Raw genomic sequence first — 57,671 nt, forward strand, 5'->3', positions numbered from 1 at the left:
TTTCCGCAATGGGTAAACCCGTAGTATTCCAGAATCGAAAAACAAAAAAACAGGAACCGGAAATAACAGATCATGCTTAATATTCACAATTTATCAATTTCCTTTGGAGGAGAGTTTCTTTTTGAAGAAGTGTCTTTTCGCCTGAACCCCGGAGACAGGGTAGGGCTTATAGGAAAGAATGGCGCGGGAAAGTCTACAATGTTAAAGTTGCTGTCGGCGGAAATGAAGCCGGATACGGGGGTTATAGCTTTCGATAAAGATGTATGTGTCGGTTTTCTGAAACAGGATATCGATTTTGTACAAGGGCGAACCGTGTTGGAAGAAGCCTATCAGGCCTTTGAAGAGATCAAGGCCCTGGAAATGCAACTGGACGATATAAACCGTAAACTGGCGGAAAGGACGGATTATGAGAGTGAGGCCTATCATCAACTCATGGTGGACCTTAGCGATATTACGCACCGCTACGAGATCCTGGGCGGATACAATTACCAGGGGGAAACAGAAAAAGTGTTGCAGGGACTTGGCTTTAAGAGAGAAGATTTCGACAAGCTTACCGACACTTTTTCCGGCGGATGGCGAATGCGTATAGAGCTGGCCAAGTTGTTGCTTCAGAACAACGATGTGCTTCTGCTCGATGAGCCTACGAACCACCTCGATATAGAGTCTATAATCTGGCTTGAACAGTTTTTACAACGCTATCCGGGCGCTGTGGTTATTGTATCACACGATAAAATGTTCCTGGACAACGTTACCAACAGAACCATAGAGATCTCTCTCGGTAAAATATACGATTATAGTAAACCCTATTCCGAATACCTGGTACTTCGGGATGAAATTAGAGGGCAGCAACTCAATGCCAAGAAAAACCAGGATAAGCAAATACAGCAGGCAGAACGGCTGATCGAAAAGTTCCGGGCCAAGGCTACAAAGGCATCAATGGCGCAATCTCTTATGAAAAAGCTCGATAAGATTGAGCGTGTAGAGGTGGATGAGGAAGATAACAGTGTTATGCATGTTAAATTTCCCGTTTCCATGCAGCCCGGAAAGGTAGTCATAGAAGCGGAGAAGGTTGGTAAAAATTATGGAGAAAAAGAAGTGCTCAAGAGTATTGATCTTCTTGTGGAGCGCGGGAGTAAAATAGCTTTTGTGGGGCAGAATGGCCAGGGGAAAACTACTTTGGCAAAGATAATCGTGAAGGAATTAACACATAAGGGTAATGTGAAACTGGGGCATAACGTGCAGCTCGGATATTTTGCCCAGAACCAGGCGGAGTACCTGGACGGGGAAAAAACAGTGCTCAGGCTTATGGAAGATTCCGCAAACGATACCAACCGCAGTAAGGTGAGGGATATGCTGGGGGGCTTTTTGTTCCGGGGAGATGATGTGGATAAAAAGATAAAAGTGCTTTCCGGGGGAGAACGAAACCGTCTGGCGCTTTGTAAAATGTTGCTGGACCCCTTTAATGTATTGGTCATGGACGAACCTACAAACCACCTTGATATAAAGTCCAAAAACGTACTTAAACAGGCTTTGCAGAATTTTGAGGGGACCCTTTTACTGGTGTCGCACGACAGGGATTTTCTCCAGGGACTTACAGATAAGGTATTTGAGTTTAAGGAAGGAAAGATAAAAGAATACCTGGGAGATATCAACTTTTTCCTGGAGCAGCGGAATGTTGCCGATTTTCGGGCTGTAGAAAAGGCTACTGTTGAAAGACAGGAAAAAAAAGAAGGTAAACAAAAAGATACCGGGCTCTCCTATGAAGAACAGAAGAGGTTGAAATCTTTGAAGAACCGGCTGGGGAAAGTAGAATCGCGAATCACCCGGCTGGAGAAGGAGATAAAAGAAACTAATGCAAAGCTTACGGCGGATTACGATGCCATGGTTAGTGACAAAGCGTTTTTTAAACAATACGAAGACAAGAAACGTGAGTTGAAAGAGCTTACGGCGGAATGGGAAGAGCTGATGGTTACTCTGAACGAATAGCATCAATACCGAAATATTGCTTTTATACGGGATAAGGTTTTAGACAATTTCCAGGGAGAAACTTTAACTTTTGCGGGGTGCAGGTTGTTTAAAATACCTGTATTCAAAATTCCGAATTTATAATATAAACGGTATCTTTGCACCCGATTATTTAGATGGGAGATAGTAGAATAAACCTTGTTGGAAGTATTCATACCGTATCTCAAGTCTCGCATCTTAAATCTCATATCTGAAAACCGATGAAGACGGCTTTACGAACTACTACAAAGACAGGAGCGTTTGCACAGGCTTTGGAAGATTTTAAGCAGATTACCAAAGTAGGCCTGGCCGTTAGTGTGGTATTCTCTTCTGTTGCCGGTTATTTTCTCGGCGCCGAAACCATAGATTACAGGGTGTTATTATTGCTCATGATTGGCGGGTATTTTATGGTAGGTGCGTCCAATGCCTATAACCAGATCATAGAGCGCGATCTGGATGCCTTGATGAAGCGCACCATGAACAGACCGATTCCGGCAGGAAGGATGTCCGTTAATACGGCGTTTATAATAGCTACGGTCTGTGCCGTGCTGGGGATAGTTATATTGTATATGGTAAACCCTAAGACAGCTATGTTCGGGGCCATATCCATTTTTTTATATACCAGTGTGTATACCCCTTTAAAGACTAAAACACCTTTATCCGTGTTTGTGGGGGCGTTTCCAGGGGCTATTCCGTTTATGCTGGGATGGGTAGCAGCTACAGATACCTTTGGTATAGAACCGGGAACCCTGTTTATGATACAGTTTTTTTGGCAGTTTCCCCATTTCTGGGCTATAGGCTGGCTTTTATATGATGATTACAAGAAAGCCGGGTACTATATGTTGCCTACAGGTAAAAAAGATAGTGCTACGGCATTGCAGGTAATTATGTATACTATATGGATGATTATAGTTTCGGTTTTTCCGGTGACAGGGTTGACAGGCAGGCTACACTTGTCTGTTGCAGGAGCGGTAATTGTTGGTCTGTTGGGTATGGGGATGCTGTATTTTGCTATCCGCCTATATCATGAGAAAGACAATGTGGCCGCAAGAAAACTTATGCTGGCAAGTGTTGCATATATCACTTTTGTACAGATAGTGTATGTAGCAGATAAATTTATTGGCGGATAATAGGATAAAATTGAAGGAAAACGGGAATATCCCGATGAGATAATTGCGAAGCGATACGTATGGATTTGACACAGGGAACTTTTGAGGAAAAGAATATCAGGGCTAAGAAAATGATGCTCTGGTTCGGTATGGTGAGCATAGTGATGACCTTCGCGGGCCTTACCAGTGCCTACGTGGTGAGCAAGTCCAGGCCGGACTGGTTGCAGGATTTTGAGTTGCCATCTGCATTTTATGTCAGTACGATATTTATTGTAGCCAGCAGTATTACGTTTTACCTGGCAAAAAAGGCGATTATAGGATCGCGCCGGGGCGCGGGGACAGTTTTGTTGCTTATGACCCTGGTTTTGGGAATAGCATTTATAGTATCCCAGTTTTCGGGTTTTTCACAGATAATAGAAGAAGGGTATTACTTTACAGGGAGCGAGAGTAGTATAACCACCTCGTTTCTTTATGCCATCACCATAGCACATATAGCTCACGTTGTGGCTGGTATCATAGTGCTTTTGGTTGTAATTTATAATCATTTTAAAGAAAAGTACGGGCCGGGTCAAACCCTTGGTTTAGAATTGGGTGTGACCTTTTGGCATTTCCTGGATTTTCTGTGGGTGTACCTCATTTTATTTTTCTATTTCTTTAGATAAGAAAAAAACGTAAATTTGGGCAGTTTTTAAAAAGATATATGTATTAGTGTATGGAAGCTACTGTTACAACAGCTACAGAAGGCAAGGTCTGGGGAGGAGGCAATGAGCCGCTTAACGCCAGTTATGGCAAGATGATGATGTGGTTCTTTATCGTATCCGATGCCTTGACATTCTCCGGATTTCTGGCCGCATATGGTTTTTCGAGGTTTAAGTTTATAGAATCCTGGCCTATTGCGGATGAGGTGTTTACGCACTTTCCATTCCTTCACGGTGTAGACGCTCCAATGTACTATGTGGCGTTGATGACCTTTATCCTTATTTTTTCTTCCGTAACCATGGTGCTTGCGGTGGATGCCGGACATCAACTGAAAAAGACTAAGGTGACCTGGTATATGTTGCTTACCATTGTGGGAGGTATTATCTTCCTGGGGTCACAGGCCTGGGAGTGGAAAAACTTTATCGCCGGCGAATATGGTGCTTTGGAAACCAGGGGAGGAAGGATATTGCAGTTTGTGGATGCCAATACCGGTGAGCGCGTAGCGCTTCACGATTTTGCTGTCCCTACGGGAGAGGCCAAACAAGGAATGAATGGCAGCGGGCTTTCAGTCGGAGTGGAAGATAGCGAAGCTGTATATACCGTAAAAGATATTATAGACGGGTTTAATGCCCATAATGATATTGTTATAAGAACAGAGGTGCTGAATGAAGAAGGGCATAAAACCGTACTGAGCAGAACAGAATCGGTGGACAAGATAAAGAATGCTGTCCTGGTTGTAGAAGGAGCTAACCTGGAAAGAAATGAATACGGAAACAGGTTGTTTGCGGATTTTTTCTTTTTCATTACCGGATTCCACGGATTCCACGTGTTCTCAGGAGTGCTTATTAACGTTATCATATTCTTTAACGTTATACTCGGTACTTATGAGAAGAGAAAGAGTTATGAGATGGTAGAGAAAGTAGGGTTGTACTGGCACTTTGTAGACCTTGTCTGGGTGTTTGTATTCACATTCTTCTATCTGGTATAAAAATAAAAGATAACAAGCGGAAGTCCTGGAAAGGGTTTCAGAAAATATATAATTTGAAAATGGCACACGCACACGCATCTAACGTAAAGAGAATATGGACGGTATTTGTTATATTGTCCGTGATAACTATAGTGGAAGTAGCTCTTGGTATTGTAAGGCCGGAGTGGTCTATGGCTCATATTATCGGGATGAAGATTCTCAACTGGATATTTATTATCCTTACTATAGTTAAGGCATATTACATCGCCTGGGCCTTCATGCACCTCGAGGGAGAAAAGGGAGCTTTCAGGTGGTCTATTGTTCTGCCGCTTCTGATTCTTATTCCTTACCTCGCATTTATATTGCTGACTGAAGGAAGCTACGTTCACGATGTGCTTAGTGATGGTTTTGTAAGTTGGGATTTCTAAACCATATTTAACAATATTAAGAAGGCGGTTTTGAACCGTCTTTTTTATTTTTGTAACACCTTTATAGAGTAGTCCTCGAAAGAGAAGATATTACACTTGACAGGTTCTTTAATTGATGTCGCGGATGAAAAAGTATATAGTTCTCGGAGTGTTGTTTATCCTTCCTATTATAGCATATCTGTTTTTTGCTTCGGGGGTAAATAATTTCGTGAAATTACCGGTGCTGACTAAGAATGTCGAAGAGGTGTCTGCTTTTTATTCTTTAGAGGGTGATGAGGTAAGGCTGAAAGACAAAATAACAGTGCTTGGTTTTCTGGGAAAACATCCGGAAAAGATGAAGGGGAATGCCTTTAACATCAACCAGAAGATATACAAGAGATTCTATCAGTTTTCCGACTTTCAGTTTGTTATGATTCTTCCCGAAGGTAAGGAGAAGGAAGCGGAAGAATTAAAAAAAGAACTGTCCCCTCTTACCGATATGGTGAACTGGAATTTCCTCTTTGGAAAAGACAGTGATATAAAGGGGCTTTTTCATAGTCTGCAGAGCAATGTTTCCCTGGATGAGAACATGAGTACTCCGCTCGTATTTATCGTAGATCGCGAACGCAATCTGAGAGGCAGGAAAAAAGATGATGATTCCGGTCATGTTCTTTATGGCTTTGATGCCACATCGGTAGCGGAACTCAACGATAAGATGATAGACGACATAAAAATATTGCTCGCGGAATACCGTCTGGAGTTGAAAAAAAACAATACCACTAATAAACGGGATTCTTATCTTAAGAAATTAAAATGACGATTAACAAAGTCCATTGGGCTGTTGTGGCAAAGGCCTGTTATGTTTAATAGAAAAAAGTGAAGTTCGATGAAAGGTAATTATACATATGTCTGGGTTTCTCTTGTTATTCTTGTCTTCGGTATTATTTTTATCCCCAAAATAATAGACCGGGTGAAAGATGGCGATGTGGTGGACAGTGACCGTCATAAAATAGGTGAAGGGCATAAAGGTGCCGGGATAGAAGAACTGGTAGTCGTAGGGGAGGTCCCTCCTTTTGCCTTCACGGATCAGAATAATAAGAAAATAACTAATGATGATTATAAAGGAAAAGTTTATCTTGTAGAATTTTTCTTTACTACCTGCCCTACGATCTGCCCGGTAATGAACGAGAATATGGTAAAGATACAGGAGGCGTTCAGGGATAGTCCGAAATTCGGAATAGCGTCTATAACTATTAACCCCGAGAATGATACGCCAGAAGTATTGAAAGCATATGCGGAAAAGTACGGTGCGGAGCATCCGAACTGGCATTTCCTCACCGGTGATCAGGACGAAATATATCAGCTTGCCAATAATGGCTTTAACCTGTATGCGGGAGTAAATCCCGAAGTGAATGGAGGTTTTGAACATTCCGGAATGTTTGCCCTGGTGGATGAAGGGGGAAATATACGTTCAAGGATAGACAAGTTCGGAAATCCGATGGTCTATTATAACGGACTGGAACAGGAAGGTATAGACATGTTGAAAGAGGATATTGCCGTCCTGCTTGGGATTTAAAATGAGAATCTATGACGACAACAACCGTAGAAGAAAAAAAGTATAACAGGCTTATTCTTGTTCTGTCTATCGCCATACCCGTTGTGGTGGCCATTCTTTTTGGGGTAAAGATTCCTAATGTGGAACCGTTAACCTTTTTACCACCCATTTACGCAACGATAAACGGGCTCACGGCTATTTTGCTGGTAACGGCCGTATGGGCCGTTAAAAACGGTAAGATAACGCTTCACGAACGTCTGATGAAAATATGTATAGGTTTGTCGGCTGCCTTTCTTGTTATGTACGTGGCCTACCATATGACTTCGAATTCTACCGTGTACGGAGGAGAGGGAATGATAAAATATGTGTATTATTTTATCCTCATCACACATATACTACTCTCTATAATCATAATACCAATGGTATTGGTATCCTTTGTAAGAGCATTGGCAAAAAGATTCGACAAACACAGAAAGATAGCACGGGTAACATACCCCATATGGCTTTATGTAGCCGTGACCGGAGTTGTGGTTTACCTGATGATTTCCCCGTATTATGCATGAGTTAAGTGCTGTTTGGATAAAGAATATTAAAAAATTGTAGTTATTAATACCAAATATTACATATTCGTTTTCGTTCTTCTGTGGACCGTATTGCCCGCCGGGGCGCAATGTGCCATGTGCAGGGCCGTATTGGAAAGCGGGGAGGGGCAGGAAGCCGCGAGGGGGATAAATAATGGTATTATATACCTTATGGCTGTTCCATATATCCTTATGGGGATACTTGGATATTTTGTATATCGCAAGTTCCGAAGTAAATAATCCTTACAAAACCTGTTTAATTCCACAAGTGTAGAAAAAAAGAATGCCTGAAAAGTGTTGTTACTCTTCAGGCATATCTATTTTTTATGCTATCCTGCTAAATTAGCAGTGTTCGTTATATGCCCCGATCAGGTTGTCTGCTATCATTTCCGCAGGACGGCCTTCAATGTGGTGACGTTCCAGCATATGTACCAGTTCGCCGTCTTTGAAAAGCGCCATACTGGGAGAAGAAGGAGGGAAAGGGACCATGTGCCCTCTGGCCCTGTCAGTAGCTTCCCGGTCCACACCGGCAAAGACAGTAACGATATGATCCGGCTTTTTGGCATTGTTCAAGGATATCTTGGCGCCGGGCCTTGCATTTGCAGCGGCACATCCGCACACCGAGTTTACCACTACTAATGTGGTCCCCGGTTTGGCAATGGCTGCATCTACTTCTTCAGGGGTATGTAATTCTTGAAACCCGACATTGGTCAGGTCTTCTTTCATCGGTTTTACTAATTCTTCGGGATACATATTTCTGCTTTTTTTGACTTGTCCACAAAATTACAAATAATTTTGTGGACAAGCGACGCTTTAACAGTTTGTTTAGCTTTCCAGGTCAGCATCTTATCCAGAGACACACCAAAAATCCTGTATGATTGTGCTTTATTCTGGATTATCGATTATTTGCTGTACGGATATATTATTTTTATAAATAAATCGTAAGTTTGGGCAACCTCAAAAAATAGCTATATGTCACAGTTTTGGCTGTATTTTAAACTGGGGCTCACACATGTCCTGGATACCAATGCGTACGACCATATTCTTTTTCTTGTCGCGTTAACAGTACCTTATACCTTTAACCACTGGAAAAAGATATTGTGGTTGGTTACCGTATTTACCATAGGGCATACTTTGTCCCTTGTCATGTCCACATACGGGCTCATACGGGTAAGTGCGACCTTGGTGGAGTTTCTTATCCCCGTGACCATTTTTGTTACGGCATTGTTTAACATTTTTACGGCAAAACGATCTGGAATAGAAAAATTCGGACCTGCATTTTTTGTGACCCTGTTTTTCGGTATTGTTCATGGGCTGGGCTTTTCATCGTATTTTAAAGGGATTATTGCAGGAGAGGAAAATAAACTGCTGCCCCTGCTCGAATTTGCACTGGGGATTGAAGCTGCACAGGTTATCGTAGTGCTTGTAGTACTTATTTTAGGATTTATTTTATCTACTGTTTTCAGGTTTAACCGGAGAGATTGGATACTGGTTATCTCAGCTATGGTGATAGGTGTCGTATTGCCGATGCTGATAGAAAATTATCCGTATTGATATGTCAAAGAAAAAACAGGAAAAATACGATAGGGCTTATCTGCGGATGGCTATGGAGTGGAGCAAGCTGTCTTACTGCAAGCGCCGGCAGGTGGGGGCTATTATCGTAAAGGACCGGATGATCATATCCGACGGGTATAACGGAACCCCGACAGGTTTCGAAAATATCTGTGAGGATGATGAAGGATATACTAAATGGTATGTGCTCCATGCCGAGGCCAACGCCATTCTTAAAGTAGCTTCTTCTACGCAGTCATGCAACGGTGCTACTTTATACATAACCTTGTCTCCTTGTAAAGAATGTAGTAAATTAGTACATCAGGCCGGAATCACCAGGGTGGTTTATCACCAGGCATATAAAGATGATTCAGGATTACAATTTCTCGCCAAAGCAGGCGTTGAATTAGAACACATGCCCGATCTGGAGGAATAAGAGGAATAATATGAAGGATGAAAAGAAAATATGGCTTCCGTTACTTATAGCTGTCGCTTTAGCTGCCGGGGTGCTTATCGGTGGAAAGATCAATTTTAAAGATGCTCCCCAGAAACTCTTTTCATCCAATTCCAAAAAGGAAAAGCTCAATCGTCTTATCGATTACATTGACTACGAGTATGTCGATGAGGTTAACACCGACAGCATTGTTGATATTACCGTAAATGAAATATTGGAAAAACTGGACCCCCATTCCGTGTATATCCCTAAGGAAGACCATCAGCGGGTAGCAGAGAATATGCAAGGTGATTTTGTGGGGATAGGGGTGAGTTTTTATATGTATAAAGACACTCTTTCGGTAATACGGCCCATAGAGGGGGGGCCGAGTATTCTGGCCGGTATAAAGCCGGGAGACCGTATCCTGTATGCGGATAAAGACACGCTTTTCGGAAAGGATATCCGCAGCCGGGACCTGGTAAATAAGCTTAAAGGGGCTTCCGGTACACCCGTGCAGGTAAAAGTTTACCGGAAAGATGAGGACTCGTTGCTCACTTTCAACATAAAAAGAGCCAAAGTCCCTATCCGGAGCGTAGATGCCTTTTATATGCTTACTGATACGCTGGGGTATATAAAAATAAACCGTTTTGCGGAAACCACGTATAAAGAATTTAAGGAAGCACTAAATGTGCTGACGCGACGCGGCGTTAAAGAACTGGTTCTGGATCTTCGGGATAACCCCGGCGGATATATGGGCGTGGCCGAAGAAATAGCCGATGAGTTCCTGGAGGAAGACAAACTGATATTGTTTACCAAGAATAAAAAAGGTGAAGTGCGAAAAACCTTTGCCACTTCCAGGGGAGATTTTGAAAATGGTAAAGTATATGTTCTCATCAATGAGAAATCCGCTTCCGCGAGTGAGATCATTGCCGGGGCGCTCCAGGATAACGATAAAGGGGTAATTGTGGGCAGACGGTCATTCGGGAAAGGGCTGGTGCAGCGCGAAATGGCCCTGGGAGACGGCTCATCCGTAAGACTTACGGTTTCCCGGTATTACACTCCGACCGGGAGATCTATTCAACGTTCATATGATAACGGCATAGACGATTATTACAGCAAGTTCTATGAGCGGTACCACAATGGTGAACTGGCGTCGGCAGACAGTATCCATGTTGATGATTCCCTGAAATTTACAACACCCAAAGGCAAAATAGTTTACGGCGGCGGCGGAATCATTCCGGATGTGTTTATACCGCTCGATACCAATCTCGAAGAAGAAGCACTGAACTATATACTTCAAAACGGATTTCTATCCTACTTTGTATTTGAATACCTGGATAAGGACAGGAGTCTGTTCAGTAAATATGATGAAGAAAGCTTTTTGAAAAATGTTGTTATAGACGATAAGCTTATCGAAGAATTTGTGAGGTACGGACAGCGAAACAGAGGATTGATAGGAGTGGATTTTTCCCGGATCGATTTCTCCAAATACAAAGATAATCTCAAAAAACATATCAAAGCGACTATTGCAGAGCAGCTTTATGGAAGTGTGGCGCAGATCCGTATTATCAATACAGGAGATAATACCATATCTAAAGTGCTGGAAATAAGCCGAACAAGGAAAGAAACGGCTGATTATGCCCGCCCCATAGATTAAAGCTATTATATTTTGTCGTGTACTTTGCTGTGTTTGCCGTTATTCCATACGGTGAGAATATCCGTGGCCACCTGTGCACCGCTACCTGCGGCTATAGCAAACTGACTGCGCCACCCGGCCAGGGTTCCGGCTACATATATGCCTTCTTTTACCAGGTGATCCGTGTTTTGCAGTTGTTTTCTGTTTTTTTCGGGAGGAGATAGCCTGTGTGGGATAAGGTATTCGTTTAATCCTTCGATGTTAAAAAGATCGGTATATCCGATAGCAATTACTATGATCCTGGCCTTGTATTCCCTTTTGTTGGTTTTAACGGTGAAGTTCCCGGCTTCTCCTGTTACAGCCACTACCTTTTCGTTTTCTATTTGTATAACATCGGGATATTTATCCGTTAGGTGTTGTTTTCCGTCTTTCAGGATGTCCGGCCCGGCAGTTCCCGGTGCAATGCCCAGAACATTATTCAGTAAGGCGCTTTGCAGGTGGGAAGCCTTTTGGTGCATGATAATCCCGGTTTTTTTATCCCTGGCGTAGGCGGTATTTCGGGAAGATCCCAATACCAGGGCACATTGCATACCCGCAACTCCGCCGCCTATGACCATTACATCAACCACTATCTCTTATTGTTGATTTTGTCCTGTATCTTTTTGGAGAGTGTAAAAATGACAAGCAGTAGTATGGCACAGAGGGCCGAAACAACACCTATCATGGCTACAACACTATCCCCTTCCATTGGTGCATTGAAGTCTATTAGAGTAACGTTATAAGCTATAAGTCCAATGGCTGCAAGGATCAGTATAAGGATGAAATATTTCATGAATGCTTATTTGTTTTTATCGGAGAGACAAAGATACAAAGAATTCGGCACCCGGAGATAAGATGTGAGGGGACGAATATGTATGTAAGTCCGGAACAGTTACAGATCAAAACAAATTGGTCGCGTTACTGGCAAAAAGTTTTACCGCAATGGCAAGCAGTACCACTCCGAATATTTTGCGGATCACCCCCAGTCCGGATTTGCCCAGCATCCGTTCTATTTTCTTCGAAGATTTCAGGACGATGTAAACAAACAGGATGTTGATAATGATGGCCACTATGATATTCTCCACGTGATACTCCGCTCTAAGGGATAAAATGGAGGTCATGGTCCCCGCTCCTGCAATGAGGGGGAAAGCCAGGGGGACTACAGAAGCCGTTTCCGGGGCATCGTCATTGTAGAGCGTAATGCCCAGGATCATTTCTATGGCCAGGAAGAAAATGATAAAAGAACCCGCTACCGCAAAAGAATAAACATCAATCCCGATAAGACTGAGTATTTTTTCGCCCACAAAAAGAAAGGCGATCATAATAATTCCGGCGATAACAGAGGCCTTTTCCGATTGAATATGGCCCACTTTTTCCCGCAGTCCGATAATGATCGGAACGCTCCCGATAATGTCGATTACGGCAAACAAAACCATTGTCGCCGTAGCAATTTCTTTAATGCTAAAGGTCATAATAGCAACAAGTTAAAAAAACGATGGCAAAAGTAAGCATATCCGACGGATAAACGGAACTCTCCGGTTAAAAAAATAACCGATGGTCCTTCATCGCAGATAGGTAGGCATGTGGGGAGTTTAATTATGGATACGGAAAAACAGGTCAGTGTTTCTCTATGATCTCAAATAATAATTCCGGCTCATTGGTAGTAATAAAATCGACATCCTGTTGCAGCAGCCATTCCATGTCTTCCCGTTTGTTTACCGTCCATACATTTACCGTAAGCCCTTCTTCTTTTGCCTGTTTTATCCATTCCGGGTGTTCTTTCATGGTCTTTATGTAGTAGTCCAGGCCAAAGAAACCGTCTTTTTTCAGTTCGGCAGGAGAGAGGTCGCCGTTGAGGTAAGCGACATTGGCCTGAGAATCCAGGGCCATTACTTTTTTGCAGATATCATAATCAAAACTGATGTAGTCTATCCACTCCTGTGCTTTCAGCTTTTGCACGAGCTCAACGGATTTTGTAGCCAGTTCCAGGCCGCGGGCCTTGTCTTTGGATGGTTTTATTTCAAATATGAGTTTGGTGTGGTGTTGTTTCATACCCTCTTTAATGTATGCTTCGGCTGTCGGAATTTTTTCGCCGTTCGGGTGTTGTTTTTGCAGTAGCTCTGCGTATGTAGAGTCTTCTATGTGTATGCCCATAAAATCTCCGTCGTGGTTTACCACAAGCACCCCGTCTTTGGTCATCCATACATCAAATTCAGAACCTTCGCATCCTAGTTTTATGGCCTGGTTGAGGGAGGCAAGCGAGTTTTCCGGATATCCGGCTTTTTTAAATGCGCCACGGTGGGCAATTACTTTGTTTTTATTAAAGCCTTGTCCTTCCTGGGCAACAGCTTTCTCTGAAATGCCGGTTGCTATCATGCACGTAATAAAAAAGAAAAGTGTTTGTTTCATGGTTCGGGTCTTTTGTAAAAAAAAGCTGTGCTAAAATAGGAAAATAATCTTGGTTGTTTCTGTAATATGATCGCTAACTTAATGTTAGCTCAACGTAAAGAGTTAAAGAATAAAATACTTCATATATCCAACTACATACTTTATGCTTTTGTCCATATCTTTGCAGCATGTTTCAATTAGGAAAAACCATAGTGTCCGAAGAAGTACTGGAGGAGGATTTTGTTTGTAACCTGTCTGCCTGTAAAGGAGCCTGTTGTGTTGACGGAGATGCCGGTGCTCCTCTTGACCAGGCAGAGACCGCTATACTCGATGCCATATATCCGGAAGTAAAACCCTTTTTACGTAAAGAAGGTGTTGTTGCCATTGAAAGGCAAGGAACTTTCGTTAAGGGTGAAGACGGTGACTGGGAAACTCCCCTGGTCAATGGCAGCGAATGTGCCTATGTTATCTTTGATAAAAGAGGAACGGCGCTCTGTGCTATAGAAGAAGCCTACAATCACAAGAAAATATCCTGGAAAAAACCTGTTTCCTGTCACCTTTACCCGGTGCGGGTTAAGGAATACTCCCAATTTGCAGCCGTAAACTATCACAAATGGTATATTTGTGACGATGCCTGCGCCCTCGGAAAGGAATTGCAGGTGCCCGTGTACAAATTTGTAAAAGATGCCCTGATCCGTAAGTTCGGAGAAGATTGGTACAGGGAACTGGAAGAAGTGGCCGAAGGATTGAAAAAATAAAAACGAGGTTCCGGATTCCCGGTTCCCGTGATATGCTTCAGTATTATTTTATCGTAAAAAACAGAATTTCCATTTTGTCCTTACAGCGTTGTTTTTTATGTTTTGAACCTGGATAGTGCCTTTAAAATAAGGATTTTTTTGAAAAATCTTTGTTTTTTAACAGGAAAATGTTTTTAATTTAATTGATTGTTTTTCAGTTTTTTATGTTGTGACGGAAGGAAAATGCTGCGAAAACATTTCAACAGGGACTGTTAAAAACTTTTATAGGAAAGCATCGCTTTAGCCTTTCATTTCTAACGACATTTTGCAATCTTTGTTAGTCCCAACCTACCCCATTCAATAAAATATTAACTTCCTAAAAACGAGAAGAAATGTCCATTACTACAGAGCCCATTTTACAAGAGAACAAAGACAGGTTTGTCATTTTTCCGATCAAGCACCACGACATCTGGGAATGGTACAAAAAACAGGAAGCTTGCTTCTGGACCGCTGAAGAAATTGATCTGCACCAGGACCTGAATGACTGGAATAACAAACTCAATGAAGATGAGCGGTATTTTGTGAAACATATCCTGGCATTCTTTGCGGCTTCTGACGGAATTGTCAATGAAAATCTTGCGGAAAACTTCGTGAATGAAGTGCAGTATTCCGAGGCAAAATTCTTCTACGGTTTCCAGATCATGATGGAAAACATCCATTCGGAAACCTATTCTTTGCTGATAGATACTTACGTTAAGGAAGAAAATGAAAAAAATCAGTTGTTTAAGGCTATCGAGGTGTTCCCTGCGATCAAGAAAAAAGCGGACTGGGCACTGCGCTGGATAGAATCCGATTCTTTTGCGGAAAGGCTGATCGCTTTTGCCGCGGTAGAAGGTATCTTCTTCTCGGGGGCTTTCTGTTCTATTTTCTGGCTAAAAAAACGAGGATTGATGCCCGGTCTTACCTTTTCCAATGAATTGATATCAAGAGACGAAGGGATGCATTGTGATTTTGCCGTACATCTGCATAACAACCACCTTGTTGATAAAGTTTCGAAAGAACGTATCAAGGAAATCATCGTTGATGCGTTGAATATAGAAAGAGAGTTTGTCACGGAATCCCTCCCGGTCAGCCTGATAGGGATGAATGCCAAACTGATGACACAATACCTGGAATTTGTAACGGACAGGCTGTTGGTAGAACTGGAATGCGAAAAAGTATTTAATGCTACCAATCCGTTCGATTTTATGGATATGATATCTCTGCAGGGGAAAACCAATTTCTTTGAGAAACGGGTATCCGAATATCAAAAAGCAGGTGTGCTTAACAAAGATAAAGATGACGAGTCCCAGAAGATCAGCTTCGATGCCGATTTTTAACGGACGGTAACACAAATAAATTATGAAAAATATTTAATAAAAAACAGTAGCGGTATGGATGTAATTAAAAGAGACGGTAGAAAAGAGCTCGTGATGTTTGACAAGATCACTGCACGGGTACGAAAATTGTGTTACGGGTTGAATACTTTGGTGGATCCCGTAAAAGTGGCAATGCGTGTGATTGAAGGATTGTACGATGGGGTAACCACTTCAGAACTGGACAACCTGGCGGCTGAAATTGCCGCGACCATGACCACCACACACCCCGATTATGCCAAACTGGCCGCGAGGATATCCGTTTCCAACCTGCATAAGAATACCAAGAAGTCTTTTTCGGAAACCATGGCCGATCTCTACAATTATGTAAACCCCCGTACCGGGAAGAAAGCACCGCTGTTGTCTGATGAAGTTTACAAAGTAGTTCAGGAAAATGCCGAAGCATTAGATTCAACCATAATATATAACAGGGATTTCGGATATGACTATTTCGGGTTTAAGACCCTCGAACGTTCGTACCTGCTGAAACTCAATGGTAAGATAGCCGAGCGGCCGCAACACATGCTTATGCGTGTAGCCGTAGGAATCCATCTTGATGACATGGAAAGTGTTGTGGAAACATATGAACTCATGTCTAAAAAATACTTTACACACGCTACACCTACCCTGTTTAATTCCGGAACACCGAAACCGCAAATGTCTTCCTGTTTCCTGCTCGCCATGAAGGATGACAGTATAGACGGTATTTACGATACTTTAAAGCACACTGCAAAAATTTCCCAGTCTGCCGGAGGAATAGGCCTTTCCATACACAACGTCCGTGCTACCGGGAGTTATATTGCCGGTACCAACGGTACTTCCAATGGTATAGTGCCCATGCTTCGCGTATTTAACGACACCGCCCGCTATGTAGACCAGGGCGGAGGAAAGCGAAAAGGGAGCTTTGCCATATACGTAGAGCCGTGGCATGCCGATATTATGGATTTCCTCGACCTGAAGAAAAACCACGGAAAAGAAGAAATGCGTGCAAGAGACCTGTTCTATGCCATGTGGATACCCGACCTGTTTATGAAAAGGGTAGAACAAAACGGAAGCTGGACTCTGATGTGCCCTAACGAATGTCCCGGGCTGTTTGACAGCTATGCAGAAGAATTCGAGAAAAAGTACGAAGAATATGAAGCTGCCGGCAAAGGAAGAAAAACCGTAAAAGCAAGGGACCTTTGGGAAAAAATACTCGAATCGCAGATAGAAACCGGAACGCCGTATATGCTATACAAGGATGCTGCTAACCGCAAATCCAACCAGAAGAACCTGGGAACCATACGCTCTTCCAATCTCTGTACCGAGATCATGGAATACACCTCTCCCGATGAAGTGGCCGTATGTAACCTGGCATCCATAGCACTGCCCATGTATATCAAAGGCAATGAATTCGATCATAAAGAACTCTTTAAAGTTACCAAAAGGGTTACAAGAAACCTCAACAGGGTTATCGACAGAAACTATTACCCGGTAAAAGAGGCAGAAAACTCCAATTTTCGTCACCGTCCCATAGGACTTGGTGTACAAGGACTGGCAGACACTTTCATTCGCCTGAGAATGCCTTTTACTTCCGATGAGGCTAAAACACTGAACCAGGAAATTTTTGAGACTATCTATTTTGCCGCGGTAACAGCGTCTATGGAAATGGCCAAAGAAGAAGGTGCATACGAAACCTTTAAAGGATCTCCGATCTCGCAAGGCGAATTTCAGTTTAACCTTTGGGGAATAAAGGATGAAGAATTGAGCGGAAGATGGAACTGGACAAAGCTGCGTAAAGATGTGATGAAACACGGCGTGCGGAATTCCCTGCTTGTGGCGCCGATGCCTACCGCATCCACTTCGCAGATACTTGGTAACAACGAGTGCTTCGAACCATACACGTCCAACATATATACGAGAAGGGTATTGTCAGGAGAATTCATAGTAGTGAACAAACACCTTTTGGAAGACCTGGTAAACCTTGGTCTGTGGACGGAAGAACTGAAACAGGAACTGATGCGCGCCAACGGATCCATACAACATATAGATGGTATTCCCCAGGACATAAAAGAACTCTACAAAACCGTGTGGGAACTCAGTATGAAAGATATTATAGATATGTCCCGTCAACGAGGATATTTTATCGACCAGTCCCAGTCACTGAACCTGTTTATGGAAAATGCCAACTTTGCCAAACTTACTTCTATGCATTTCTATGCATGGAAGAGCGGGCTCAAGACAGGAATGTACTATCTGAGGACCAAATCGGCTGTAGATGCCATCAAATTTACTCTGGACAACAGCAAAAAAGCCGCTCCCGAACCAAAGCAGGAAGAAGTGCCGGCAGGAGTAGCAGCCATATTACAAAGTGCACCTGGAAATCAGCCGGTAGCGGTAGAGCCCCTGACCCCGGAAGAGTTGAAGGAAATGCTGGCCAAGTCCCGCGAAAGTGAAGACGATGATTGCCTGATGTGCGGGTCTTAAAAGAGAAAGTTTATAAAAAGATAATGAAACAACCCCGGAGAAGCTTTACCGAAGGCTTTTTCGGGGTTTTGAAATGCAGATGGAGAAGCAAATAGATCGATTGTTCCGGAGAAATAACAGGAATATGCACAAATTGCTTTAAATTATGGCCTATGCAAAAAAAATACTACTATCTTCCCGAAAAAGTATACGCCGGTAAAGGCAAACGCTTGGCCAACTTTGTCATAGATCGGATCGTGATCTATATATTGACATTTTTGCTAGGCATGCTCGCTTATATATTGTCCGAAGCATTGGGAATGGGAGGTTTTCTCCGTTTTGTAGAAAATATGACCGCTGTAGAAGAACTTTTATTCGGAGTGGTTGTCAGCCTGATCTATTACATGGCTTTGGAGAGTACGACGGGCAGGACTATAGGGAAGTTTGTAACCAATACAAGGGTGATTAACGAAAGCGAAAAGAAAGCTGGCCCCGATGAGGTTTTTATCCGGAGTCTCTGCCGTTTTATTCCCTTTGACGCCTTTTCCTTTTTAGGCAGTGAAGGCAGGGGATGGCACGATTCCATACCCAAGACCTATGTGGTGGACATTAAAAAATACGACGAAGAAAAGCAGATACGGGAAGGCCTGGATCAATTAGGAGCAAATACACAAGAAATATGATGCAGTGGGAAGAACTTTTATCCCTTAGACGACAAGGAGATAAAAATAAAAGATTACGCAAAGAACAGGAAGAGACCCGCCTCGGGTTTGAGGTCGATTATGACCGTATCATATTTTCTTCTTCCTTCAGGAGTTTACAGGACAAAACACAGGTGATCCCGTTGTCCAAAACCGACTTCGTACATACCCGTCTCACCCACAGTATGGAAGTATCGGTCGTGGGGCGTAGCCTCGGAAGGATCGTAGGCATAAAAATACTGGAAAAACATCCTTATCTACAGGAAGTGCACGGTTACAGGTTTAATGATTTCGGTGCTATCGTAGCAGCAGCAGCCCTTGCTCATGACATCGGCAACCCACCTTTCGGACATAGTGGAGAGAAAGCCATAGGAGCATTTTTTAAGACCGGGGAAGGGGTGAAGTACAAAGCAATGCTCACTGCCAAACAATACCAGGACCTGACCGATTTTGAAGGAAATGCCAATGGTTTTAAGATACTTACGGAAAGCCGGGAGGGTGTTCAAGGCGGACTGAGACTTAGCTATGCCACCCTGGGGGCATTTACCAAGTACCCCAAGGAGTCCCTGCCCAAGAAACCAACAAAGCATATTTCCGATAAAAAATTCGGTTTTTTCCAGTCCGAGAAGGAATTTTTTGAAGAGGTAGCTTCCGAACTCAAACTGCGGCGTACACGCAATGGGGAAGACGTGTCCTATGCCCGTCATCCGCTTGCTTTTCTCGTGGAGGCAGCAGACGATATTTGTTATACGATCATCGATTTTGAAGATGGCATTAACCTGGGGCTGATAGACGAAGAATACGCCCTGGAATATCTGATAAAATTGGTGAAAGACCGGATCAATACCGGTAAATACGGAGAACTGAAAACCAAGGAAGATCGAATAAGCTACCTCCGGGCCCTGGCCATAAATACACTTATCGAAGAAGCCGTACGGGTGTTTATAGAAAACGAAGAAGCAATATTAAAGGGAGAGTTTTCCACATCATTGCTGGACAAATGCAAGTACACTGCGCAGGTCAATGATATAATAAAACTGAGTATCGAAAAGATATATAAATCCGAAGAAGTAACCGAAAAGGAAATAGCAGGTTATGCTATTGTGGAGAAACTTCTCGGCGTTTTTTGTAAAGCCGCCTTGCACAGGTTTCTGGGGGAAGAAACCCATTATGATAATCTCATATTGCAGCTTATACCGGAAAAATATCTTCAGGGATTTACTTCCGAATACCAGTGTCTCCTCGGCGTGAGTTGTTTTGTGGCCAGTCTCACCGATGGAAGAGTGGTAGGTATTTACAATAAGATCAACGGGGGGCAGATCGGTTAAAGATCAGTTATATTTGTCCAGAAAAGATTTTACAATGTCAAAATAAGCTTCCCCGGCTTCCATGTTGAGGTTATGGGAGGCATTTGGTATAATGTGTAGTTCTTTCTTATTTTCCGGCACCTTTTTAAGGGCAGCGTAGATCTTGTTGGCCTGTTTAAAACCTATGGAATAATCGTATTCGCCCTGAACAACGAGGATAGGCTTGGTTATTACCCCGATTTCATCAATGATGTTCAGGTTGTTGTAGTCGGATGTATTCCGGAATACCCGGTTCACATATTCGAATTTTTGCATGGCCGTATCAAATTCAGCTTTGGTGTAATGGGCCCTCTCGTAATACCCGGAAGTTTTTCCGAGTTCTACCGCTTCTTTCCTGGCTTCCTCATTGGCCCAGTAGACATTGAAGCCCAGTGCTTCCGGAAATGTGTGCTTCAGGAGATTTACATCCTCAAAAAGCTGGTCAAAATTACTTTGTTCTATTTCCTGTAGTCTGGAGAGAATTTTCCTGTAACGATCTTGTTCTTCCGGATCATCCGATTTCTTCAGCAGTTCTTCGGCAAGCTCCCTTTCATGTTCGACAAGAGCAAGAATGGGATATACCCCATCTGCCTTTCCACTAACGCAGGTAAAGGTATTTATTTTCCCCTGGTGTTTTATCATATACAATAATCCGAGAGTACCGCCCCAGGAAGAACCGATGAGGTTGACAGGCCGGTTTTTGTATTTGTTCTTTAAACTATCTACGACGACATCCAGGTCCTTCACAAACTGCTCTATGTTCAGCATGGTAGAGTCCTTTTCTACATCCGATTTACCACTTCCCCTTTGATCCAGGTACGCAATCAGGTAATCGTCTTCCAGATACATACGATTGAACTCATGGTCAAATCCAGAAAAAGCACCAGGACCACCATGCAAATTGATCAAGAGTGGTCCGTCAGTATTTCCTACCATGCGAACATATAAATTTGATTTTTTAACGGCGATCTTAAATTCCGTATCCGTTTTGGTCTTTGTATCCGAACAGGCCAATAAGGCGGACATAAATAAAAAAAGAACGGGCAGGGGCAGTTTTGTTTTAAGTATCATAAAAGTACCTTTTTTAATGATCTTTTAGTTGTAAAAGATGGATAATCAGTCGCTAAGGTACTTAATTTAGATTGAAAAGAAGTAATTCCGGATCTAAGCCGGTGTTATGCGGCTAAACCGATTGTTAGTTTACAATACAGCTTTTCCTGCTAATCACTGATCACCTTTCTGCCGGGAGCATAAACATCTACGGATATTGTTGTTCCGGGCATAGATGCAAAAGTAAAACAGGCTGAACAGGGAAATAAATACACGGTCCATAATCGTATGGATTTGGTTATTTCTAAGATGGGGTTCTTGAATTATGAAAAAGTTACTTTTTGAGTTCAAAAGGACTTGCCGGTAACCCGTTTTCCGAGTACAGGTTGGCCGTGGCCGGATTATTTGCCCAGGCGTACCGTACCACTACCGGATTAGAAACCGCAGCGTTCCACACCCTTACGGTATTTTTACCTGTTATTTCGGCTTTTGCCCAAATAAAGTTTTTCCCGTCCGCCGAAATCGCGAAATACTCCGGGGCTTTGTTATTACGGGTCACCAGACCTTTTCCGGTATGATCAAACGTAACAATTACGTGGTCCTTTTTGAAATTTGCTTTCGCGGGAATAGGTCCCGAAGCTGTTATTGTCTTTTCGCCATAAGCCATCTTCCTGGCCAGCAATGCCAGGCGCTTGCCAACATCTTTTTTGTTCAGAGGATGAATGTCATTCCATTCACCGAGATCGGTAATAACAGCCATTCCCGTATTCGGGACGGATAAAGTATTTAATTGTGCCTGTCTTAATGCCGCCCAGTTACTTTCCACCGGGGTATCGGTTTCTTCCATAAAATTTGCCAGTTGAACATAGAGGAAAGGAAAATCGCCCTGCTTCCATGCTTCTCGCCAGTTTCCTATCATGGCAGGGAAAGTTTGGTTATACCCTTCCGGGTTTCCGGTGTTGGATTCCCCCTGGTACCAAATGACCCCTTTTATGGAATAATTGAATAAGGGAGCTATCATTTTGTTGTATAATCCCCCCGGTTTCCAGCGTATAAAAGTTTGTCCCGGTGCGCGGGGCATCGTTGCGCCTGTCCGGTATTTCCAGGTGCCTTTCAGATCTACGGTGTCGCCGGGAACAGCAAGATAATACGGTTTGTCCGGGACAAAACCACCGTTCCCCGCATTACATACCACCCGGACGGTTATAGTATTTTTACCTGCTTTCAGTACACCGGTTTCGATATCGTATTTTCGCGGGGGATATTGGTAACCGGTAGTCCCCACCTGTTCCCCGTTGATATAAACATAATCCTGGTCTATAATACGCCCGAGTGATAATCTTGCAGGTTTACCCGTCATATTTTTCGGAATATCCACCGTTTTACGGAACCAGACAGTGCCTATGTGCTTCCCTACGGAACCTTCTTTCCAATATCCGGGAATCTCCGTGGTGTTCCAATCCTGATCTTCCGTTTCCGGACTGCTCCAGGAGTTGTTTTCTGCGAGTCCCGGATCTTTGGCATTCAGGGTCCGGTACCAGTCGGCGGCACGGGTACTGTCTTCCGTCTCTATTTTTTTAATAAGAGCGTCATCCTTAAATTTTTGAAGTTCTTCATAGGCGTAAGGAAATTCTCTCAGGGTTTCTTCACTCATCCAGGCCTCAACGGGCGAACCTCCGAGGGCAGCATTGATAAGCCCTATGGGAACCTGGTATTGCTCATATAATTCCAATGCGAAAAAATACGCTACGGCAGAAAAGTCGAGAATAGTTTCCGGGGTGGCACTTTGCCATTCGCCGTCTTCCAGGTCTTTATTCTCCTTTTTAAAATCATATTGATCCGGCACCAGGAACTGCCGGATATCCGGATTTTCGGCCAGCCGGACGATTTCCGCATATTTTTCGCGGACCCTCGCCATAGGGAGTTCCATATTGGATTGTCCCGAACAGATCCATACATCCCCGAATACAATGTTTTGTATCGCTACCCGGTTGCTTGCTTCAAATACCATATCATAGGGACCACCGGCTTTTTGTGAAGGGAGGGTAATATCCCAATTGCCGTTATTATCTGCCTTTGCGGTATAGGTAATATCCCCGAACGTAAGTTTTACGGATTCACCGGGAGAAGCCCACCCCCAGACTTTTATTTCCCGGTCCCGTTGCAGGACCATACCGTCACTGATAAGACGGGGAAGCCGGATTTGTGCGGATATGATTGCCGGGAACTGTATGAGTAAAAAAAGAATACCGAATATGCTGGACTTATTCATGGGTTGGTTGGTTTTTAAAAACTATGCAATTTTTGAATTTTATGTATACATCTATTTTCTTATAGTCTATATGACTACTAAAATACATTTTTTTGAAGAATAATATCAGATTTGAACCGGAAGATTTCTGTTTTTCACAAAAAAGAAGGGGAATTTTTATAATCTGATTAAACCCAGGAAGAGGCTTTAACCGGAGGGATGCCCCGTAAAATGCTTAATACACAGGTTTGTGACCGGGAAGACCCGGGCAGGGAGATTTGCAGACATTAAAGAAAAGATTATAACGGAAACAGGAACTTTCGGGATTTGAGATACGAATAAATGTTTTTTACATGAGATCAAATCCAGGAATGATCCCTGGGTCATTCCGTTGAAATTTCATAAAAAAGGCCCGGTCCGTCACATACCTGCAAATTGTTGACCAAAACATTTTCTTTCGCATCCATCCCCAGGTATTCCTTATTGTCGTTGGAGCAGGTTCCTATGACGGGGTTGCTATCATCCGTGTAAGTAAGCGACACCCCTGTTTGATCACCATCCTGTACAATAACAAATGTTCCCTCACCGGTCAGGGTATCATTATCCATCACCCTGGTCTTAACAAAAGTGTCATCGTCATTCAATACATAAGTTTCCTGCCATTCCATATCTTCTCCACTAATAACCGAGTCCTGTCTGCTGGGCGTCATTTCGAATAATTTCCATTCCTGAGGATAAGAATTGTTCAGGAGCGGATTATCTACGGAAGAATCATTATCATCATCCGAGCAGGAAAAAAACAAAAAGGCTAAAAACACGAAATATTGGATACGAAAGTTCATGGCTTCTAATATTTTTAGTTATTAAAATAATGCAGGTGAGTTGGAAAGATGGCCATGTTCTAACAAATATCGGGCTTTTTCACCTTTTAAGTAAGAAAAAGCGGCGAAAATTAGAAGTACATCGGGAATTATATTTTATTTGTACCCTTATTTCCATATAGCGGAGCCGGGGGGTATGATGGTATTACATACCCTTATATCTTATGGAAAGTAATTTGTACATCCGGTAGAAGCCATTGCAAATTCAGTATTAAAAACAGGATTTTACTATAAACCACCAAAACCATAACGATGAAAAAAACCTATCTATGTATTGTCGCTGGATTGACCATGCTGCAATCATGTACAACCGCAACAAAAGAAAAAGGGCCCTCCATACAAGGAACCTGGAAACTCGTTTCCGGGACCACCATACAAGATAAAGATACCGTGCATACCGATTACACTAAAGACCAGGAGATGATCAAAATCATCAACGATACCCACTTTGCCTTTTTACGGCACGATCTGAACGACGGGAAGGACAGCAGTGCAGTCTTCGTCGCCGGGGGAGGGAAGTACACCCTCAAAGGAAATAAGTACACCGAACACCTGGAATACTTTAATGTCAGGGAATGGGAGGGAAACAGCTTCGAACTTGAATACGAAATCAAGGGAGATACCCTGACCACTAAGGGAATTGAAAAAGTCGAAGCCTTAGGAGTAAACCATATAAATATTGAAAAATACATAAGAGTGCCATAACATAAAACCTACCCGATTTTCATCATATACAAAACAGTTTTATGTGCAAACCAGTGGAAAGACCGTACCTTGTTTTCTGGTGGATGATTCCCGTAATCATGGGCTTGGGGTTTCTCCATCCTCAGGAAACATTAGATATAAATATCCATGATACCTATTACGTCATAGCATATTTACATATGGCTATACTAATTTCGTTTGTGTTTGCCATTATAGGTTTGGGATATTGGGGCAGTGTGGAAATTGGAAAGAAGACTATTTAGCTGGTTGAGTTTCATTCACATAGCATTTACCATCGGAGGTGCTGTTTTTCTTTATATTTTGCAATTCGTGGATTCGGGTTTACCCAAAGAAGATGTCTTTGCATATATGAGATATATGCATTGGATATATACCGTTTCCCGGCTTCTGATTTTCGTTATATTGCTGTCACAATTAGGCTATTTGGTGAATATAATATGGGCATTGTTACGGAAAACCTCTGGTACCCGTTTACAAAGTATCTAAAAAACTTCCCTAAAAAATATCTCCATACCTTTTCGCTCAAACGGAAATAATTATATTTACTTCTCCCGAACAGAGTATTTTCAAAATATACCAAAGCCAATGAAATACATATATTACCCTTTGTTCCTTATATTTTCTCTTATGGGTAGTATTGCTTCAGCCCAGAAAGCAGAAGAAATCCATGAATATCTTCAAAATAAAATGAAGGAACACCAGATTCCGGGGTTACAGCTTGCCGTAGTCAAAAACAATGAAATCGTATTTTCGGAAGCATTAGGATTGGCCAATCTCCCTTTTTCTGTGGCTGCTATGAAAAGCACCGTTTTTTCTATTAATTCCGTAGGCAAGGTCTTTACATCAACCGCTATAATGCAATTAATGGAACAGGGCAAACTTCAATTGTCAGATCCTGTATCCCGACACCTTAAGGATCTTCCTGGTGATTGGCAAGACATAACCGTAAAACAATTATTGAGCCATACCTCCGGCCTCCCCGATGTCGAAGCGCCGAACGGTCTTGTAGGTGGTAAGGACATGGATACTGCATGGGCGATGTTACAAAAACTTCCCCTGAAAAGCAATCCCGGAGAAAAATTCAACTATATAAGTACCAATTATCTCTTGCTGGGTAAGGTTATAGAAAAGTGCAGCGGTGTACCTTTCGGGCAATTCATTCAGGAAAATCAATGGGACGTCGCCGGGATGTTCGCCACCGTTTACAGCAATTCTTCCGATGTTATAGAAAACAAGAGCCCTACATATTCCTATTACTACCAGGACAAAGTCTCGGGCGAGTATAAGAAAGGAGATCGTTTACAAGAATTACACGAGGAATTCCCCCTCGCCTTAAGAACAGATTCCGGCGTATTCTCCAATGCCGGGGAAATGGCGCAATGGATTATAGCCCTGCAAACAGGAAAACTGTTGAAAAACAAGGAGACAATAAAAACCATGTGGCAGCCGGTGCCCCTGAACAATGGTAAGTATGGTGGTTTTGGAGGTATTTTTACGGCCTACGGACTGGGATGGCCCGTGGTACAAAGAGAAAAACACCCGGCAGTTGTTCCCATAGGCGGAGGGCGGGCTTCATTCTTTATCTACCCCGACGACGACCTGGCGATCGTTTTACTTACCAATCTCATGAGAAACGGTTCCTATAAAATCATAGAAGGCGTAGCCGGGTTTTATTTAGAGGATTAAAGTACTTCGTATACAAAGTATTTGTAATGCAATTAAGACTTCTGTAACATTTTTTTGAATAATTCGTCATGAGGGTAAATGACTATGATGATAAAGCCATCTATTTTTTGTGCCTTCCTTATATTATCTGTTTTTCTTTGTCCCGGGACTTCTTTTGCACAACAGATGACAATAGAGCCTTTACTCTTTATTACTACAGAAAATGATATAATACCAGCAGAAAGAGGAATATATAAGGAAACCGAAAATGATGAAGTTTCCCCAGATTTCTTACCATCTTATTTTATACGATTTGCAGTATCGACCCAGTTCCTGGAAAATTGATTCTTTACATGCATCCGGATATTGATCGTTTTATCAGAGAAAGCCTTAAGAGTAAAAGGTTCATACACTTCTTGAAAGATCGGGAAATAGCAGATTTTATTGTGGTTAATATACATGTACAGGATATAAACACTCTTGTCAATGATTTATACATGACAGAAGAAGGAATTTTTGGTAATAAAGCTGATAACCTTTGGAGAGTAAGACCATCAAAAATAAAAGAGATCGAATGTTGGCCCATTATTTATGATCCTTTTTCACCAGTATATTGCCACGTGGGAAACAGCGTTAATCATATTTTGAAGCTTTATGAAATAACGTATTAAAAATAATCTCTTTTATCTCTGGTTCGTAGTCAGTACCGATCTCAAAAATAAATTCTGTATTTTTAATGTTACAAACACGCAAAACCCAATGAAAATAATTTGTTTTTCAATCCTTATATGCTTTTCAGGCTTGAATATTTTTGCACAACAACAGCCCTCGGATGTCTATATAAAAGTTAAAAATCTGATGGCGGAAGAATTGCAATACACACTGGAGCCGAAAACCAATAAAGTTCAGGATAAAGAACAAGATGCCGCATCAGTCCGGTCCGACAGCACTAAAATACTTATCTGCAAGGTATACAATACATTGAACGATGAACCACTCCTTATACTGGATGGAATCCCTGTAAAACCCGCCATGCTCAATCAATATAAAATAGAGGATATAAAAGACATAAAAATATTAAAAGGTGCGAAAGCAACCGCTCTTTACGGGGCAAGAGCAAGTAAGGGTGTAATATTATTATATTCCAAAAAAAATTAAATTCCTAAATTTGGATAAACAAAATCCATCAGAATGATCTCCAAAGAAACTCTTACTTTCCTCAAAGACCTTAAAGATAACAACCAGCGCGACTGGTTTAATGAAAACAAAACACGATTCAAAACCGCAGAAGCAGAGGTGAAAAGTGCCGGAAACACCCTTTTCGAAATAATGAAAACGCACGATGCGGTAGACAATGTAAAACTATTCAGAATATACAGGGATGTACGCTTTTCGGGTAACAAAGAACCCTATAAAACCCATTTCGGGATTACGTTTCACAGGCAAAAGCCCGAATACCGGGGTGGGTATTACCTGCATATAGAACCCGGAAACTCCTTTATTGCCACAGGCTTCTGGAACCCGGAAAAACAGGACCTCAACCGCATTCGTAAAGAATTTGAAACAGACGACTCCGAAATGCGGGAAATTATGAACGACAAAACCCTGCAATCCGTTTGGGGCGGGCTCAAGGGAGACGAAGTAAAATCAGCTCCCAAAGGTTTTAATAAAGAACATCAGGCCATAGACCTCATTAAGAAAAAGCAGTATATCTTCACTAAAAACTTTACAGATAAAGAAGTATTGAGCAAAAACTTCCTCGAAGAAGTAGATAAGTCCTTCCGCACCATACGTCCCTATTTCGATTATATGAGCGATGTGCTTACCACCGATTTAAACGGAGTTTCGTTGCTTTAGACCATAAAAATAGAGCAAAATTTAAGCGGAGGATAATAAAAACGAGACAACATTAATTCTCCGCTTTACTAAAATTTTAAACTACCTCACACACTGCAAATGTTCCATCCTTTTCCCCGACAGGGTCTTTTCTCCCACAACAGCAAAGCCCATTTTCAGGTATAGTTTTTTAGCTTTCGGATTGTCTTTATCTACCAATAACCCTAATACCTGACCTTGCTTTAACACATATTCCGCAATCAGAAATTCCAGTATCCCGGACCCGATCCCCTTACCCTGCATAGCCGGGTTTACACCAATGCAATCTATATAAAACTCGCCCGGCTGCGTTTCCTTTTCCATAGTCAAATCCCGACCAAACCTCAGTTTTACCTCATCGGCAACAGGCTTTTGCAGCACGTCCAGCAATGCCCCGTCATAAACGATGGCAGCCCCCGTTATTTCACCCGCATCTTCCGCTATCCAGCAATTTTCATAAGAGTACTGGTTACCCTTTCTGCCTGCCAGGTTTTCCAGGAAACCGGTAGCCTTTTCCGCATTCCTTTCCCCGATAATATTATACGTAATGTCTTCCATAGCCAACATAATATAAGCAGCTATAACTTCAGAATCCTCTTTCTTTCCTTTCCGGATGACCATTGCCTTTTGCGGTTAGATGTTTGTGCAAAGGTAACCATGTTTCCTCGTCAGGATAAGCGGATTCCATCGTTTTCTGCCCCCATCAGATAATAGGGTATAAGTAAGGAGAACCAAAACTATTTATTTGAAAATAAATAAAATGGTGGTAAATTGTCATCCTCAGCTTTTGCGAAAGGGCTTTAACTGATGGTTTATAGTGCTCTTTGATTATATAATAATCAGGGATTTGAATCTTGTTTTAATTCGCGTTAAGTTATTTTCAAATTCAAATAACAAGATGAACGAAAACTGCTTTCCTGCAATACGAACAGAACGCCTTTTTTTAAGACGATTAGAACAATCCGATTGGGCAATGATCTCCTACCTGCGTACAGACAAAACGATAAACAAATTTGTGAAAAGGCCAAAAGCCGAATCCAAAGAAAAAGCACTCGAATTCATAGAAAAAATTAACTTTGGAACAGACCATAAGACTTTTTACTATTGGTGCATATCCATAAAAGGAGACCCGACAATGATGGGGAGCATCTGCCTGTGGAATTTTTCAAAAGACAGAAAAATAGCAGAAGTCGGATACGATTTAAGTTCCGAATTCCAGGGAAAAGGTTTTATGAGTGAAGCCTTGAAAAGTATCATTGAATTTGCCTTTAACAACCTGGGTGTTGAGGTGATTGAAGCCTATACACACAGAAAAAATAACAGTTCTAAAACACTATTGGAAAGAAATAACTTCAAGTGTATTCCCGGTAAAATGGACAAAAACAATGAAGACAATGTGATATTTGAAATAAGAAATAGTAGATAATGACTACTAAAACACAATATAAAATGACCCGCGAAAAACTGGACAATTACTATCTGAACAAAAACGAACCCAACAAAAGCTGTTTACTTACCCTGCGCAGTATTATTCTGAAGCAGGACGAAAACATAACCGAAACCCAAAAATGGGGGATGCCTTGCTTCTGCTATAAGAATAAGATGTTTTGCTACCTGTGGACAGACAAAAAAACAAACGAACCATACATTTTAATGGTAGAAGGGAGATACCTTAACCACGCAGAACTGGAAGAAGGCAACCGTTCCCGGATGAAGATCTTCAGAATAAATCCCGATAAAGACCTACCAATGAAAACCATACAGTTATTGCTGAACGATGCCTTGGATTTATACAGAAACGGAACTATTAAGATCAAATAAATAGCTGAGAAATCTTAAAATGGAAAGCAACACACCCATCCGCAGGATCGTACCCAACATATATTCCGATAACCTCGAAAAGAGCAAACAGTTTTACACCCAATTCCTGGAAATGGAACTCGTTATGGACATGGGCTGGATACTCACCTTTGCTTCAAAGGAAAATCCTACGGCACAGATATCCGTTTTTGAGAATACCAAAAAAGAAACGCTGAACAACACCGCCATATTCCTGTCCGTAGAAGTATCTGATGTAGATCAACTCTATAAAAGAGCGAAAAACCAGGAATGGGAAATCGTATATCCTATTACCAATGAACCCTGGGGCGTAAGGCGCTTTTTCGTAAAAGATCCCAACGGGGCAACTATAAATATATTAAAGCACTTATAAAACTTGCCAAAAAATGAACAAGAACAGGACCCCCTGGTGTTCGTTTGCAACGAGTACCCATTGTTTCTGCGTTTGTAACGCATTAGACTGAGAGTCCTCTGCCTTGTAAGTCCTTTATAACCAAATGCTTTTCGTCCGTTTAGATAGCAGTAGGAAAAAACGATAATAGAAGAACAAACCGATGCAGAAAATGGTCAATAGTGAACTTGCCGGGATTAAAAAAATGATTTACGACAAATGCGCACTTCAGATTTCCGGATTTAAAAACGAACCGGAAAGTAAAGACTACGAAGCCTGTCAATTTCAACTTAACGAGCGGAATATTATTTGCAGAAATGCAAAAACAACACCTAAAAAAGCCGGGCAGTTTGTAACATTCTGGAAACGGAACGGAAAGGGCCCTATTGAACCATTTCATGAGACAGATCCCATAGATTTCTATGTTGTAAACGTTCAAACCAAAAAACAGATGGGGCAATTTGTATTCCCCAAATCCGCGCTCATCAAAAAGGAAATAATTTCAACCGACAAAAAAGAAGGAAAAAGAGCCTTTAGAGTTTATCCTTCCTGGGACGTTACCCACAACAAGCAAGCAGAACAAGCTCAAAAATGGCAACTTAACTATTTTTATGAGATCAACAATTCAACAGACCTGAAACGAGTGATAGAATTGTACAAAAATAAATAAGACAGCAAAGCCCCGACAATCACAAGTTTCCCGGCTTATGTACTCTTCATCTGCTTATACAAAAACTATTTATTTAAAAGTTATTGAAAGGATGGTAAATTAATGACATTAAGTATTTTTGTGTCTTCATCCGAAAAAACTAAGAATGAGACCAGAAGAAATAAAAGATTATATTATCGAAAACTTTGAAGGGATCAATATTATGAAGTCAGGCGAAGACACCTTTTTTATGCCTGATAAGAGTGCTAAAATGCCATTTGCAACAATCATTACATCCGATAACGAATATGACAATGTATCCGATTTAGACCGGGACGGATTTTATCGCTTCAACGTGGGTATTGACAAAAAACAATATGAAACCCTGTTTAAAGATATCCCGAAGAAAAAAGGAGTTGGCGCCTATTTGGATTCAGACATAGATTTTACTAAAGAAGATAAGATATTACCACATCCGGTATATAGCTCTATGTATTGGGTTTGCGTTGTTAACCCATCTAAAAAGACATTTGAATCTTTCAAAGAATATCTGGCTATAGCTTATAATAAAGCATCAAAATAATCGTAATGCTTCCCCCTGGTGCTCGTTTGCAACGGGTGCCTATTGTCCCGGGCACTCCCCGAAAACCTCTATTATTCCTTGTAAATATCCATCTCAAAAACCTCCCCAAAGCCCCGCGCCGGGGCTTTTGTTGTTTTTGTTAAGCAGTCATAAAATGTTGGATGTTATGGCGAAAGGAAGTATATTGTTGTAGGAAAACAGTCTGGCCCCTTTATTTTACCACGGTTTTAGCACAGTTCTTTCCTCGAAAAACACAAAAACACACCCGTATGAAACCAACACTACGCAAACCTGCTTTAATACTTTTCTTTTCCGTGCTCTTAGCCTGTCAGAAAAACAAAGAAACCCCCGGGTTTTTGATAACAGGTACAATTAGCGATAACTACAAAGGCTATATTTACCTCGACTATAATAATACCGTAGACAGTGCCCTTGTAGAAAATGCTTCGTTCCGCTTTAAAGGAAAAGTCCCGCAGCCACTCGAAGCCTATTTACTTCCCGGGTCACCCAAATCAGGAGAAGGTATGACGGTATCCCCGTTTATGCTTGAAAACAGTACTATAAACATTGCACTTGAATATCGTAAGTTCCGGTACAACGGATCAGAGATCAAAGGTTTCGATATGGATAGCATCAGTGGTTCTGCCAGCCAGGAACTAAAGGAAAATTTCGATGCCAGAATGGAGGATACCTTTTATAAAGAAAAAAACGACAGCATAAAAGAAACCATACTCTACAAAAACCTATTGGAGTTTATAAAAAACAATCCGCAATCGGTATTGAGCGGTAAGAAACTTGCCTCTCTAAGTAATTTTCACGGATACCCGGACAGTGATCAGATGCAATATCTACTGGAGCAAATGGATACGGCTTACCAGGATAAAAAGGATTTGAAAACCATTAAAAATATCATTAACAGGAGAAGGGTACTGGATATAGGAAAAACCCCGCCTAAAATTATACTTCCCGATCCCGATGGAAAATTAGTGGATAGCGATTCATTACGGAGCAATTATGTTCTCTATGAATTTTGGGCGTCCTGGTGTCGTCCATGCCGGCAAACGAATCCCGGTTTACGTAAAGTTTACAATGCTTTTCATAAGGATGGTTTCCAAATCCTGGGTGTTTCCATAGACAAAGACCCGGACAAATGGAAAACCGCCATACAGGAAGATGAACTCCAATGGATACAAGTCATAGATTCCCTCAATGAGACAGATGAAAAATATCATCTCACTACCATACCGTATAACGTATTACTTGACAAGGAAGGCAAAATTATAGCGCGAAATGTTAAACCCGAACGGTTAAGAGACATCCTTACAGAGAAACTCCAATCAGGCATACAATAACCCACAAAACTATCCGCTCTGGCGCCCGTTTGCCATGAGTGCCCATCGTCCCTGGGCGTTTGCAACGCCCTTTTTAAAAAATATGATCCAAAAAAACTCCAATGATGTCCAGATCGATAACCCGTTCCATTTCACTTTTAGTCGTCGTATCCCTTTTTTCTTGCACTCAAAAAAACACAATTGAGGCACATATAGAGGGGCTTGGCAATGATACCATACTCATTGAATATGTTGATTTGTCCAAACCATTTATAGGAAAGCATAAAACGAACCTGCGTTATACAAAGGATACGATTTTTGCTGAAAATGATAAATTTATTTATAACAATAAAGTAAACAATCCGATAATAATGGAGATAACCCCTGTACATGGCAGATATAAAAAACCCGGTGGTGGTGAAAGAAGAGCCAGTACCAAAACAATTTTTTTACAGGTGTCCCCGGAAGACAAAATAAAAATAGAAGGTAAAGCCGAAAAGTATTATATAGATTATACGGTCAAAGGGTCCCGCATCAGTAGAGAATATAGTACCCTAAGGAAGGATAAGTTACCCTATATAATACAAAACGATAAAAATTATTTAATACGGGATACATTACGATTCCTTAAAGCAAAAAACACAGAAATAGAAAAAGTAAGCAATACAATCAACAATACCCGTAAATTAATAAATGATATTGATCTCCGATATATTGAAAATAATCCCGATAAAGATATTTCTGTTTACCTGTCGCTCCATTACGGCAAATTACATCAAAACCATCAAAAGTTTACCCATGAGGTTCGTAATGGGGTATTTAAATCGTTCATTGACCATGAAATTGCCCGTTTAGAATATTTAGACCAAAAACAAAAAAGGAAAGAACAAGGAGAAATTTCAGAAGGTAAAAGGGCACCGGACTTTACATTAAAAAACATAGAAGGCAACCAGTTTAATCTCTATCGTTCCAATGCGGAGTACGTAGTATTAGATTTTTGGGGCAGTTGGTGCCTGCCCTGTATAAAAGGTTTTCCCAGGATGAAAGAATATCACAAAAAGTATAAAAGCCGCGTAGAATTTGTAGGGATCGCATGTATGGATAAAGAAGGTAGATGGAAACGAGCAGTTCAACAACATGGTGTTCATATATGGACACAACTATTAAATGGAGCTGCCCCGGCTTCAGATGCCTCATTAAAATATGCAGTTCTGAACTATCCTACTAAAGTTATTATAGACAAAGAGAAAAAAATTATTGGAGTTTTCGAAGGAGAATCAGACGATTTCTATACTACATTAGATAAATTGATGAAATAAACAGGAATGACCGATCTTGATTCTCCCCGGGGTTCACTTGCTACGAGTACCCACCGTTCCCGGCTTGTACAATATAAAAAACCGACAAAATGAGAAGATTTAAAATATTCATTATCTCTATTATTTTTCTTTCCGGTTGTCAAAAAGCAGAAAAATCAGAATGTATAGAATTGGATTTCATAAAAGAATATCCCCAACAAGTGGTAATTACAAGCTTTTCCGAGAATTTTGTGGATGATTACGACACCATTCTTATAAACAAACCAGATGAACGAAAAATAAATTTATCCATTAAAAGGCCCCAATATCTATATCTTCAATTACAGGGTAAAGTACTTCAACTATATGTTCAACCCTCGGAACATTTAAAAATATCAAAAGAAAATAACAGCTACGTTTTCGAAGGAACATCAAAACAAGAAAACCAATTTATGCAAGAGGCCCTGTCCAATGCAGACCTGAAAAGTAAAGCATGGGACTACAATAATCCCTTTAATGATTTCAAAAACCAGGTAGACGATTATTTTAAGACCAAAGATAAATTGTTGGCCAACTACATCACAGAAAAAGAAAACAAACACTTTTATAACCTGCAATTAACAGAGAGCAGAGCCTTTAAGAATATAGTATATCTGGATTATATAAACCGGAAAGACAGTTCGGAAAGAGACAGTCTGTTTTTTCAGTATTTTAATAAAGATTTGATCGATTTTCAAGCGATGAAACCGTATTTAGAATCTTCCTTTTTAAAGTCATTTTACGGAAAAAGGGGTGTTGAGTACTTTCTGAAGAAAAAATATCGTGAAAAATTGAATGAAGTAAGAGAAGAGCAGGAACTTTATATTTTAAGAGGGAATATTATCTCGGAGTATTTTCCACAGCCCATAAAATCTATGTTAATTTATAACGACCTGAAATATTACCCATTAGAGTTTGAACATTTTCCCGATTCATTGAATTTGACACCACCGAGGGAGATGTTCAATAAATACAAAGCAGCATTAAATGAAGAAGCATACAATACATTAATGTTGCGGTATGATTTATCCCAAAACAAAAAGAGGGCCTATGCACAAGGAGCGGTTGTACCGGAATTCACATTTAAAGATCAATCATGGAATGATTTTAATTTTGACGTAAACAATTTTAACAAAATGATTCTTTTAGACATCTGGGCAAGCTGGTGTAAACCCTGTATTGTCAAATTTCCGGAAGTTAAGGCCCTGGAAAATAAATATAAAGACCAATTAACTGTTATTTCGGTTTCAGTAGATGAAGATACCACAGGTTTTAAAGAAAACATTAGAAAATTAGATGTTCCCGGAAGCTTAAAATTATATGTTACCAATGGCTTTCAAAGTTCCTTTGCAGAGCATTTTCAAATAAAAGCCATACCCAGGTACATATGGATAGACCGAAATGGAAAAATATTGAATGCCAATGCAAACCTTTCTGATTTAAGTGAATATTTAGAATAGATCCGTAAGTAAACACGGAGCACAATAAGTTAAACCAGGTAGAAATTACCTCATTAGTGATGCATATTCACAAAGATGTCGCAAAAATGTCGTACTAAAACCGTTATCAAAATACTATATTCGGGAATAGATTTGTGGCTAGCAATTTGTACAAATTATGAACGAAATTGGATTAAAGATCAAAGAAAGCAGGAAAAAGAAAGGGCTTTCACAGGAAGAATTAGCCGAGGCGGCCAAAGTAAATTTAAGGACCATTCAGCGTATAGAAAACAATCAAAATGAACCTCGGGGAAAAACCCTGAGCCTCATTTGTGAAGTGCTGGAAATAAATGTAGAAGATGTTTTAGACTATGGAAAACATACAGACAGGAAATACCTGGTTTACTTCCACCTTTCCGTATTGACTTTTTTAGCAATACCACTAGGTAACATTATACTGCCACTAATCTTATGGCTTACTAAAAAAGACAAGATTATAGGGCTAAAAGAAATCGGGGCAAACGTATTAAACTTTCAGATTACCTGGACAATATGTATTGGCCTTGCTATCATTGGGCATATCATTGTTATTTTGCGTTACGGTATAAGAATGGAATTCTTGTATGTGTTCCTGGCCTTGTATGTCATAAACATGATTTTACCGGTTGCCTTTGCAATTAAAACGAGGAACGGGCAAACAAAAGAGATGTACCCGACATTTATAAAACTGGTAAGCTAAATTAAATAGAAAATACGGTAACAGGCAGAAAGATTGGAGACGGACCTACTTCATTACACCACCGGTGGTACAATTGAAAAAAAAATCACTGCTATTGAGAATAGATGTTTTTGTGGTGTAGCTCCATCCATACATAAGGATCTGCAAGGTCGGTCCATCCGAACTTTCGGTATAGTTCATGTGCATCCCCGGTAAGTAAAATCCACCGCCTCAATCCTTGCAGGTCCGGATAATTCATAATCACTTCCATGAGCCATTTAGAAAGTCCGTTTCCTCTGTGATTCTCCAGAATATAAACATCACCTAAATAGGCGATGGTAGAAAAATCAGAGATTATTCGCGCAAAGCCTATTTGTCTTTCATGGAGATAAACACCAAAACAAAGTGAATGTTGTATTGCGGTTTGAACTTTATTTTTAGGAATATTTAAGCACCAGTATGCTTTGGTTGATAAAAATTTATGAATCGAATCAACATCCAGTTTTGCCTTTTCAGTTGAAATACAGTATTCATCTTTGTATACGGTCAATGCTGTCATGTAAATTTTCAATAAAGATTGGCCCTTCAAATATATCAATAAAGCATGAATATGAGAATACGTTTATTCCCCATAATCCTTACTGATAATTCTGGTGCCCGTTTACAACAGCCTTTTCCCGGCTATATGATGTGTCCCATTAATTGCACTGTAGTATTACATGTTCTGCCTGCCAAAAATACCACCCCTCTGGTGCTCGTTTGCAATGAGTACCTATTTATTGTCTCCCCCGCATTTGCAATGCCCATAGCACCCTACTACGCCAAGCCCTTAACCGTGGGTAGTAAGCTGATGAAGAAACAATTCAAAAAAAATAAGTTATATTAGCAATATGAATTTGAGAGAGTCTATAAAATATAAAATGGCAGATTTCTTATCATTATGTAAGTCACATAATGTGAAAAACTTATATGCTTTCGGTTCTTCAATAACTGACCAGTTTAATGAAGATTCGAGCGATATAGACTTATTGATCGAAATTGATAATGATGACCCGATTGAACGGGGAGAAGACTTGATGAACATCTGGGATAAGTTTGAACAGTTCTTTCAGCGGAAAGTCGATTTATTAACAAACACTTCAATTAAAAACCCTATTCTTAGAGAAAGCATCGATTCAACAAAAATTTTAATCTATGACGGAAAAGAGCAAAAAATATCTATCTGATATTTTAATGGCTATCGACTTGATAGAAAAATTTACAGTTGACATTGCAGACTTTAATCATTTTAAAAACCCAAAGTGCCGTTGAAAGACAATTGGTAATCATAGGAGAAGCTTTGAATAAGCTCAAAAAAGTAGAGCCAAATCTTGAAATTGAGAATGATAAACAAATTATTGGATTTAGGAATAGACTCGTTCATGCATATGATAGTATCGATAATTCAATAGTTTGGGCTATACTAAATCGTCATTTGAAAAAACTAAAAGAAGAAATGCAAGTGTTAGCATAAAAACCTACTGCCAATGGCAAGCCTATAATCTTGAAATTACAAGATAAAAGAGCTTGCGAAGCAGTGTTTGCCTTTAATTCCCCCTGGTAGCTCGTTTGCAACGAGTACCCATTGTCCCGGGTGTTTGCAACGCCCTTAACCATTTAAGTAAAAGAAAAAGACCAATAAAAACTCCCCGCTTTCAGGTGAAGGCGCCGTACTCCTTTTTGGGTTTTTAATTCAAGTATATAGCCGGGGAGATAGCTGTCCCTTTTATCATGTCTTCATTTAATACAGGAAAAATCTTTATATTTATACACGCAACCTACTCCCGTATTTATGTTATAACTTTCAAACCCAAATACATTATGGCAACTTTTCTTTCCAAACTTTTTATCGACGGATCAGAACTGACCGTCCTCGATTGTTCCTTTACCTTTGAAAAAGGAAGTGATAACAACGGCAAACCCTCAACACGGGCTATGGGAGGTCAGATCAGCCTGCTTCTCGCCGTTAACAAAGACGATTCCCTCTTCGGATGGATGTTGTCCGATACCATGACCAAAGACGGTAAGATCATCTTTTACAAAGACAATGCCATGGCAAAAATGCAGGAACTAGCCTTTAAAAAAGCCTACTGCCTTAAATACGACCAGCGTTTTAATGCAGACAGTTCCAGCCCCATGCAGGTAGAAATTGTCATCTCTGCCCTGGAGGTCACCTATGGAGCATATACTTATAAAAGTAAGTGGCCCGGAGTATCTTCCCTGAATTAATATTATGAACAGGATTGTACATAAACTAAAATGCCGGCAGTTAGAAAGGTACGTAAAGCAAAAGCTCAAAGACGTTATCAAGCAAACCGTCGACCATGCCGTTAGGAACGAGACCGTTTTTGATATAGAACGAAAGCTCAAAGGCAATATGATCATGGCCAAAAAACATATTGTATTTAATGCTTCCACACATTTCAAAAGTTTAGGTTTACATAAAAAAGAGATCGCTGCTTTTGTAGACTATTATTTTGCCAAAAACTGGGAAAACGAGTTGTGGCTATACATAAACAAGTTAGAGGACGAAGCGCTGTTATGTTTAATAAATGTTATAGAGTTAGATGAAGTAGTCGTTTATGGTAAAAGGAAAGCAAAACCTGTAAAAGCCGAAATTACCATATCGCCCAAAACACATAACGGCAAATTCGAACTTACCGCAGTTACCTACATCGGAGTTAACGGATATTCCCTCGGAAAAATGGAAATAGCGGCACCTATAGATGCCGTAACCGGGTTTTGGCATTATAAGTTGGAAAGTCGGACGTCTATATCCGGGGGAGTTTCTGCCAATAACCCTTTGAAAAAAGCAAAACCGGATATAGAACTAATGGCTGCTACTGTTGGGAAGATAAATTTTCACATCGACAGAAAAGTTACCACTTTACAAGAATTGTTCAACGGGGCCATAGAATCCACAGGAGCCGCTGCACTGTTGAAGTTTACCCGCTTTACTACTAAAGACTTGGAAACAGAACAATTGTTATGGAGTTCCAATACTTTGGGCGGAGGGGTGGCAACCGCAGGATTATCTCATTCAATTTCTACCATTAATTTTACAATGGTGCCCTTAACTCCCTTAGACTCTCTGCGAAGGGTAATAAATGATACATTAATAAATGGTAGATTAGAGTTTTTAAATAAAAGAGGAATAGGTGAAGATTCATTAAAAGTTTTGGAAGGGAAAGGGAAATTATATTTGGATATGTTAGATATAGAAAATAAAAAATGAACAAAACAATTTTAATCTTAATCCTTCCCTTACTTTTTTTATCTTGTCAGAATACTGCTAAAACCGACACAGATATTTTAGCTAATGAGATGGAAAAAAAATTACATAGCTGGAAACTCATAAACCATATATCCATACAAGAGAAAGAGAAAGAATTAAGGATTAATATTGACTTCAAAAAAGATGAAGAGAAATCTTTAGAGTCCTATTTTATAGATCAAATATCCAATGAAACAGTGATAGCAATGCTTGGCTATACCTTTTTTAATACATTAAAATCGTATGATTCTGTAAGCTATACATTAAGCTTTGAAGGAGGAGATATGAATGATCTTAAAATAACAGGAAATAAAGAAATCCTGAAGAAGAATTTTGACAGGATAAATTCTTCCCCGAAACTTTATGGATTTATTGAATACGCGTTTAAAAATATCCGCAGTGTAGATGTTGCTCGTGCCAATGTGTGGTTAGAATTGTTAAATAACAAATCGGAGATTTTTAATTTTAAAGGGAATTTTTGGAGTCTATTAGAAGACTACGCTTTAGCTTGTGAAAACCCGAAAGAAAATATCCGGACTATATATCTTTTTATTGGCTTTACCGGATTAATACGAGACCCCGACAATCCTAAACGCGATGACATTAACCAGGAGAATTTATTGTATTACCTGGAGTCTTGTGGGTATAGTTCCGGATTAACTAAACTGCCCCTCCCGGACTTAATGGATGCCTTAGCTAAAATGTATGAAAATTAACCCCCCGGTGCTCGTTTGCAATGAGTGTCCATTGTCCCTCGCATTTGCAACGCTCCTGGTTGTTTGCAGCAAAGTACCCCACTGGTCATTTTTATGAAAAAGGGAAAGGGACATTATAAAAACCAAACCAAGTTGGCTGAGTGTCCCGAGCTACGCTCGGGATGTACCGAAGCCCCCCCACTGTCCCCCGCATTTGCAATGCCCATAAAAAACACCAGTTATTTCTTGTAAATATCCACGCCCAAAAACCTTCCAAACTCCCTATTATACTTGCCGTTACCACTAAAAATGCGTATATTTACTATTCCTTAAACTATAACACATATTACTATGAAAACGACTTTGCCCGTATGGTATGGTGACGGTATTCGAAAGAACTGTAACGCTGTTATAGGCGTAGGACACCTAACCTCTACGGGCTTTAATATTCCTAAACTATAACATATATGAAAACCCTAGATTTCGAAGCGTACAAAGACACGCTCAAAACCAATCCCAGTGGCGAAAAGTATGTAGAACTCATGGTAGACAGCTACGAAACCCTCGCACTCCTGCGTTACTATGTAACCCATGCCATCCAGCTTATCGCCGAAGTCCACGAACATCACAAACAAGACGATGAAATGGCCTTTTCCCTTTACTATTTAACCCATATCCTTAAAAGTACCACGCCCTTGGGAGAGTGTTTCGGTATGGATAGAATGTTAGACACATAATCATAAAAGAACAAAAGCAGACAAAGCCCCACGTCGGGGCTTTTGGTGTTTTTTAAAAGTACATTCACTTAAAAAGGCAAAACAAAAAAGGCTCCTCCCTTCAGACGAATCTTGTCCGCCGAAGGAGGAGGAAGGTACCCGAGCGAAGCAACGGGGGGAGGGTTTGAAAGCCCAAGCCATAGGAAAACATTAAAGTTTAGGGATAAACCTAAGACCTGGGCCTGGTCAAAACTCCCTTCTTCATCCCGATGATTACCGGGAGAAGAGGGGAGTTTTTTAAAGCTTTTCTTTTGATAAGGCCCAAAACCATTTATTTGAAAATAAATAAAATGATAGTACCTTGTTGGGCAATAAGACCTTAACCGTGAAAAGACTTGCCACCATATTCCTGATATTCCTGTTATTCTCTTTCTCAAAAGATCAACCCGACTGTCATGAACGCTCCATGCCATACTGGGCCAATAGTATAAACAGTAGGATAGTAGGAGAAAATATAACGCTGAGAAAAGCCTTTAAAGAAATTCAATATACAAAAAGTAATATCCAACCCGCTAACGGATTTATAACCCTGAGACTTCATATCTCAAAGACCGGAAACCTATGTAACATAGAGACCTTTCAAATTGATGAAGATTATAAGGACACAAAATTCAATGATGGAAAATTGGCGGAGGAACTAAAAAAAATAACTAAAGGACTAGAAAAGAGATAAAGACTTTAAGACTTATAATCTTATCCGGTTAAAGATAAAAGAAGGAAAAATTGAAGAGATTTTTTAAATACGGACGTATTACTATAAGCATACTTATACTATGCATTAGTATAGGAATAACCATGTGGCGGAATATCAAGAACAACAGAGAAAAGTCTGACTTTTTAACGGAGATAAACGATTTTGAGACGGCCTTGCAATACAACCAGGACAATAGCCAGACATGGATGGAGCGTTCCATTCCCTATAATAAGGCTGGAGATTTCCAAAAAGGATTTGAATACCTTGATAAAGCCGTAGCCTTAGACCCCGTTGCCCATTTAGGCTATCGAGGCTGGATACGGCTCCGTAAAATGCGGGACTATGACAAAGCATTAATAGATTTTGAGAAACTTGATAGTTTAACACCAAACTTTGTAGATGCCCCGTGGGGCGAAGACATCGATTTTTTGCGGGGAGAATGTTATTTCGGAAAGAAAGACTATACCAAAGCCATTAAAATGTTTAACAGGAGCATAAAAAACCAGGGAGAAGACTGGGCAGATATTCAAACCTTTGTGTATTTAGGACTTTGTCAATACGAACTAGGTAATTATGAAGAATCAATATCCGGATTCCATAGCGCATTAAAACAATCCGATAAAGTTTGCGAAGCCTATTTCGGATTAGCTAAAGCCAACCTGAAAATCGGAAAAACAGAAAAAGCCAAAGAGTATATACAGAAAGCAGAAAACAATATCGCATATAAACGAGATGATGTATATAACGAATTCCTCAATGAAATCTATCCTTCGGAAATTTTGGAATTTAAAAAACAACTAAACAATTAACCCCTGCCACTCATTTGCAACACTCCTGGTTTGTTTACAACAAAGTACCCCCTGGTCATTTTTATAAAAAGGGAGAAGGACATTATAAAAGCCTAAACCAAGGCGGCTGAGTGCTTCTGCCTAAAGGCAGAAGTGTACCGAAGCCCCGATTTCCTCAAAAAACAATTTTAAGAAAATTTTAATATCGCACTACGCGACTTTTTTATATATTGTAATCAGTTTTAATTATTTGCATGCAATAATTAAATTAAAACCATCTGATCTCTACATGAAAGTTTTAATCTGAAAGCGAAAAAGAAGCAGCCGGATTAAAAACACATTCATGCGTATAACACCAGGTACCGTCCCAACAACTTCCGGACGTACACACATTTAATCTTAAACTTTTCAAAAATGAAATCCACTTATGAAACCGGCCACGCCAAAAACGTAACCAATCTAAGCAAGCTCATCGCACAGATCTCGCTCTACGAGAAATACAACCCTCCCGTAGAAGCACTTACCGTAGCAAACCTCACCAAACTCCGTGACGAGGCCCGGCAAAGTATAGAAGAAGCTGAGACCAGGCGGGTAGAAAACAGGAATGCCATTCACCGGCGGCAGGATATTTACCAGCAACTCAATCCCCTTTGCACCAGGATCGTCAACCATTTGGATATCCTGGGCCTTAATAGCGGGGCTATGGACCAGGCCCGTTCCCTGAACAAGCGCATACAAGGCGTGGGCACCTCCAGGAAAGTAACTACCGGGCCCGGTGAAGACGGTACAGAAGAAACCATCACCGGGATATCCACCTCCCGGCAGTCTTTCACCCAGCGGGCAGAACATTTCTCGCAGTTGCTTACCTTAATACAGACCATAGATAACTATGGACCCAATGAAGAAGAACTGCAAAAAGAGAACCTGGACAAACTGCTCACAGACATGCAAAGCGCCACCACCGGAGTAGAACAAAGTGAAGCGGCATTTACTAAAGCCCTTCGTCATCGTAACCAGTTGCTCTATGGCAAGGATACCGGGTTATACGACCTGGCACAGAACGTCAAAAAGTATGTCAGGTCCGTCTATGGCAGCAGTTCCGATCAGCATGCCAGGGTATCCGGCATTACGTTCACTATGGTGGGCTGAAAAGTTCGTGCCTTAAAAACGGTTCGGCAAGTATTGTAGTCCCGTTTTTCTCCCCCTATATAACCCCCAACCAGAATATTGTTTTGCACTCCCGGCCTTAAGTAAGGAACAGGGTATAAGAATTATTGTCCCCTTTAGGACAAATAAATAACTTATCCTTGTAAACCATATACCTATAGCCGGGAGTTTTGTTTGAATACCTGCGGATAATATTTTTGCGGCTGCGGACATGGTTTTAGTACCTACGGATAATATTCTTGCGGCTACGAATATGGTTTTAGTGCCTACGGATAATATTCTTGCGGCTACGGATATGGTTTTAGTGCCTGCGGATAATATTCTTGTGGCTGCGGATATGGTTTTAGTACCTGTGAATAATATTTTTGTGGCTATGGACATGGTTTTAGTACCTGCGGGTAATATTCTTATACCTGCGAATATGGTTTTACGGGCTGTAGATTACAATTCCCGTTCCATAACTACAAAATCATGGCCGTCTTTAAAGTAGGTCGTATCCGTTTCCCCGAAACCGAAGCGCTTATAGAAAGAAGAAGCGCTCCTGCGCGCATTGCACCGGAGTCCCCGGGCATTTTTCGCCCGACAGAAGTCAATAATATAAGAGAGCAAGGCAGAACCGTAACCCTTTCCCTGTTCAGAAGTATCCGTAGCGAACTTTCGGAACTGGTAATGGTCGTTTTCCCGCTCAAAAAGCGAGATCACCGAAACCAACCGATGGTCCGGAGAAAACAAGCCAAAATGAATACCGTCTGCATCCTCCTCCAGGATAACACTATCCGGGGACATCTCCGGGTACATTACCCGGTGGCGCATAGGCCACGTATGTGCGCCCGGAATCTCTTTAATATAAAAGTCCTTGTCTGCCATATAAATTCCGGCAAAGATAATAAGGATACACCAATAAAATCTTGTTATCGTAAAACACGCGGTAAAAAATACTGCTTAGACAAATACCCTTAGCATAACCATTAATCCTTATCGGTATTCCATAAAAAAAGCTCCCGTTCAGGAGCTTAATACCGTACTATACACTAAAACATATAATTGAGTCCTACACCCAGCAGCTGTTTTAACTGCAACCGCGGACCATAGGCAAAAGTCTCGTTCTCGTTTAATTGCAGTTCACGTGTTTTTATATCGTTGTCATAAATAAGGTGCGCCCCTATGTTGGCCTTTACATATTCATTAACCACCAGGTTGAGGTATAATTCGAAGTTGACATCGACATTACCAAAATCGTTCAGGTAATCCGTATAGAGCGTTACCTTGTTAATAAGAGTCATATTTTTGTAGATCTCCGTTTCGTACTCGTTCGTAACCAGGATACCCAGTTCCGTCCGGGTCTGTTTTCCTTCCCGGATAATATTACCATCACTGTCATACAAGGCCTTCTGTACACCAAAAGCCCCTGAATTTGCCAGGTCCTGGTCCAGCACATACGTAGCTTTTTGTGTCACCGGGGAAAAATAGAACTGGAGTTTCTTATCCGTTGGCGAATATCCCGCCCCGACACCGAAGGTAAGATAACCCGGCGCCATGAATTTAGATATGGGATTGTCCCGGTCCGGGTACTTATAACCATCTGTAAACTGCGTTTTAAAAGTAAGTTTGGCAGAATAATACCAGTTCGATTTCGGACTCGTACGATAACCGTACGTACTGTTCAGTTCTATCACATCATCCGATTTTCTCAGTTTCTGGTCTTCCTGGGAGTTAAGCCCGTATCGCATGATAAGCTCATTGTTCCAGCTTACATTGCCCCTTTTGTACCATCGGACAAAGTTTGCTGACGAGATTCCCGTAACCGAGTTGTTACCCCCGGCGTTCCAGTTAGAAAAAGCCACCTGGCTGAGCACAACGCCCATTTCGTTTTTCTTGGCCCAGTACGAAACTGGAGGTGGCGGTGGCGGTATAATTCCCAGCAAGCGCTTGACCCTGGCATCCGACGTATCTTTCGGAATATGTACCGGAAGCGATTGTACACCATAAGACGATGAGTTAATGGGCGTGAGGATTTCCTGGGCCCCCAGAGAATACATACAAAAAACGGCTGCGATTAAAGAAACGATCTTTCTCATTGTAAAAAACAAGGTTTAATATTTAGATTAGTGTTACCCATATAACACCAGGACTAAAAAAAACAGGTGAATACACATGTACAGGTCTTGACGGCTCTCGACCCCGTGGTATTTTCCGCGCCGTTGCGAACAGGTTCGGGACGGCTTTTTATTTCTGGCACCATACCGGGCTGGTTAGGTTTACGTATTCACATATTTTGCAGGTTGCGTTCCCCGGGTTCAGGACATTGATTTTTACCCGGTTACAAACAGCTAATATATAAAAATGTATCTTCTATAATAACTTAATCACCATTTCCCTGATATGTCCCGGACTTACGTGAGCCAGCTCCTGGAGTTCATCAACCTTTCCCTGCTCCACAAAATGATCCGGTATCCCCAGACAATGTACTGGTTTTGTATATCCGTTAACGGCAGCAAATTCCAGGATCGCACTTCCGAAGCCTCCGGCAACACACCCGTCTTCCAGGGTAATTAACGCCCTAAACCGCATGAATATTTTATGCAGCAAAGATTCATCCAGGGGTTTTACAAACTGCATATCATAATGAGCAACCCTATCTTTCTGATCCTCAGTAAGTCCTTCCAGGGCAGGTAGTATGTTTTTAGCAAGGTTTCCAATAGTTAAAATAGCAACATCCGTCCCCTTTTTTATCATTTTTCCCCTGCCGATCTCAATTTCAGCGAAAGGTTTTCGCCATTCCGGGGTTATTCCACGTCCCCTTGGGTAACGGATGGCAATAGGGTGGGGAAGGCCCAGTTGGGCCGTGTACATTATATTTCTCAGGTCCGCTTCGTTGGCCGGGGCATAAATAATAAGATTAGGAATGCACCGCAGGTAAGCCATATCAAAGACCCCGTGGTGTGTAGCCCCGTCTTCGCCCACCATGCCCGCACGGTCCAGGCAAAAGATTACCGGGAGGTCCTGCAAAGCAACATCGTGGATCACCTGATCGTAAGCCCGTTGCAGGAAGGTGGAATATATATTGCAAAAGGGAATAAGTCCCTGGGTAGCCATTCCCGCCGCCAGCGTCACCGCATGCTGCTCCGCAATACCCACATCAAAAGCCCTTTCCGGAATCACCTCCATCATAAATTTTAAAGAACTTCCCGTGGGCATGGCCGGGGTAATACCTACTATTTTTGCGTTCTTTTCCGCAAGTTCCACAAGAGTATGCCCAAAGACATCCTGGTACTTCGGCGGGTCTTTTTCCGAAACAGGCTTCACAATGATCTCCCCCGTAGTTTTATCGAATTTTCCCGGGGCATGATAGCGGACCTGGTCTTCCTCCGCCTTCCGGAGTCCCTTGCCTTTAGTAGTAATAACATGAAGGAATTTAGGTCCCTGTATATCCTTTAACCGGGAAAGTTCTCCGAGTAAAGCAGGCAGGTCATGCCCGTCCACAGGTCCCGTATAATCAAAGTTCAGCGCTTTGATAATGTTGTTACGTGCCAGTTTCCGGTTTTTCTTCACCTGCGTCAGGTATTCCTTTACCGCTCCCACGCTGGGATCTATACCAATAGCATTATCGTTGAGTATAATAAGAAGGTTCGCATCCGTAACCCCCGCATGGTTAAGCCCTTCAAAAGCCATTCCGCTCGCTATAGAAGCATCCCCTATAACCGCCACATGCTGTTTCTCCGTTTCCCCCTTTAGTTTAGAAGCAATGGCCATACCCAGCGCTGCCGATATGGAAGTAGAAGAATGCCCCGTGCCAAAAGTGTCGTAAACACTTTCCCCGCGTTTCGGAAAACCGCTGATGCCGCCCAGTTGGCGATTGGTATGAAAAATATCCTTTCTGCCCGTTAGTATTTTATGTCCATACGCTTGGTGTCCCACATCCCATACCAGTTGATCGTCGGGCGTGTTGAACACATAGTGTAGGGCAATGGTGAGCTCCACCACGCCCAGGCTTGCCCCCAGGTGCCCTTCCTTTACCGAAACAATATCAATGATAAAATCGCGCAGTTCCGCTGCCAGTTGAGGCAGTTGTTCCGCAGGCAACCGGCGCAGGTCTTCCGGGATGGAGATATGGTCTAACAGTTTTTTTGACATGACGACACAAAAGTACGAGATGCGTTTGTATTTTTGCAGGTATGACAGATACTTTTGACGATGTTTATTTTATGAAAAAAGCCCTTCAGGAAGCAGAAGCGGCTTACGAAAAAGGGGAGGTCCCCGTAGGAGCGGTTATTGTGGTAGAGCACAGGATCATAGCCAAAGGATATAACCTCACCGAAACCCTTACCGATGTTACCGCCCATGCCGAGATGCAGGCCATTACTTCCGCTTCCAATTTCCTGGGAGGAAAATACCTGAAAGGCTGCACCCTCTACGTTACCCTCGAACCCTGCCAGATGTGTGCCGGGGCCCTGTACTGGAGCCAGATATCCCGCGTCGTCTTCGCCGCTGCCGATCCGCACCGGGGTTACCGTGCTATGAGAACATCCATGCACCCCAAAACACAGGTAAAAGAAGGCATCATGGAAGCAGAAGCATCCGCATTACTGAAAAAGTTCTTTATGGAAAAACGAGATTGATCCTCTTACGTTCCGTGGCCCGGTGCAGGTAAAAGAATAACAGGACCAATAGGATACCGGCCATAACAGTTTAATCCTTGACTTTCTCCCCGTCAGGCAGCAATTTTTTACTATTAGCCACTTTTAACAGTACCGACAACATTTCTGTCGGGACAAAAGGCTTGTTGAGAATATCATAAATACCCATACGGGCCAGGCGTTGCTTTACGTCCGTCATAATATCGGCCGTAAAAATAACAATGTGTATATCCGGATAATCCCGGGTGATGATCTCAGACAACCTGTAGCCGTCCATCTGTGGCATATGGAGGTCTATAAGCGCTACGTGATAATGAGTGTTACAAAGAAATTCCAGCGCCTCGTCCCCGTTCTGGGCATGATCGGGCTTTATGCCAAAATATTCCAGTTGTTTCCGGGCCACCAGGGCATTGACACGGTTGTCCTCCACAAACAGCAATTTTATACCCGAAAGCCCGTTCTCAAACCCGGACAATGTTTTTGGAGCCAGTCTTTTCCTGTTCTTTTCCGAAGGAAGTTCAAGGGTAATATCAAAAGAAAACTCCGTGCCCTTGCCCCGCTTGCTCTTCACCGCTATATGACTGTTGTGCAACTCTATCAGTTTTTTGGTAATGGTCAGTCCCAGCCCCGTACCCGAATGTTTGCGGTAGGCCTCCTGTTGTATTTGCTTAAAACTTTCGAAAATGGTCTCCTGCATTTTTTTCGGGATACCCAGGCCCGTATCTCTGACAGAAAAATGAATAGTAGTATGCGTTGGTGTGGCCGATAGCTGTTGCAACATAATGGAAACTTCTCCCTTTTCCGTAAATTTTACAGCATTGCTCACCAGGTTGTTCAATATCTGGCTTATCCGTACCGCATCACCAATGATCTTGCGGGGAATATTCCTGTCTATACGGGAAAAAAGCTTTATACCTTTAACATCCGCCAACGACTGGAACTGGCTTTTAATATTAAATATAAGTTCCGGCAGGTCTATTTCCGTATATACCAGTTCCAGTTTATCACTTTCTATCTTATTCAGGTCCAGGATGTCGTTGATGAGTTGCAGGAGATGATCGGCAGAGAACATCAGGTTATTGATATACTCCTCCTGTTCCGGCGTATGATTGAGTTTCAGCAGGTTGGTTATACCGATGATGCCATTTAGCGGCGTACGGATCTCATGGCTCATTACCGAAAGGAAATCCGTCTTGGCACGGGCTGCGGCTTCAGCCGCATTTTTTGTCTGCTCCAGTATCAGTTCCGTTTCCTTTTGCCGGGTAACATCAAGAAGAACACCGCGCAATAAAACAACTTTACTGCTTTTAACAATAGGGATGCCTATAGACCGGATCCATTTACGGTCTCCCTGCAAAGTGGTGATCCGGGTAATAACATCATAGGGCTTTTTGTTTTTCAGTGTTTTTAAAGCCTGATCCTTAATAAGTCCCGCTCCCATTTCTTCAAGCAGGTCCCATAATTCCCTGTAAGTCGTATGTTGTATATATTCCGGAGATATACCCAATATAGCATGCGTTTGTTTGGTCCACACCACTTTCCCCGTTTCAAGATTGTTCTCCCATCCGCCTATCTTACTCAGTTCCTGGCTGAAATCAAATAACAGGTTGGTATATTCCAGCTTTTCCTTTTCGGTTTTCAGATCTTCGATATATTTTGTCTTCTCTGTGATGTCCCGGACAAAGATTGCCATTTTATAATGGTCCGGGCGAGGGTCACGGTTAATGGGGGTTACCTTGGCCTTATACCATTTATCAACCGAAGGGTCCAGATGTTTGTATTCAAATTCCCTCGTTTTACCCGTCCGGATGACACGGCGGATATGGTCTGCAAAAAAAGAAGCCCTTTCCCCGAAGACTTCGGTAAGTTTTTTGCCTATAAACCGTTCCTTGGGTACAAACAGGATATCTTCATTACGTGCCCATACATTTCGGAAAACCAGGTTACCATCTATTTCCAGGATAATATCTTCCAGTGAAGAAATTAAGGATTGCAGGTGGTTGTTTAGTTCTTCTTTCCTCGTGTCGGCCGCTTTTTTGGCAATAGTCAACCGGTGGAAAGCCACCAGGCTGGCGAATGTGGATAACAGAGGATCGAGAAACTCCACAAGAGAAAGATCATATCCGTTTTTTCGGTTGGCAACACCTATCATCCCTACGAGCTTATCTTTGGTTTTTGCAGGGAGCCCTAAAAAAGAATCCAATCGGGGGTGGCCTTCGGGAGTTCCGCCCCGTTTTTCATCCGTTTCGGGAGCGTTGGAAATATAAGGTTCGCCGCTGCTTATCACCTGTCCGAAAAGAGAGTCCAGGTTTGTGAATACAACACCCTCCGTCTTGGTGTCCTCATATATTTTACGGCTCGCTTCGTCCCATGTAATATTAGATATGGCTAGGGTTTTCAGGTAAGGCTGTCCGCCGTGTTTGTCCCGGATGATTTCCCCTATAAATCCGAATTTACTCTCGGTGATCTCTAAGATGTTCTCCAGCAGTTTGTTAAATAATGCATACGGACTTTCACCGAGATAAAAGCGGTCCTGGATATCTTTTAATATCCGGAATAATTTGTTCTGTTTGTCAATATATACCGTAGACAGCTTGGTTTCCGTAATATCCTGGATGTATCCCAGAAAGTATTTTTCGTTTTCCTCTTTATTGAGAATAGGACGGGCATCCGTCTTAAAATACCGGAGACCCTTTTCCGGGTGCTGTATGCGGTAAATAAAAGAAACCTCTTTTACTCCCTCGATAGCTTGTTGTATGATATGAGATATAGCAGGAATGTCTTCTTCCGCTATTATTTCCATCCATTTTTTCCCCAGGGATTCTTCGAAGCCCAATCCGGACATATCTTCCCAGGACCTGTTTACGAAAAAACAGTTGCCGTCCATGTCTGTCTGAAAAGCCCCTACGGGCGATGCCTGTAAGACTTGCTGTACCTGTCGGTGGTGGGGTGAGTTGTTTTTGTTCATCATATAGTCCCTCTTCTTCCCGGGCGGTCACATCCGCTTTCTGTCTATGGAAAAGTATGTGGAAAAGGTGTTTGTGTAAAAATTGGAAAAATTAAGTCAATAAACACAAAGCGAAGAAATTATAAGGGGGTAGGATCTATATTCTTGCAAAGTGCGATGTTCGCCCGGGTAATATTAAATAAGCTTTCTCAAGATAAAGATATTTTCTCTGATGGTCAAGTTTTAAATAAGCGAAAATAGTCTTAAATTAAGAGACTGCGGGGAGAGGTTTGAAAGTTGTGAGTTTTGGAGTTACTGGTTATTAAGTTATTTGGTCGGTTACTGATGCGCCCGTAGTAACAGAGAGTAAATCCAAGCCGGGGTTGTCTGTTGGAATCCCGGGGGGAGGAAGGGTTATATATAAGCTGACAGCCCGAAAGAAATATTTACCGAGAGAATTTCAGAAGGTACAGGGACGATAATACGTATAGAAGAGCAAAAGGCGAACTTATCCAGGTACAAAATACGAGAATTGAGAAATAACTAAGAACTCCCGACTAAAAAACTCCCCGACTTTTCCCGCGCATAAAAAAAGGCGTTTACTGTTTCGGTAAACGCCTTGGGTCAATCAAAATAAAATATATATTATCCGATTACCTGCACTTGTGCAGCAACCACGCCTTTTCTTCCTTCTTGTTCAACATATTCTACTTTGTCTCCGTCTTTAAGCTCAACACCTTTTAGTCCTGTTACGTGAACGAAGATGTCTCTGCCTGTTTCGTCGTTGGTAATGAATCCGTAACCCTTAGATTCATTAAAAAATTTAACTGTTCCTGTCATTATGAATTATAAATAAAATTAAAGTGACAAATGTAGGATTTATATGAATGCAAAAGGTTAAATTATCGTTTTTTCTTAAAAAAAAATTATTGATTTTCAGCATTTTTGTGGCTCTCATCGTCCTTGAAGAGCCTGAATTCCTTTAGACTTCTGCCCTTGTAACGATGAAAGAGAAACAGTGGCATAAGCACAAAAGCCATGGCCAACACAGCAAAGCCGATAATGCGATGGCCGGTGTAGGGATCTTCTTTCCAAATAAAGAAATACCCGGTGCTTATGGCAGCCACAATAATAAAAAATAGTATTCTGATGAGGTTTTTCATAAAGGTATAAAAGTTACATTTTTATACGGTTTTATGCAAATATACGTTTTTGAAAAGCAGCAGTAGAACGAACCTATGGATTTCTAATTCCAATGAACCCAAACTCCTAACTCCCCACTCATCCCTCGTAGGTTTTTCCTACCGCGCTGTAAAGGAAATAAGCTTTCTCCGATAGGCTGTGAGCAGTTTGGATTTGGAGATAAAGCCTACATACACGTTGTTCTTTAATACCGGAAGGTTCCATGCGCCGCTGTCCTGGAATTTTTGCATAACCTCCGTCATCTTATCTTTTTCCAGGTGAATGACTGCAGGAGGATCGTGCATGACATCCGAGGCAGAAACTTCGTTATAAAGAGACTGGTCGAACATAATGGGGCGGATATCGTCCAGCAGCAGGACCCCTGCCAGGGAATCATCTTTCTCGTTGATCACCGGGAAAATATTCCGGTTGGATTTCACCACGGCCTTATGTACAATATCCCCCAGTTTCATATCCGGGTAAACAGGAACAAAGTTCCTTTCGATAACCTTGTCTATATCCATAAGCGTGAGAATAGCTTGGTCTTTATTATGAGTTATAAGCTCCCCTTTTCGGGCCAGTTCCATAGTATACACAGAGTGGGAAATAAAATATTTGGTAATGGAAAATGAAATGGCCGAAGTGATCATCAGCGGGATAAAAAGTTCATAACCTCCCGTGAGCTCCGCAATAAGGAAGATTGCTGTCAGCGGGGCGTGGAGTACCCCTGCCATGAGGCCCGCCATACCAACCAGGGTAAAATTGCTTTCGGAAACCGCCGGATTACCCAGTCCCAGGACATTAATTATTTTAGCCACACAATGTCCCATAATACTCCCCATAAACAAAGTAGGAGCGAAAATACCCCCTACGCCCCCGGCTCCGAAAGTGAGGCAACTGGCAATGACCTTGAAAAACACCAGTCCGACAAGAAGGGCAATAACAATCCATACATTATCCAGGCTCAGGTTAAAGACATTGTTTACCAGGGCTTTTTCCGGATTCCCTTTGATCAGGTTATTTATAACATCAAAGCCCTCACCATAGAGTGGGGGGATAAAAAATACTAAAATACCTATGCCCAATCCGCCGATCAACAGCTTGCGTATCGGCGATTTGATACTATCAAAGTAACTGTGTGTCCTGTGATAGACTTTTGCAAAATATATGGAAACCAGCCCGGAGACCGCACCGAGAATGATGAAAAAAGGAACGTCTTTAATAGCAAACCCCTCCACGATCTGAAACGGCAGCAAACTGTCCGACCCGAAAAAGAAATACGAGGTGATTATAGCAGATATGGATGCCAGTAACAACGGAAGGAGGGAAGCCAGGGTAAGGTCCAGGCTAAACACCTCGATAGCAAAAATAATTGCCGCAATCGGCGCTTTGAAAATAGAGGACAAGGCACCTGCGGCCGCGCATCCTATAAGCAGCGTACGGTTTGCCTGGTTCATATGGAACAGGCGGGCTATGTTGGAACTTATGGCGGCCCCCGTAGCTACCGTAGGGCCCTCCAGCCCGACAGAACCCCCAAAACCAACAGTGATCGGAGCCGTAAGTATAGAACCGACCATCTGGAACTGCCGTATAATCCCCTTTCTTTTGGATATGGCATATAAGGTAGATGGGATACCGTGGCTCACCGGGTGCCGTATAACGTATTTCATAATAAGGTACGTGATACTAAGACCTATGATGGGGAAAATAAAATAAAACGCCTGATGGTAGTACTGTACCAGGTTACCCTCCAGTATATGCTGGATAAAGTGGGTGAAGTTTTTGAGGATTACAGCGCCCATGCCCGATGTAAAACCTACAAGGACACTTAATATAAAGATAAACTGACGTTGGGAGATATGTTTGGCACGCCATATCAAGAACCTGGTGAGCAATGATCTTTCCTGCTTTGGCATTTTACCTTGTTCCACCAAAAGAAAAACTTAAGACATTAATATTCCGTTACTGTGCCAGAGACACAAAAGAAAGTGCAAAATTAAGTACATTAGTACGGTTATTCCAAGTTTTTTACGAATCAAGTGCAAAAGTTATGGAGTTTATGAGTTAGTAGTTCTGAGTTATTTCCGCATAATCATCTCATTGTGTACCCGGAAAAGCCCGTTTTCCCGTATTGCTGCGAAATAACCCACGAACCAACTCCGAGCTCATCAACTCCCAAACTAATGCACTCCCAAACTAACAAAAAAATCCCGTTCGGTCTGTACCTGAACGGGATTCGTTTCTTTAAACTATAATTTCGGACAATTTTTGCAATGTATTTTGCCCTTCTTCTTATACTTCTTGCAGCACTTCTTTTTCTTTTTGCCACATTCCATATGGCAAAGTAGGGCAAGTTCCGTATTGCTAAAGTGCGTTCCTGCGGCATCTTCTCTGTAACTCTGCATCTGCTACTTTAAATTAATTCTAAATAAGTGCAAATATAGAATAAAATCCTGAATATCATATCCGGAATTTCGTGACTTCCTGTTTTCCGGGGGTTTAAGATCCGGATTTGATCACCAGGTTCAGTTCGTCCAGTTGTTCCTGGTCTATCGGTGCGGGCGCATTGATCATCACGTCCCTTCCCGCGTTGTTTTTCGGGAATGCTATAAAATCGCGTATGATCTCCTGTCCGCCCAGTATGGCCACCAATCGGTCAAATCCGAAAGCAATCCCGGCATGCGGAGGTGCCCCGTACTGGAAAGCATTCATCAGGAACCCGAATTGTGCTTCTGCCTGTTCTTTGGTAAAGCCAAGCAACTCGAACATCCTGCTTTGTAATGCCGCATCGTGGATACGTACCGAACCACCTCCAATTTCATTTCCGTTGAGAACAAGGTCATAAGCATTGGCCCTTGCCTTTCCCGGATCTGTGTCGAGCAGTGTTATATCTTCCGGTTTCGGAGAAGTGAACGGGTGGTGCATGGCATGGTAACGCCCGGTTTCCTCATCCCATTCCAATAACGGGAAATCCACAACCCACAGCGGTGCGAACTCATCCGGTTTACGAAGGCCGAGACGCTCGGCCATTTCCATACGAAGCGCACTTAACTGTGTCCTTGTCTTGTCCGTTTGTCCAGCCATAACCAGGATAAGGTCTCCCGGTTTCGCCCCCGTAGCCTCTGCCCATTGCAACAGGTCCGCTTCACTATAGAACTTATCTACCGAAGATTTAAAAGAACCATCGGCATTATATTTAACCCAAACCAGGCCGTTAGCCCCGATCTGCGGACGTTTTACCCAGTCTATCAGGGCATCGATCTGCTTTCGTGTATATTCCGCAGCATCCGGAACGGCAATCCCCGCTACCAGTTCCTGGGCGTCAAAAACATTGAAGCCTTTTCCCTTGGCAAGCTCGTTGAGTTCCCCGAACTCCATCCCGAAACGGATATCCGGTTTGTCATTACCGTACTTTCGCATGGCTTCGGTATAAGACATTCGCGGGAAGGTATCTACATCCACACCTTTTATTTCCTTTAAAAGGTACCTCGTCAGGTTTTCAAAGACCTGGAGGATGTCTTCCTGCTCCACAAAGGTCATTTCACAGTCTATCTGCGTAAATTCAGGCTGCCGGTCTGCCCGTAAATCTTCATCCCGGAAACACTTTACAATTTGGAAATACCTATCCATACCGCCAACCATAAGCAATTGCTTGAAAGTCTGCGGTGATTGCGGGAGTGCATAGAATTGTCCCTCGTTCATGCGGGATGGCACTACAAAGTCACGCGCCCCTTCGGGAGTGGACTTAATGAGGTATGGGGTTTCCACCTCAATAAAACCCTGCCCGGAAAGGTAATTCCGTACCTGCATGGCCACCTTATGGCGGAAAATAAGTTTATCCTTTACCGGGTTTCTCCGGATATCCAGGTAACGGTACTTCATGCGGATATCCTCGCCCCCGTCCGTGTTATCCTCAATAGTAAAAGGCGGCAGGGTAGCTGTGTTCAGAATGTTCAGGTCGCTTACCAGGATTTCAATATCTCCCGTAGGGATGTTCTTGTTTATAGATTCTCTTTCGATCACCGTACCCGTAACCTGTATAACGAATTCCCTGCCCAGGGTCTTTGCTTTGTCAAAAACATCTTTCGGGGTTCGCTCTTCATCAAAGATAAGCTGGGTTATGCCGTAACGATCGCGGATATCTATCCATATCATAAATCCCTTATCGCGTGTTTTCTGGACCCATCCGGCAAGGGTAACTTCATGGTTTACATGAGAATTCCGCAGTTCTCCGCAAGTATGACTTCTGTACATTGTCTATGAGTTAATTAGTGTCTCTTCATCCCGTTCCGGAGGAGGTAGCTGACATGCATGGAATAATCAACTTTCCCGTCTTTTTTCTCTTATCCGGAAACCGGATTGCAAATGTAAGAAGATATCTGCTTACGGAAAGGCCGGATGCATTGATTTTTATACGTAATACAAATGTGTCTTGAATACGTTTATTTAATATTGTTAACTATAATATTTAATAGTTGTTATATTTAATGTTAATTTTTTATTAATTTGTTGTTGTGTAATTTAAAAAACAACATTATGAAACCAACATTATGGAAACTATTTTTCTTGTGGACCATGGTTCTTACCCCAATAGGAGTCATGGCACAGGGCGAAATAAGCGGAACGGTCAGGGAGACCGGTTCGGGACTACCACTGCCCGGGGTAAATGTCGTTGTTAAAGGAACAACTACCGGAACGGTGACCGATTTTGACGGGAATTTTCA

The 57,671-nt window shown here is 41.8% G+C and carries 61 protein-coding genes (1 of these 61 only partly in view); 43 read left to right on the forward strand and 18 right to left on the reverse strand.

Annotated elements, in window-relative coordinates; translation table 11 throughout:
* The first annotated feature begins 72 nt into the window (after positions 1-72).
* The 9 genes from abc-f (at position 73) to ACVBDY_RS10515 (ending at position 7,562) form a co-directional block, all read left to right on the forward strand.
* The gene (gene abc-f, locus ACVBDY_RS10475) at positions 73-1,986 is read left to right on the forward strand and encodes a ribosomal protection-like ABC-F family protein (RefSeq protein WP_447175431.1); all 1,914 of its coding nucleotides are present in this window, start codon (positions 73-75) and stop codon (positions 1,984-1,986) included.
* Between the two features lie 239 nt (positions 1,987-2,225).
* Entirely contained in the window at positions 2,226-3,134 is a 909-nt protein-coding gene (gene cyoE / locus ACVBDY_RS10480) for a heme o synthase (protein WP_447175432.1), read from the forward strand.
* A gap of 59 nt (positions 3,135-3,193) precedes the next feature.
* Positions 3,194-3,775, forward strand: a complete 582-nt coding sequence (locus ACVBDY_RS10485) for a cytochrome c oxidase subunit 3 (protein ID WP_447175433.1) — start codon at positions 3,194-3,196, stop codon at positions 3,773-3,775.
* A 50-nt stretch (positions 3,776-3,825) separates the two neighbouring features.
* Complete coding sequence (locus ACVBDY_RS10490) at positions 3,826-4,800, forward strand: cytochrome c oxidase subunit 3 (RefSeq protein ID WP_447175434.1); 975 nt, start codon at positions 3,826-3,828, stop codon at positions 4,798-4,800.
* Positions 4,801-4,859: 59 nt separating this feature from the next.
* Positions 4,860-5,207: a cytochrome C oxidase subunit IV family protein gene (locus tag ACVBDY_RS10495; RefSeq protein WP_447175435.1), complete on the forward strand. Its 348-nt coding sequence runs from the start codon at positions 4,860-4,862 to the stop codon at positions 5,205-5,207.
* Between the two features lie 124 nt (positions 5,208-5,331).
* Entirely contained in the window at positions 5,332-6,003 is a 672-nt protein-coding gene (locus ACVBDY_RS10500) for a hypothetical protein (RefSeq protein ID WP_447175436.1), read from the forward strand.
* Between the two features lie 69 nt (positions 6,004-6,072).
* On the forward strand, positions 6,073-6,762 hold the full coding sequence (locus ACVBDY_RS10505; RefSeq protein ID WP_447175437.1) for an SCO family protein: 690 nt from the start codon (positions 6,073-6,075) through the stop codon (positions 6,760-6,762).
* A gap of 11 nt (positions 6,763-6,773) precedes the next feature.
* Positions 6,774-7,304 carry a DUF420 domain-containing protein gene (locus ACVBDY_RS10510; protein WP_447175438.1) on the forward strand — a complete coding sequence of 177 codons (531 nt, stop codon included), beginning with the start codon at positions 6,774-6,776 and terminating at the stop codon, positions 7,302-7,304.
* A 42-nt stretch (positions 7,305-7,346) separates the two neighbouring features.
* A complete protein-coding gene (locus tag ACVBDY_RS10515) occupies positions 7,347-7,562 on the forward strand; it encodes a CAMCR motif-containing small membrane protein (protein ID WP_447175518.1) in 216 nt (71 codons plus the stop codon).
* A 102-nt stretch (positions 7,563-7,664) separates the two neighbouring features.
* On the opposite strand, the gene ACVBDY_RS10520 is transcribed toward ACVBDY_RS10515, so the two are convergent.
* Positions 7,665-8,075 carry a BrxA/BrxB family bacilliredoxin gene (locus ACVBDY_RS10520; protein ID WP_447175439.1) on the reverse strand — a complete coding sequence of 137 codons (411 nt, stop codon included), beginning with the start codon at positions 8,073-8,075 and terminating at the stop codon, positions 7,665-7,667.
* 219 nt (positions 8,076-8,294) lie between these two features.
* Between ACVBDY_RS10520 and ACVBDY_RS10525 the strand changes: the two genes are divergently transcribed.
* From ACVBDY_RS10525 to ACVBDY_RS10535, 3 genes are read left to right on the forward strand one after another with little or no spacing between them, the layout of a single operon-like run.
* Positions 8,295-8,876, forward strand: a complete 582-nt coding sequence (locus ACVBDY_RS10525; protein ID WP_447175440.1) for a HupE/UreJ family protein — start codon at positions 8,295-8,297, stop codon at positions 8,874-8,876.
* A 1-nt stretch (position 8,877) separates the two neighbouring features.
* Positions 8,878-9,309: a deoxycytidylate deaminase gene (locus ACVBDY_RS10530; protein WP_447175441.1), complete on the forward strand. Its 432-nt coding sequence runs from the start codon at positions 8,878-8,880 to the stop codon at positions 9,307-9,309.
* Positions 9,310-9,319: 10 nt separating this feature from the next.
* Positions 9,320-10,963: a S41 family peptidase gene (locus ACVBDY_RS10535; protein ID WP_447175442.1), complete on the forward strand. Its 1,644-nt coding sequence runs from the start codon at positions 9,320-9,322 to the stop codon at positions 10,961-10,963.
* 5 nt (positions 10,964-10,968) lie between these two features.
* Here ACVBDY_RS10535 and ACVBDY_RS10540 read toward each other — a convergent pair whose 3' ends face one another.
* From ACVBDY_RS10540 to ACVBDY_RS10555, 4 genes are all read right to left on the reverse strand, one after another.
* Entirely contained in the window at positions 10,969-11,571 is a 603-nt protein-coding gene (locus ACVBDY_RS10540; protein WP_447175443.1) for an FAD-dependent oxidoreductase, read from the reverse strand.
* Positions 11,571-11,774 carry a hypothetical protein gene (locus ACVBDY_RS10545; RefSeq protein WP_447175444.1) on the reverse strand — a complete coding sequence of 68 codons (204 nt, stop codon included), beginning with the start codon at positions 11,772-11,774 and terminating at the stop codon, positions 11,571-11,573. Before ACVBDY_RS10545 ends, ACVBDY_RS10540 begins: the two co-directional genes overlap by 1 nt.
* 106 nt (positions 11,775-11,880) lie before the next feature.
* A complete protein-coding gene (locus ACVBDY_RS10550) occupies positions 11,881-12,453 on the reverse strand; it encodes a MarC family protein (RefSeq protein ID WP_447175445.1) in 573 nt (190 codons plus the stop codon).
* A 145-nt stretch (positions 12,454-12,598) separates the two neighbouring features.
* Entirely contained in the window at positions 12,599-13,390 is a 792-nt protein-coding gene (locus ACVBDY_RS10555; RefSeq protein ID WP_447175446.1) for a glycerophosphodiester phosphodiesterase, read from the reverse strand.
* 167 nt (positions 13,391-13,557) lie between these two features.
* Here ACVBDY_RS10555 and ACVBDY_RS10560 point away from each other — a divergent pair, with 167 nt between their 5' ends.
* From ACVBDY_RS10560 to ACVBDY_RS10580, 5 genes are all read left to right on the forward strand, one after another.
* Positions 13,558-14,127: a DUF3109 family protein gene (locus tag ACVBDY_RS10560; RefSeq protein ID WP_447175447.1), complete on the forward strand. Its 570-nt coding sequence runs from the start codon at positions 13,558-13,560 to the stop codon at positions 14,125-14,127.
* A 371-nt stretch (positions 14,128-14,498) separates the two neighbouring features.
* Entirely contained in the window at positions 14,499-15,485 is a 987-nt protein-coding gene (locus ACVBDY_RS10565; RefSeq protein ID WP_447175448.1) for a ribonucleotide-diphosphate reductase subunit beta, read from the forward strand.
* A gap of 54 nt (positions 15,486-15,539) precedes the next feature.
* Entirely contained in the window at positions 15,540-17,987 is a 2,448-nt protein-coding gene (locus ACVBDY_RS10570) for a ribonucleoside-diphosphate reductase subunit alpha (RefSeq protein WP_447175449.1), read from the forward strand.
* 152 nt (positions 17,988-18,139) lie between these two features.
* Entirely contained in the window at positions 18,140-18,649 is a 510-nt protein-coding gene (locus ACVBDY_RS10575) for an RDD family protein (RefSeq protein ID WP_447175450.1), read from the forward strand.
* The gene (locus tag ACVBDY_RS10580) at positions 18,649-19,995 is read left to right on the forward strand and encodes a deoxyguanosinetriphosphate triphosphohydrolase (protein WP_447175519.1); all 1,347 of its coding nucleotides are present in this window, start codon (positions 18,649-18,651) and stop codon (positions 19,993-19,995) included. The genes ACVBDY_RS10575 and ACVBDY_RS10580 overlap by 1 nt, the downstream gene beginning before the upstream one ends.
* 3 nt (positions 19,996-19,998) lie before the next feature.
* On the opposite strand, the gene ACVBDY_RS10585 is transcribed toward ACVBDY_RS10580, so the two are convergent.
* The 3 genes from ACVBDY_RS10585 to ACVBDY_RS10595 form a co-directional block, all read right to left on the reverse strand.
* Positions 19,999-21,084 carry an alpha/beta fold hydrolase gene (locus tag ACVBDY_RS10585; protein WP_447175451.1) on the reverse strand — a complete coding sequence of 362 codons (1,086 nt, stop codon included), beginning with the start codon at positions 21,082-21,084 and terminating at the stop codon, positions 19,999-20,001.
* A 313-nt stretch (positions 21,085-21,397) separates the two neighbouring features.
* Complete coding sequence (locus ACVBDY_RS10590; RefSeq protein ID WP_447175452.1) at positions 21,398-23,335, reverse strand: sialate O-acetylesterase; 1,938 nt, start codon at positions 23,333-23,335, stop codon at positions 21,398-21,400.
* Between the two features lie 362 nt (positions 23,336-23,697).
* Positions 23,698-24,156 (reverse strand): hypothetical protein, encoded by a 459-nt coding sequence (locus tag ACVBDY_RS10595; RefSeq protein ID WP_447175453.1) that lies wholly within the window; start codon positions 24,154-24,156, stop codon positions 23,698-23,700.
* Positions 24,157-24,447: 291 nt separating this feature from the next.
* On the opposite strand from ACVBDY_RS10595, the gene ACVBDY_RS10600 reads away from it, so the two are divergent.
* The 5 genes from ACVBDY_RS10600 to ACVBDY_RS10620 all read left to right on the forward strand — a co-directional run bounded on the left by ACVBDY_RS10600 (position 24,448) and on the right by ACVBDY_RS10620 (position 28,443).
* Positions 24,448-24,900 (forward strand): lipocalin family protein, encoded by a 453-nt coding sequence (locus tag ACVBDY_RS10600; RefSeq protein WP_447175454.1) that lies wholly within the window; start codon positions 24,448-24,450, stop codon positions 24,898-24,900.
* Positions 24,901-24,953: 53 nt separating this feature from the next.
* On the forward strand, positions 24,954-25,163 hold the full coding sequence (locus ACVBDY_RS10605) for a hypothetical protein (RefSeq protein ID WP_447175455.1): 210 nt from the start codon (positions 24,954-24,956) through the stop codon (positions 25,161-25,163).
* Between the two features lie 343 nt (positions 25,164-25,506).
* The gene (locus ACVBDY_RS10610) at positions 25,507-26,607 is read left to right on the forward strand and encodes a serine hydrolase domain-containing protein (protein ID WP_447175456.1); all 1,101 of its coding nucleotides are present in this window, start codon (positions 25,507-25,509) and stop codon (positions 26,605-26,607) included.
* A gap of 837 nt (positions 26,608-27,444) precedes the next feature.
* Positions 27,445-27,744: a TonB-dependent receptor plug domain-containing protein gene (locus tag ACVBDY_RS10615; RefSeq protein ID WP_447175457.1), complete on the forward strand. Its 300-nt coding sequence runs from the start codon at positions 27,445-27,447 to the stop codon at positions 27,742-27,744.
* Positions 27,745-27,777: 33 nt separating this feature from the next.
* A complete protein-coding gene (locus ACVBDY_RS10620) occupies positions 27,778-28,443 on the forward strand; it encodes a DUF2461 domain-containing protein (RefSeq protein WP_447175458.1) in 666 nt (221 codons plus the stop codon).
* A gap of 81 nt (positions 28,444-28,524) precedes the next feature.
* On the opposite strand, the gene ACVBDY_RS10625 is transcribed toward ACVBDY_RS10620, so the two are convergent.
* A complete protein-coding gene (locus tag ACVBDY_RS10625; RefSeq protein ID WP_447175459.1) occupies positions 28,525-29,082 on the reverse strand; it encodes a GNAT family N-acetyltransferase in 558 nt (185 codons plus the stop codon).
* 277 nt (positions 29,083-29,359) lie between these two features.
* Between ACVBDY_RS10625 and ACVBDY_RS10630 the strand changes: the two genes are divergently transcribed.
* The 9 genes from ACVBDY_RS10630 to ACVBDY_RS10670 all read left to right on the forward strand — a co-directional run bounded on the left by ACVBDY_RS10630 (position 29,360) and on the right by ACVBDY_RS10670 (position 36,769).
* Positions 29,360-29,887: a GNAT family N-acetyltransferase gene (locus ACVBDY_RS10630; protein ID WP_447175460.1), complete on the forward strand. Its 528-nt coding sequence runs from the start codon at positions 29,360-29,362 to the stop codon at positions 29,885-29,887.
* A 23-nt stretch (positions 29,888-29,910) separates the two neighbouring features.
* Positions 29,911-30,282, forward strand: a complete 372-nt coding sequence (locus ACVBDY_RS10635) for a DUF1801 domain-containing protein (protein WP_447175461.1) — start codon at positions 29,911-29,913, stop codon at positions 30,280-30,282.
* Positions 30,283-30,301: 19 nt separating this feature from the next.
* Positions 30,302-30,673, forward strand: a complete 372-nt coding sequence (locus tag ACVBDY_RS10640; protein ID WP_447175462.1) for a VOC family protein — start codon at positions 30,302-30,304, stop codon at positions 30,671-30,673.
* Between the two features lie 181 nt (positions 30,674-30,854).
* Complete coding sequence (locus ACVBDY_RS10645) at positions 30,855-31,361, forward strand: MepB family protein (RefSeq protein WP_447175463.1); 507 nt, start codon at positions 30,855-30,857, stop codon at positions 31,359-31,361.
* A gap of 145 nt (positions 31,362-31,506) precedes the next feature.
* Positions 31,507-31,923: a DUF6194 family protein gene (locus tag ACVBDY_RS10650; protein ID WP_447175464.1), complete on the forward strand. Its 417-nt coding sequence runs from the start codon at positions 31,507-31,509 to the stop codon at positions 31,921-31,923.
* A gap of 269 nt (positions 31,924-32,192) precedes the next feature.
* On the forward strand, positions 32,193-33,275 hold the full coding sequence (locus tag ACVBDY_RS10655) for a redoxin domain-containing protein (protein ID WP_447175465.1): 1,083 nt from the start codon (positions 32,193-32,195) through the stop codon (positions 33,273-33,275).
* Positions 33,276-33,709: 434 nt separating this feature from the next.
* The gene (locus ACVBDY_RS10660; protein WP_447175466.1) at positions 33,710-34,573 is read left to right on the forward strand and encodes a TlpA family protein disulfide reductase; all 864 of its coding nucleotides are present in this window, start codon (positions 33,710-33,712) and stop codon (positions 34,571-34,573) included.
* An 89-nt stretch (positions 34,574-34,662) separates the two neighbouring features.
* A complete protein-coding gene (locus ACVBDY_RS10665; RefSeq protein ID WP_447175467.1) occupies positions 34,663-36,051 on the forward strand; it encodes a TlpA family protein disulfide reductase in 1,389 nt (462 codons plus the stop codon).
* Positions 36,052-36,208: 157 nt separating this feature from the next.
* A complete protein-coding gene (locus ACVBDY_RS10670; RefSeq protein ID WP_447175468.1) occupies positions 36,209-36,769 on the forward strand; it encodes a magnetosome magnetite crystal formation protein family in 561 nt (186 codons plus the stop codon).
* 91 nt (positions 36,770-36,860) lie between these two features.
* Here the strand turns inward: ACVBDY_RS10670 and ACVBDY_RS10675 are convergent, their stop codons facing one another.
* Entirely contained in the window at positions 36,861-37,307 is a 447-nt protein-coding gene (locus ACVBDY_RS10675) for a GNAT family N-acetyltransferase (RefSeq protein ID WP_447175469.1), read from the reverse strand.
* Between the two features lie 361 nt (positions 37,308-37,668).
* On the opposite strand from ACVBDY_RS10675, the gene ACVBDY_RS10680 reads away from it, so the two are divergent.
* The 10 genes from ACVBDY_RS10680 to ACVBDY_RS10725 all read left to right on the forward strand — a co-directional run bounded on the left by ACVBDY_RS10680 (position 37,669) and on the right by ACVBDY_RS10725 (position 44,671).
* Positions 37,669-37,974 (forward strand): nucleotidyltransferase family protein, encoded by a 306-nt coding sequence (locus tag ACVBDY_RS10680; RefSeq protein WP_447175470.1) that lies wholly within the window; start codon positions 37,669-37,671, stop codon positions 37,972-37,974.
* Positions 37,975-38,012: 38 nt separating this feature from the next.
* Positions 38,013-38,261, forward strand: coding sequence for a HepT-like ribonuclease domain-containing protein (locus ACVBDY_RS10685; RefSeq protein ID WP_447175471.1), 249 nt, complete (start codon positions 38,013-38,015; stop codon positions 38,259-38,261).
* Between the two features lie 347 nt (positions 38,262-38,608).
* Entirely contained in the window at positions 38,609-39,016 is a 408-nt protein-coding gene (tssD, locus tag ACVBDY_RS10690; protein ID WP_447175472.1) for a type VI secretion system tube protein TssD, read from the forward strand.
* 4 nt (positions 39,017-39,020) lie between these two features.
* Positions 39,021-40,022 carry a hypothetical protein gene (locus ACVBDY_RS10695; RefSeq protein WP_447175473.1) on the forward strand — a complete coding sequence of 334 codons (1,002 nt, stop codon included), beginning with the start codon at positions 39,021-39,023 and terminating at the stop codon, positions 40,020-40,022.
* Positions 40,019-40,777: a hypothetical protein gene (locus ACVBDY_RS10700; protein WP_447175474.1), complete on the forward strand. Its 759-nt coding sequence runs from the start codon at positions 40,019-40,021 to the stop codon at positions 40,775-40,777. Before ACVBDY_RS10695 ends, ACVBDY_RS10700 begins: the two co-directional genes overlap by 4 nt.
* 446 nt (positions 40,778-41,223) lie before the next feature.
* Positions 41,224-41,493: a hypothetical protein gene (locus ACVBDY_RS10705; protein WP_447175475.1), complete on the forward strand. Its 270-nt coding sequence runs from the start codon at positions 41,224-41,226 to the stop codon at positions 41,491-41,493.
* Between the two features lie 364 nt (positions 41,494-41,857).
* Entirely contained in the window at positions 41,858-42,205 is a 348-nt protein-coding gene (locus ACVBDY_RS10710) for a hypothetical protein (RefSeq protein WP_447175476.1), read from the forward strand.
* 50 nt (positions 42,206-42,255) lie between these two features.
* Positions 42,256-43,035: a tetratricopeptide repeat protein gene (locus tag ACVBDY_RS10715; RefSeq protein ID WP_447175477.1), complete on the forward strand. Its 780-nt coding sequence runs from the start codon at positions 42,256-42,258 to the stop codon at positions 43,033-43,035.
* Positions 43,036-43,428: 393 nt separating this feature from the next.
* Positions 43,429-44,163: a hypothetical protein gene (locus tag ACVBDY_RS10720; RefSeq protein WP_447175478.1), complete on the forward strand. Its 735-nt coding sequence runs from the start codon at positions 43,429-43,431 to the stop codon at positions 44,161-44,163.
* A 229-nt stretch (positions 44,164-44,392) separates the two neighbouring features.
* Positions 44,393-44,671: a hypothetical protein gene (locus ACVBDY_RS10725; RefSeq protein WP_447175479.1), complete on the forward strand. Its 279-nt coding sequence runs from the start codon at positions 44,393-44,395 to the stop codon at positions 44,669-44,671.
* Here ACVBDY_RS10725 and ACVBDY_RS10730 read toward each other — a convergent pair.
* From ACVBDY_RS10730 to ACVBDY_RS10740, 3 genes are all read right to left on the reverse strand, one after another.
* Positions 44,623-45,048: a GNAT family N-acetyltransferase gene (locus ACVBDY_RS10730; protein WP_447175480.1), complete on the reverse strand. Its 426-nt coding sequence runs from the start codon at positions 45,046-45,048 to the stop codon at positions 44,623-44,625. The genes ACVBDY_RS10725 and ACVBDY_RS10730 overlap by 49 nt on opposite strands.
* Before the next feature lie 164 nt (positions 45,049-45,212).
* Entirely contained in the window at positions 45,213-46,259 is a 1,047-nt protein-coding gene (locus tag ACVBDY_RS10735) for a DUF3078 domain-containing protein (RefSeq protein WP_447175481.1), read from the reverse strand.
* A gap of 274 nt (positions 46,260-46,533) precedes the next feature.
* Positions 46,534-48,315: a 1-deoxy-D-xylulose-5-phosphate synthase gene (locus tag ACVBDY_RS10740; protein ID WP_447175482.1), complete on the reverse strand. Its 1,782-nt coding sequence runs from the start codon at positions 48,313-48,315 to the stop codon at positions 46,534-46,536.
* A 41-nt stretch (positions 48,316-48,356) separates the two neighbouring features.
* On the opposite strand from ACVBDY_RS10740, the gene ACVBDY_RS10745 reads away from it, so the two are divergent.
* Complete coding sequence (locus ACVBDY_RS10745; protein WP_447175483.1) at positions 48,357-48,800, forward strand: nucleoside deaminase; 444 nt, start codon at positions 48,357-48,359, stop codon at positions 48,798-48,800.
* Positions 48,801-48,870: 70 nt separating this feature from the next.
* Here the strand turns inward: ACVBDY_RS10745 and ACVBDY_RS10750 are convergent, their stop codons facing one another.
* The 5 genes from ACVBDY_RS10750 to aspS all read right to left on the reverse strand — a co-directional run bounded on the left by ACVBDY_RS10750 (position 48,871) and on the right by aspS (position 57,201).
* Positions 48,871-51,789, reverse strand: coding sequence for an ATP-binding protein (locus tag ACVBDY_RS10750; protein ID WP_447175484.1), 2,919 nt, complete (start codon positions 51,787-51,789; stop codon positions 48,871-48,873).
* 621 nt (positions 51,790-52,410) lie between these two features.
* On the reverse strand, positions 52,411-52,605 hold the full coding sequence (locus ACVBDY_RS10755; protein ID WP_447175485.1) for a cold-shock protein: 195 nt from the start codon (positions 52,603-52,605) through the stop codon (positions 52,411-52,413).
* Between the two features lie 86 nt (positions 52,606-52,691).
* Positions 52,692-52,928, reverse strand: a complete 237-nt coding sequence (locus ACVBDY_RS10760) for a cytochrome b family protein (RefSeq protein WP_447175486.1) — start codon at positions 52,926-52,928, stop codon at positions 52,692-52,694.
* A gap of 138 nt (positions 52,929-53,066) precedes the next feature.
* Positions 53,067-54,863, reverse strand: a complete 1,797-nt coding sequence (locus tag ACVBDY_RS10765) for a chloride channel protein (RefSeq protein WP_447175487.1) — start codon at positions 54,861-54,863, stop codon at positions 53,067-53,069.
* A gap of 583 nt (positions 54,864-55,446) precedes the next feature.
* Positions 55,447-57,201 (reverse strand): aspartate--tRNA ligase, encoded by a 1,755-nt coding sequence (aspS, locus tag ACVBDY_RS10770; RefSeq protein WP_447175488.1) that lies wholly within the window; start codon positions 57,199-57,201, stop codon positions 55,447-55,449.
* Between the two features lie 282 nt (positions 57,202-57,483).
* Between aspS and ACVBDY_RS10775 the strand changes: the two genes are divergently transcribed.
* Positions 57,484-57,671, forward strand: partial view of a SusC/RagA family TonB-linked outer membrane protein gene (locus tag ACVBDY_RS10775; protein WP_447175489.1) — the beginning only. The gene runs 2,734 nt beyond the window's last position; the window shows 188 of its 2,922 coding nt (coding positions 1-188); its start codon is at positions 57,484-57,486; its stop codon lies off the right edge, out of view.

This window comes from Sinomicrobium halophytocola, assembly GCF_052983395.1.

Coding starts and splice junctions, on each gene's coding strand:
- abc-f (WP_447175431.1), top strand. CDS start 73: ATGCTTAATATTCACAATTTATCAATTTCCTTTGGAGGAGAGTTTCTT.
- cyoE (WP_447175432.1), top strand. CDS start 2,226: ATGAAGACGGCTTTACGAACTACTACAAAGACAGGAGCGTTTGCACAG.
- ACVBDY_RS10485 (WP_447175433.1), top strand. CDS start 3,194: ATGGATTTGACACAGGGAACTTTTGAGGAAAAGAATATCAGGGCTAAG.
- ACVBDY_RS10490 (WP_447175434.1), top strand. CDS start 3,826: ATGGAAGCTACTGTTACAACAGCTACAGAAGGCAAGGTCTGGGGAGGA.
- ACVBDY_RS10495 (WP_447175435.1), top strand. CDS start 4,860: ATGGCACACGCACACGCATCTAACGTAAAGAGAATATGGACGGTATTT.
- ACVBDY_RS10500 (WP_447175436.1), top strand. CDS start 5,332: ATGAAAAAGTATATAGTTCTCGGAGTGTTGTTTATCCTTCCTATTATA.
- ACVBDY_RS10505 (WP_447175437.1), top strand. CDS start 6,073: ATGAAAGGTAATTATACATATGTCTGGGTTTCTCTTGTTATTCTTGTC.
- ACVBDY_RS10510 (WP_447175438.1), top strand. CDS start 6,774: ATGACGACAACAACCGTAGAAGAAAAAAAGTATAACAGGCTTATTCTT.
- ACVBDY_RS10520 (WP_447175439.1), bottom strand. CDS start 8,075: ATGTATCCCGAAGAATTAGTAAAACCGATGAAAGAAGACCTGACCAAT.
- ACVBDY_RS10525 (WP_447175440.1), top strand. CDS start 8,295: ATGTCACAGTTTTGGCTGTATTTTAAACTGGGGCTCACACATGTCCTG.
- ACVBDY_RS10530 (WP_447175441.1), top strand. CDS start 8,878: ATGTCAAAGAAAAAACAGGAAAAATACGATAGGGCTTATCTGCGGATG.
- ACVBDY_RS10535 (WP_447175442.1), top strand. CDS start 9,320: ATGAAGGATGAAAAGAAAATATGGCTTCCGTTACTTATAGCTGTCGCT.
- ACVBDY_RS10545 (WP_447175444.1), bottom strand. CDS start 11,774: ATGAAATATTTCATCCTTATACTGATCCTTGCAGCCATTGGACTTATA.
- ACVBDY_RS10550 (WP_447175445.1), bottom strand. CDS start 12,453: ATGACCTTTAGCATTAAAGAAATTGCTACGGCGACAATGGTTTTGTTT.
- ACVBDY_RS10555 (WP_447175446.1), bottom strand. CDS start 13,390: ATGAAACAAACACTTTTCTTTTTTATTACGTGCATGATAGCAACCGGC.
- ACVBDY_RS10560 (WP_447175447.1), top strand. CDS start 13,558: ATGTTTCAATTAGGAAAAACCATAGTGTCCGAAGAAGTACTGGAGGAG.
- ACVBDY_RS10565 (WP_447175448.1), top strand. CDS start 14,499: ATGTCCATTACTACAGAGCCCATTTTACAAGAGAACAAAGACAGGTTT.
- ACVBDY_RS10570 (WP_447175449.1), top strand. CDS start 15,540: ATGGATGTAATTAAAAGAGACGGTAGAAAAGAGCTCGTGATGTTTGAC.
- ACVBDY_RS10575 (WP_447175450.1), top strand. CDS start 18,140: ATGCAAAAAAAATACTACTATCTTCCCGAAAAAGTATACGCCGGTAAA.
- ACVBDY_RS10580 (WP_447175519.1), top strand. CDS start 18,649: ATGCAGTGGGAAGAACTTTTATCCCTTAGACGACAAGGAGATAAAAAT.
- ACVBDY_RS10585 (WP_447175451.1), bottom strand. CDS start 21,084: ATGATACTTAAAACAAAACTGCCCCTGCCCGTTCTTTTTTTATTTATG.
- ACVBDY_RS10590 (WP_447175452.1), bottom strand. CDS start 23,335: ATGAATAAGTCCAGCATATTCGGTATTCTTTTTTTACTCATACAGTTC.
- ACVBDY_RS10595 (WP_447175453.1), bottom strand. CDS start 24,156: ATGAACTTTCGTATCCAATATTTCGTGTTTTTAGCCTTTTTGTTTTTT.
- ACVBDY_RS10600 (WP_447175454.1), top strand. CDS start 24,448: ATGAAAAAAACCTATCTATGTATTGTCGCTGGATTGACCATGCTGCAA.
- ACVBDY_RS10610 (WP_447175456.1), top strand. CDS start 25,507: ATGAAATACATATATTACCCTTTGTTCCTTATATTTTCTCTTATGGGT.
- ACVBDY_RS10615 (WP_447175457.1), top strand. CDS start 27,445: ATGGCGGAAGAATTGCAATACACACTGGAGCCGAAAACCAATAAAGTT.
- ACVBDY_RS10620 (WP_447175458.1), top strand. CDS start 27,778: ATGATCTCCAAAGAAACTCTTACTTTCCTCAAAGACCTTAAAGATAAC.
- ACVBDY_RS10625 (WP_447175459.1), bottom strand. CDS start 29,082: ATGGTCATCCGGAAAGGAAAGAAAGAGGATTCTGAAGTTATAGCTGCT.
- ACVBDY_RS10630 (WP_447175460.1), top strand. CDS start 29,360: ATGAACGAAAACTGCTTTCCTGCAATACGAACAGAACGCCTTTTTTTA.
- ACVBDY_RS10635 (WP_447175461.1), top strand. CDS start 29,911: ATGACCCGCGAAAAACTGGACAATTACTATCTGAACAAAAACGAACCC.
- ACVBDY_RS10640 (WP_447175462.1), top strand. CDS start 30,302: ATGGAAAGCAACACACCCATCCGCAGGATCGTACCCAACATATATTCC.
- ACVBDY_RS10645 (WP_447175463.1), top strand. CDS start 30,855: ATGCAGAAAATGGTCAATAGTGAACTTGCCGGGATTAAAAAAATGATT.
- ACVBDY_RS10650 (WP_447175464.1), top strand. CDS start 31,507: ATGAGACCAGAAGAAATAAAAGATTATATTATCGAAAACTTTGAAGGG.
- ACVBDY_RS10655 (WP_447175465.1), top strand. CDS start 32,193: ATGAAACCAACACTACGCAAACCTGCTTTAATACTTTTCTTTTCCGTG.
- ACVBDY_RS10665 (WP_447175467.1), top strand. CDS start 34,663: ATGAGAAGATTTAAAATATTCATTATCTCTATTATTTTTCTTTCCGGT.
- ACVBDY_RS10670 (WP_447175468.1), top strand. CDS start 36,209: ATGAACGAAATTGGATTAAAGATCAAAGAAAGCAGGAAAAAGAAAGGG.
- ACVBDY_RS10675 (WP_447175469.1), bottom strand. CDS start 37,307: ATGACAGCATTGACCGTATACAAAGATGAATACTGTATTTCAACTGAA.
- ACVBDY_RS10680 (WP_447175470.1), top strand. CDS start 37,669: ATGGCAGATTTCTTATCATTATGTAAGTCACATAATGTGAAAAACTTA.
- tssD (WP_447175472.1), top strand. CDS start 38,609: ATGGCAACTTTTCTTTCCAAACTTTTTATCGACGGATCAGAACTGACC.
- ACVBDY_RS10695 (WP_447175473.1), top strand. CDS start 39,021: ATGAACAGGATTGTACATAAACTAAAATGCCGGCAGTTAGAAAGGTAC.
- ACVBDY_RS10700 (WP_447175474.1), top strand. CDS start 40,019: ATGAACAAAACAATTTTAATCTTAATCCTTCCCTTACTTTTTTTATCT.
- ACVBDY_RS10705 (WP_447175475.1), top strand. CDS start 41,224: ATGAAAACCCTAGATTTCGAAGCGTACAAAGACACGCTCAAAACCAAT.
- ACVBDY_RS10720 (WP_447175478.1), top strand. CDS start 43,429: ATGAAATCCACTTATGAAACCGGCCACGCCAAAAACGTAACCAATCTA.
- ACVBDY_RS10725 (WP_447175479.1), top strand. CDS start 44,393: ATGGTTTTAGTACCTACGGATAATATTCTTGCGGCTACGAATATGGTT.
- ACVBDY_RS10730 (WP_447175480.1), bottom strand. CDS start 45,048: ATGGCAGACAAGGACTTTTATATTAAAGAGATTCCGGGCGCACATACG.
- ACVBDY_RS10735 (WP_447175481.1), bottom strand. CDS start 46,259: ATGAGAAAGATCGTTTCTTTAATCGCAGCCGTTTTTTGTATGTATTCT.
- ACVBDY_RS10740 (WP_447175482.1), bottom strand. CDS start 48,315: ATGTCAAAAAAACTGTTAGACCATATCTCCATCCCGGAAGACCTGCGC.
- ACVBDY_RS10745 (WP_447175483.1), top strand. CDS start 48,357: ATGACAGATACTTTTGACGATGTTTATTTTATGAAAAAAGCCCTTCAG.
- ACVBDY_RS10750 (WP_447175484.1), bottom strand. CDS start 51,789: ATGATGAACAAAAACAACTCACCCCACCACCGACAGGTACAGCAAGTC.
- ACVBDY_RS10755 (WP_447175485.1), bottom strand. CDS start 52,605: ATGACAGGAACAGTTAAATTTTTTAATGAATCTAAGGGTTACGGATTC.
- ACVBDY_RS10760 (WP_447175486.1), bottom strand. CDS start 52,928: ATGAAAAACCTCATCAGAATACTATTTTTTATTATTGTGGCTGCCATA.
- ACVBDY_RS10765 (WP_447175487.1), bottom strand. CDS start 54,863: ATGCCAAAGCAGGAAAGATCATTGCTCACCAGGTTCTTGATATGGCGT.
- aspS (WP_447175488.1), bottom strand. CDS start 57,201: ATGTACAGAAGTCATACTTGCGGAGAACTGCGGAATTCTCATGTAAAC.